The 56,764-nt window shown below is 66.6% G+C and carries 48 protein-coding genes and 11 tRNA genes (1 of these 59 cut by a window edge); 40 read left to right on the forward strand and 19 right to left on the reverse strand.

What is annotated here, in order from left to right:
- Positions 1–154 precede the first annotated feature (154 nt).
- Both yczE and AC5P7F_RS17435 read right to left on the reverse strand, forming a co-directional pair.
- Positions 155–784 carry a membrane protein YczE gene (yczE, locus tag AC5P7F_RS17430; RefSeq protein WP_014646070.1) on the reverse strand — a complete coding sequence of 210 codons (630 nt, stop codon included), beginning with the start codon at positions 782–784 and terminating at the stop codon, positions 155–157.
- 195 nt (positions 785–979) lie between these two features.
- Positions 980–1,999, reverse strand: coding sequence for a zinc-binding alcohol dehydrogenase family protein (locus tag AC5P7F_RS17435; protein ID WP_495204188.1), 1,020 nt, complete (start codon positions 1,997–1,999; stop codon positions 980–982).
- Positions 2,000–2,356: 357 nt separating this feature from the next.
- Here AC5P7F_RS17435 and AC5P7F_RS17440 point away from each other — a divergent pair, with 357 nt between their 5' ends.
- The 4 genes from AC5P7F_RS17440 to AC5P7F_RS17455 all read left to right on the forward strand — a co-directional run bounded on the left by AC5P7F_RS17440 (position 2,357) and on the right by AC5P7F_RS17455 (position 5,421).
- Positions 2,357–3,448: an OmpA family protein gene (locus AC5P7F_RS17440; RefSeq protein ID WP_014646072.1), complete on the forward strand. Its 1,092-nt coding sequence runs from the start codon at positions 2,357–2,359 to the stop codon at positions 3,446–3,448.
- 218 nt (positions 3,449–3,666) lie between these two features.
- Entirely contained in the window at positions 3,667–4,173 is a 507-nt protein-coding gene (locus AC5P7F_RS17445) for a hypothetical protein (protein WP_014646073.1), read from the forward strand.
- 20 nt (positions 4,174–4,193) lie between these two features.
- The gene (locus tag AC5P7F_RS17450) at positions 4,194–5,000 is read left to right on the forward strand and encodes a pseudouridine synthase (protein ID WP_401732735.1); all 807 of its coding nucleotides are present in this window, start codon (positions 4,194–4,196) and stop codon (positions 4,998–5,000) included.
- Between the two features lie 85 nt (positions 5,001–5,085).
- The gene (locus tag AC5P7F_RS17455) at positions 5,086–5,421 is read left to right on the forward strand and encodes a hypothetical protein (RefSeq protein WP_005415439.1); all 336 of its coding nucleotides are present in this window, start codon (positions 5,086–5,088) and stop codon (positions 5,419–5,421) included.
- Positions 5,422–5,582: 161 nt separating this feature from the next.
- On the opposite strand, the gene kbl is transcribed toward AC5P7F_RS17455, so the two are convergent.
- Positions 5,583–6,791, reverse strand: a complete 1,209-nt coding sequence (kbl, locus tag AC5P7F_RS17460) for a glycine C-acetyltransferase (RefSeq protein WP_041863091.1) — start codon at positions 6,789–6,791, stop codon at positions 5,583–5,585.
- Positions 6,792–6,992: 201 nt separating this feature from the next.
- On the opposite strand from kbl, the gene AC5P7F_RS17465 reads away from it, so the two are divergent.
- The gene (locus tag AC5P7F_RS17465; RefSeq protein WP_164077615.1) at positions 6,993–7,688 is read left to right on the forward strand and encodes a TorF family putative porin; all 696 of its coding nucleotides are present in this window, start codon (positions 6,993–6,995) and stop codon (positions 7,686–7,688) included.
- 185 nt (positions 7,689–7,873) lie between these two features.
- On the opposite strand, the gene tdh is transcribed toward AC5P7F_RS17465, so the two are convergent.
- Positions 7,874–8,896 carry an L-threonine 3-dehydrogenase gene (gene tdh, locus AC5P7F_RS17470; protein ID WP_032955954.1) on the reverse strand — a complete coding sequence of 341 codons (1,023 nt, stop codon included), beginning with the start codon at positions 8,894–8,896 and terminating at the stop codon, positions 7,874–7,876.
- Positions 8,897–9,374: 478 nt separating this feature from the next.
- On the opposite strand from tdh, the gene AC5P7F_RS17475 reads away from it, so the two are divergent.
- From AC5P7F_RS17475 to AC5P7F_RS17505, 7 genes are all read left to right on the forward strand, one after another.
- Positions 9,375–11,540: a S46 family peptidase gene (locus tag AC5P7F_RS17475; protein ID WP_197636925.1), complete on the forward strand. Its 2,166-nt coding sequence runs from the start codon at positions 9,375–9,377 to the stop codon at positions 11,538–11,540.
- A gap of 200 nt (positions 11,541–11,740) precedes the next feature.
- Positions 11,741–12,385 carry a histidine phosphatase family protein gene (locus AC5P7F_RS17480; RefSeq protein ID WP_014646078.1) on the forward strand — a complete coding sequence of 215 codons (645 nt, stop codon included), beginning with the start codon at positions 11,741–11,743 and terminating at the stop codon, positions 12,383–12,385.
- Between the two features lie 41 nt (positions 12,386–12,426).
- A complete protein-coding gene (folC, locus tag AC5P7F_RS17485) occupies positions 12,427–13,698 on the forward strand; it encodes a bifunctional tetrahydrofolate synthase/dihydrofolate synthase (protein ID WP_049407150.1) in 1,272 nt (423 codons plus the stop codon).
- A gap of 80 nt (positions 13,699–13,778) precedes the next feature.
- Positions 13,779–14,807: an SPOR domain-containing protein gene (locus AC5P7F_RS17490; RefSeq protein ID WP_164077617.1), complete on the forward strand. Its 1,029-nt coding sequence runs from the start codon at positions 13,779–13,781 to the stop codon at positions 14,805–14,807.
- Between the two features lie 46 nt (positions 14,808–14,853).
- Positions 14,854–15,633, forward strand: coding sequence for a CvpA family protein (locus AC5P7F_RS17495; RefSeq protein WP_014036126.1), 780 nt, complete (start codon positions 14,854–14,856; stop codon positions 15,631–15,633).
- A 30-nt stretch (positions 15,634–15,663) separates the two neighbouring features.
- Positions 15,664–17,130: an amidophosphoribosyltransferase gene (gene purF, locus AC5P7F_RS17500; protein WP_005408246.1), complete on the forward strand. Its 1,467-nt coding sequence runs from the start codon at positions 15,664–15,666 to the stop codon at positions 17,128–17,130.
- Between the two features lie 9 nt (positions 17,131–17,139).
- Positions 17,140–17,964, forward strand: a complete 825-nt coding sequence (locus tag AC5P7F_RS17505; RefSeq protein WP_049407161.1) for a ferritin-like domain-containing protein — start codon at positions 17,140–17,142, stop codon at positions 17,962–17,964.
- Between the two features lie 67 nt (positions 17,965–18,031).
- On the opposite strand, the gene AC5P7F_RS17510 is transcribed toward AC5P7F_RS17505, so the two are convergent.
- Positions 18,032–19,489 (reverse strand): T6SS phospholipase effector Tle1-like catalytic domain-containing protein, encoded by a 1,458-nt coding sequence (locus AC5P7F_RS17510; RefSeq protein WP_046429116.1) that lies wholly within the window; start codon positions 19,487–19,489, stop codon positions 18,032–18,034.
- 225 nt (positions 19,490–19,714) lie between these two features.
- On the opposite strand from AC5P7F_RS17510, the gene AC5P7F_RS17515 reads away from it, so the two are divergent.
- Positions 19,715–20,968, forward strand: a complete 1,254-nt coding sequence (locus AC5P7F_RS17515) for a M12 family metallo-peptidase (RefSeq protein ID WP_014646083.1) — start codon at positions 19,715–19,717, stop codon at positions 20,966–20,968.
- 92 nt (positions 20,969–21,060) lie between these two features.
- On the opposite strand, the gene lpxH is transcribed toward AC5P7F_RS17515, so the two are convergent.
- The 9 genes from lpxH to AC5P7F_RS17560 all read right to left on the reverse strand — a co-directional run bounded on the left by lpxH (position 21,061) and on the right by AC5P7F_RS17560 (position 34,644).
- Positions 21,061–21,807, reverse strand: a complete 747-nt coding sequence (lpxH, locus tag AC5P7F_RS17520; RefSeq protein WP_032955937.1) for a UDP-2,3-diacylglucosamine diphosphatase — start codon at positions 21,805–21,807, stop codon at positions 21,061–21,063.
- Between the two features lie 59 nt (positions 21,808–21,866).
- Positions 21,867–22,406, reverse strand: coding sequence for a phosphatase PAP2 family protein (locus AC5P7F_RS17525; RefSeq protein ID WP_032955935.1), 540 nt, complete (start codon positions 22,404–22,406; stop codon positions 21,867–21,869).
- Positions 22,387–23,532, reverse strand: a complete 1,146-nt coding sequence (locus tag AC5P7F_RS17530) for a glycosyltransferase family 4 protein (protein ID WP_049407510.1) — start codon at positions 23,530–23,532, stop codon at positions 22,387–22,389. Before AC5P7F_RS17530 ends, AC5P7F_RS17525 begins: the two co-directional genes overlap by 20 nt.
- Before the next feature lie 170 nt (positions 23,533–23,702).
- Positions 23,703–26,642, reverse strand: a complete 2,940-nt coding sequence (locus AC5P7F_RS17535; protein ID WP_164077618.1) for a TonB-dependent receptor domain-containing protein — start codon at positions 26,640–26,642, stop codon at positions 23,703–23,705.
- A 317-nt stretch (positions 26,643–26,959) separates the two neighbouring features.
- A complete protein-coding gene (ppx, locus tag AC5P7F_RS17540) occupies positions 26,960–28,486 on the reverse strand; it encodes an exopolyphosphatase (RefSeq protein WP_032955928.1) in 1,527 nt (508 codons plus the stop codon).
- 175 nt (positions 28,487–28,661) lie between these two features.
- Positions 28,662–30,749: a polyphosphate kinase 1 gene (ppk1, locus tag AC5P7F_RS17545; RefSeq protein ID WP_046429123.1), complete on the reverse strand. Its 2,088-nt coding sequence runs from the start codon at positions 30,747–30,749 to the stop codon at positions 28,662–28,664.
- Between the two features lie 4 nt (positions 30,750–30,753).
- Entirely contained in the window at positions 30,754–32,085 is a 1,332-nt protein-coding gene (gene phoR, locus AC5P7F_RS17550; protein WP_005415460.1) for a phosphate regulon sensor histidine kinase PhoR, read from the reverse strand.
- 106 nt (positions 32,086–32,191) lie between these two features.
- Complete coding sequence (gene phoB / locus AC5P7F_RS17555; RefSeq protein ID WP_005408258.1) at positions 32,192–32,881, reverse strand: phosphate regulon transcriptional regulator PhoB; 690 nt, start codon at positions 32,879–32,881, stop codon at positions 32,192–32,194.
- A gap of 116 nt (positions 32,882–32,997) precedes the next feature.
- A complete protein-coding gene (locus AC5P7F_RS17560; RefSeq protein WP_164077619.1) occupies positions 32,998–34,644 on the reverse strand; it encodes a M48 family metalloprotease in 1,647 nt (548 codons plus the stop codon).
- A 142-nt stretch (positions 34,645–34,786) separates the two neighbouring features.
- Between AC5P7F_RS17560 and grxC the strand changes: the two genes are divergently transcribed.
- The 6 genes from grxC to AC5P7F_RS17590 all read left to right on the forward strand — a co-directional run bounded on the left by grxC (position 34,787) and on the right by AC5P7F_RS17590 (position 39,525).
- The gene (gene grxC, locus AC5P7F_RS17565; RefSeq protein ID WP_004154541.1) at positions 34,787–35,077 is read left to right on the forward strand and encodes a glutaredoxin 3; all 291 of its coding nucleotides are present in this window, start codon (positions 34,787–34,789) and stop codon (positions 35,075–35,077) included.
- A complete protein-coding gene (locus AC5P7F_RS17570) occupies positions 35,074–35,466 on the forward strand; it encodes a carboxymuconolactone decarboxylase family protein (protein WP_004154542.1) in 393 nt (130 codons plus the stop codon). The genes grxC and AC5P7F_RS17570 overlap by 4 nt, the downstream gene beginning before the upstream one ends.
- Before the next feature lie 322 nt (positions 35,467–35,788).
- The gene (locus AC5P7F_RS17575) at positions 35,789–36,793 is read left to right on the forward strand and encodes an isocitrate dehydrogenase (protein WP_014036138.1); all 1,005 of its coding nucleotides are present in this window, start codon (positions 35,789–35,791) and stop codon (positions 36,791–36,793) included.
- Positions 36,794–37,041: 248 nt separating this feature from the next.
- Positions 37,042–37,785, forward strand: a complete 744-nt coding sequence (locus AC5P7F_RS17580; RefSeq protein WP_014646091.1) for a cysteine hydrolase family protein — start codon at positions 37,042–37,044, stop codon at positions 37,783–37,785.
- 53 nt (positions 37,786–37,838) lie between these two features.
- Positions 37,839–38,747, forward strand: a complete 909-nt coding sequence (locus tag AC5P7F_RS17585) for a LysR family transcriptional regulator (protein WP_164077915.1) — start codon at positions 37,839–37,841, stop codon at positions 38,745–38,747.
- Positions 38,748–38,772: 25 nt separating this feature from the next.
- Positions 38,773–39,525, forward strand: a complete 753-nt coding sequence (locus AC5P7F_RS17590; RefSeq protein WP_164077916.1) for a TSUP family transporter — start codon at positions 38,773–38,775, stop codon at positions 39,523–39,525.
- Positions 39,526–39,536: 11 nt separating this feature from the next.
- Here the strand turns inward: AC5P7F_RS17590 and AC5P7F_RS17595 are convergent, their stop codons facing one another.
- Together AC5P7F_RS17595 and AC5P7F_RS17600 are read right to left on the reverse strand one after the other, a co-directional pair.
- Positions 39,537–40,157, reverse strand: coding sequence for a flavin reductase family protein (locus AC5P7F_RS17595; RefSeq protein ID WP_014646094.1), 621 nt, complete (start codon positions 40,155–40,157; stop codon positions 39,537–39,539).
- Positions 40,158–40,246: 89 nt separating this feature from the next.
- The gene (locus AC5P7F_RS17600; protein WP_014646095.1) at positions 40,247–41,005 is read right to left on the reverse strand and encodes a Bax inhibitor-1/YccA family protein; all 759 of its coding nucleotides are present in this window, start codon (positions 41,003–41,005) and stop codon (positions 40,247–40,249) included.
- 180 nt (positions 41,006–41,185) lie between these two features.
- Here AC5P7F_RS17600 and AC5P7F_RS17605 point away from each other — a divergent pair.
- The 18 genes from AC5P7F_RS17605 (at position 41,186) to AC5P7F_RS17690 (ending at position 52,386) form a co-directional block, all read left to right on the forward strand.
- Positions 41,186–41,262 (forward strand) — tRNA-Pro (locus AC5P7F_RS17605).
- Positions 41,263–41,301: 39 nt separating this feature from the next.
- Positions 41,302–41,378, forward strand: a tRNA-Arg gene (locus AC5P7F_RS17610).
- Between the two features lie 174 nt (positions 41,379–41,552).
- Positions 41,553–41,629 (forward strand) — tRNA-His (locus tag AC5P7F_RS17615).
- A 79-nt stretch (positions 41,630–41,708) separates the two neighbouring features.
- Positions 41,709–41,784, forward strand: a tRNA-Lys gene (locus tag AC5P7F_RS17620).
- Between the two features lie 196 nt (positions 41,785–41,980).
- Positions 41,981–42,056, forward strand: a tRNA-Lys gene (locus AC5P7F_RS17625).
- Between the two features lie 220 nt (positions 42,057–42,276).
- Positions 42,277–42,645 (forward strand): hypothetical protein, encoded by a 369-nt coding sequence (locus tag AC5P7F_RS17630; protein WP_111205354.1) that lies wholly within the window; start codon positions 42,277–42,279, stop codon positions 42,643–42,645.
- A 139-nt stretch (positions 42,646–42,784) separates the two neighbouring features.
- Positions 42,785–42,869 (forward strand) — tRNA-Leu (locus AC5P7F_RS17635).
- A gap of 189 nt (positions 42,870–43,058) precedes the next feature.
- Entirely contained in the window at positions 43,059–44,354 is a 1,296-nt protein-coding gene (gene tig, locus AC5P7F_RS17640; RefSeq protein ID WP_032961818.1) for a trigger factor, read from the forward strand.
- Positions 44,355–44,428: 74 nt separating this feature from the next.
- Positions 44,429–45,055, forward strand: a complete 627-nt coding sequence (clpP, locus tag AC5P7F_RS17645; protein ID WP_019659528.1) for an ATP-dependent Clp endopeptidase proteolytic subunit ClpP — start codon at positions 44,429–44,431, stop codon at positions 45,053–45,055.
- A 126-nt stretch (positions 45,056–45,181) separates the two neighbouring features.
- Positions 45,182–46,471: an ATP-dependent Clp protease ATP-binding subunit ClpX gene (clpX, locus tag AC5P7F_RS17650; RefSeq protein WP_014646099.1), complete on the forward strand. Its 1,290-nt coding sequence runs from the start codon at positions 45,182–45,184 to the stop codon at positions 46,469–46,471.
- Positions 46,472–46,614: 143 nt separating this feature from the next.
- Positions 46,615–49,062, forward strand: coding sequence for an endopeptidase La (lon, locus tag AC5P7F_RS17655; protein WP_014646100.1), 2,448 nt, complete (start codon positions 46,615–46,617; stop codon positions 49,060–49,062).
- A 219-nt stretch (positions 49,063–49,281) separates the two neighbouring features.
- Positions 49,282–49,554, forward strand: a complete 273-nt coding sequence (locus AC5P7F_RS17660) for an HU family DNA-binding protein (RefSeq protein ID WP_004146343.1) — start codon at positions 49,282–49,284, stop codon at positions 49,552–49,554.
- 11 nt (positions 49,555–49,565) lie between these two features.
- Positions 49,566–49,640 (forward strand) — tRNA-Val (locus AC5P7F_RS17665).
- 26 nt (positions 49,641–49,666) lie between these two features.
- A tRNA-Asp gene (locus AC5P7F_RS17670) sits at positions 49,667–49,743 on the forward strand.
- Between the two features lie 82 nt (positions 49,744–49,825).
- Positions 49,826–49,902 (forward strand) — tRNA-Asp (locus AC5P7F_RS17675).
- A gap of 87 nt (positions 49,903–49,989) precedes the next feature.
- A tRNA-Asp gene (locus AC5P7F_RS17680) sits at positions 49,990–50,066 on the forward strand.
- Between the two features lie 106 nt (positions 50,067–50,172).
- A tRNA-Asp gene (locus AC5P7F_RS17685) sits at positions 50,173–50,249 on the forward strand.
- 181 nt (positions 50,250–50,430) lie between these two features.
- Positions 50,431–52,386: a peptidyl-prolyl cis-trans isomerase gene (locus AC5P7F_RS17690; RefSeq protein ID WP_046429130.1), complete on the forward strand. Its 1,956-nt coding sequence runs from the start codon at positions 50,431–50,433 to the stop codon at positions 52,384–52,386.
- A gap of 175 nt (positions 52,387–52,561) precedes the next feature.
- Here the strand turns inward: AC5P7F_RS17690 and AC5P7F_RS17695 are convergent, their stop codons facing one another.
- A complete protein-coding gene (locus AC5P7F_RS17695; protein WP_046429131.1) occupies positions 52,562–53,764 on the reverse strand; it encodes a lytic transglycosylase domain-containing protein in 1,203 nt (400 codons plus the stop codon).
- Positions 53,761–54,525 carry a hydroxyacylglutathione hydrolase gene (gene gloB, locus AC5P7F_RS17700; RefSeq protein ID WP_014646155.1) on the reverse strand — a complete coding sequence of 255 codons (765 nt, stop codon included), beginning with the start codon at positions 54,523–54,525 and terminating at the stop codon, positions 53,761–53,763. Before gloB ends, AC5P7F_RS17695 begins: the two co-directional genes overlap by 4 nt.
- 11 nt (positions 54,526–54,536) lie before the next feature.
- Between gloB and AC5P7F_RS17705 the strand changes: the two genes are divergently transcribed.
- The 3 genes from AC5P7F_RS17705 to dnaQ are packed head-to-tail and all read left to right on the forward strand — an operon-like array spanning position 54,537 to position 56,382.
- Positions 54,537–55,181, forward strand: a complete 645-nt coding sequence (locus AC5P7F_RS17705; protein ID WP_041863105.1) for a methyltransferase domain-containing protein — start codon at positions 54,537–54,539, stop codon at positions 55,179–55,181.
- 12 nt (positions 55,182–55,193) lie between these two features.
- On the forward strand, positions 55,194–55,646 hold the full coding sequence (rnhA, locus tag AC5P7F_RS17710) for a ribonuclease HI (RefSeq protein WP_014646157.1): 453 nt from the start codon (positions 55,194–55,196) through the stop codon (positions 55,644–55,646).
- 4 nt (positions 55,647–55,650) lie between these two features.
- The gene (dnaQ, locus tag AC5P7F_RS17715; protein WP_014646158.1) at positions 55,651–56,382 is read left to right on the forward strand and encodes a DNA polymerase III subunit epsilon; all 732 of its coding nucleotides are present in this window, start codon (positions 55,651–55,653) and stop codon (positions 56,380–56,382) included.
- A 111-nt stretch (positions 56,383–56,493) separates the two neighbouring features.
- Here dnaQ and AC5P7F_RS17720 read toward each other — a convergent pair whose 3' ends face one another.
- On the reverse strand, positions 56,494–56,764 hold the final stretch of the coding sequence (locus AC5P7F_RS17720) for a PP2C family protein-serine/threonine phosphatase (RefSeq protein WP_014036153.1). 434 nt of this gene lie beyond the right edge of the window; 271 of the gene's 705 nt are visible here — the last part of the coding sequence; the start codon falls outside the window, past its right edge — the gene reads right to left on this strand; the stop codon is at positions 56,494–56,496.

The raw sequence follows: 56,764 nt of genomic DNA on the forward strand, positions 1-56,764 counted from the left end.
GCCGGGTACGCTCGGCACATGCGTGCTGTCGCTCCCGCGTTTCGCTGCGCGAATCGCGGGCCCCACTTACCGGCCTCCACCCCCCCGCGCCTGCGGCGCTGCCCCCGAACTCCGGGGGCGGTAGTGCCGGCCGCTGGCCGGCATACGGGGCAGCTCAGGGTGATTGCGGCTGCCGGGCAGCGGCGGGTACGACCGGGGGGCGGCCGATCCCGAACCAGCCCAGCGTGACGCCGCACAGCGGGCCGATCAGCAGGGCGAAGGCGAGGGTGCCGAGGCCGACATTGCCGCCCAGCCACCAGCCCAGCAGCAATACGCTGCCTTCGATCAGGCTGCGCACCTTCCAGATCGGCCAACCGGTGCGGGCATGCAGGCCAGTCATCAAGCCATCGCGCGGTCCCGGGCCGAGGCGGGCGCCGATGTACAGGCCGGTGGCCAGCGCGACCAGCAGCATGCCTGCACAGAACATCGCCAGCTGCCAGCCCACGCCGATGGCCGGTGGCAGCAGCCACAACCCGAACTGTGCGGAGGGACCGATCAGCATCACGTTGAGCACCGTGCCGACGCCCGGCTTCTGGCGCAGTGGCCACCACAGCAACAGCACCAGTGCGCCGATGACATTGGTCGCCAGCCCGAAGGACAGCGGCGTCTGTGCGGCGATGCCCTGCGACAGCACGTCCCAGGGCGCCACGCCGATGGCGGCACGGATCATCAGCGAGGCACCGAAGCCATACAGGAACAGGCCGGTGATCAGTTGCAGCAGGCGCAGGGGCAGGGCGGTAGGCATGGTGGGCTCGGGGGAGGGGAGATCTGTTTCCACCGTATCCCTGATTTCCTTGAGCCCATAGATACAGATCCCAGCCAATCCGCTGGTACAGGCAGCGCCGATCCTGCAGGCGGGCGGTTGAGCAGGGCCGCGCCCGTGCTCTGCTGGTGGCGGCAGGCGTAGCAGCCTGGCGTGGGCTCGGCCTACATCACGGCGTCAGTCGTCCCAGCCCACCAGCGCCAGCTTGCCCACCGTGTGCCCGCTGGCCAGGCGCTGATGCGCGATGTCCAGGTTGGCCGCATTGATCGTGCCCAGCGTTTCACTGAGCGTGCCACGCAGCTGGCCGGCATCGATCATGCTGGCGGCGCGGCTGAGGATGCGATGCTGTTCGATGCAGTCGGCGGTGGCGAAGCGCGAGCGCGCGAACATGAACTCCCAATGGATGCCGATGCATTTGGCCTTGTACGGATCGCCGATGCGCAGTGCGCCACGCGGCTCCACGATCAGGTCGACATGGCCCTGTGGTGCCAGCAGCTGGCCCAGTTCGTCCCAGTAGTGATCGGTGTCGGCCAGGTTGAGCGCCACCTGCACTGCGTCGATGCCCAGTGCCTGCAGCTGGGGCTGCAGCGGCTGCCGATGGTCGATCACATGCGTGGCCCCCATCTGCCGGCACCAGTCGATCGAGGCCTCGCGCGAGGCGGTGGCGATCACCTCGAAGCCGGCATGGCGGGCCAGCTGGATCGCCATCGAGCCCACGCCTCCCGCACCGCCGATCACCAGCAGGTGCTGGTCGCCATGGCGGCGATCATCCAGGTGCAGCGGCATGCGCTGGAACAACAGCTCCCAGGCGGTCAGCGTGGTCAGGGGTAGTGCGGCGGCTTCGGCGAAATCGAGCGTGCTCGGCTTGCGGGCGACCAGGCGCTCGTCCACCCACTGGTACTGGGCGTTGCAGCCCGGCCGGGTAACGTCACCGGCGAAGTAGACCTCGTCACCGGAGGCGAACAGGCTGGCCTCGTCACCGATGGCTTCGACCACGCCGGCGGCGTCCCAGCCGAGCACCCGGGGAACCTCAAGGGTGGCCGGATCGGTAGCGGCCCGCTGCTTGCCATCGACGGGGTTGACCGATACCGCTTCGATCCGCACCAGCAGATCGCGGCCGCGAGGAGGCAGCGGCGGCGGCAGCAGGACATCACGCAGGGCAGGTGCGTATTCACGACTCAGGGCGACGGCTTTCATCACGGCTCCGGCTGGGTTCGTGATCCCATCATAAGGTTCCTCACGTTTCCGCAAACCTGCTGAACCGTGCGATGCAATGTGCTGCGCAGTATGTCGGTTTTCGCGCTTAAACCCCGTCAAACCCTTGCAGCGTGTGGGTCTTGCGGATTTTCATCATCCTGTATAGGGTTTCAACGTCGGACCGGTCGACGGTCGGGCGCAACACTTCACATGTTACGGGACTGTTAACATGGCCTTCACCCGCCTGAGCATAATGTTCGCGGCGGTGGCGTGCTGAATCGGCTGTCGTACATCGACGCACTAGTGCTGGCCCATGCCTCTACCGGTTTCATACCCCCGAAATAGGAGCTGTACTCAATGAACAAGAAGATCCTTACTGCCGCGCTGCTGGGCGGCCTGGCTTTCGCCCAGGCAGCTTCGGCGCAGGAGTTCGATGACCGCTGGTACCTGACCGGTTCGGCCGGCTTCAACTTCCAGGACAGCGACCGTCTGACCAATGACGCTCCGTTCGTGACCCTGGGCCTGGGTAAGTTCATCAGCCCGAACTGGTCGCTGGACGGTGAACTGAACTACCAGAACCCGAACTTCGACAGCAACCAGGACCTGAACTGGTCGCAGTACGGCGTCTCGCTGGACCTGCGTCGCCACTTCATCAAGGAAGGCCGCGGCTGGAACCCGTACATCGTCGGTGGCCTGGGCTACCAGAAGTCGGAAGAAGAGTACGCTGCAATCGACAACAACGGTCCGCGCCAGCGTAAGGACGGCAACGTTGCCGCCAAGCTGGGCGTCGGCCTGCAGACCACCTTCGAGAAGCGTGTTGCTGTCCGCGCCGAAGTGGCCTACCGCGCTGACTTCGACGACCAGAGCATCGCCGCCAAGGACGAGAGCTGGTTCGGCGACGTGCTGGCTTCGGTCGGCGTCGTGATCCCGCTGGGCCCGGCTCCGGTCGCGGCTGCTCCGGCTCCGGCTCCGGTTGCCCCGAGCTGCGCCGACCTGGATGACGACGGTGACGGCGTCAACAACTGCGACGACAAGTGCCCGAACTCGCAGCCGGGTCAGACCATCGGTCCGGACGGTTGCCCGGTTCCGGTCTCCATCGACCTGAAGGGCGTCAACTTCGACTTCGACAAGTCGAACCTGCGTCCGGACGCCGTGGCGATCCTGAGCGAAGCCACCGAGATCCTGAAGCGTTACCCGGATCTGCGCGTTGAAGTTGCCGGTCACACCGACTCGAAGGGTACCGACGCTTACAACCAGAAGCTGTCGGAGCGTCGCGCCACCGCCGTGTACAACTACCTGACCAAGAACGGCGTCGACGCCGGTCGCCTGGTCGGCCCGATCGGCTACGGCGAGAGCCGTCCGATTGCTCCGAACACCAACCCGGATGGTTCGGACAACCCGGAAGGTCGCGCCAAGAACCGTCGTACCGAGCTGAACGTCCAGAACTAAGTTCTGACGCTCTGCCAGTAGGACACAGCAGGACCCGGCTTCGGCCGGGTCTTGTTGTTTCTGCGGTCCGGAACCCGGCGTTTCAGGCGCGGGAGTAACCGTTCGTCGGGATTTTGCCCATAAAACCAATGAGTTGCCGTATTCATTGAAAGTGGCGCTTGAAAGCTGTCGCGGCATTGCTAAACTCGCCGCGTCACTTCCTTTCCTGGATGCCCTTCATGCTGCGCTCTGCATCGGCCGCCTTCCTGGCGCTGGCCCTGGTTCCCGCCGCCCACGCTGCGGTCGATTGCTCGGTCAACACCAGCGCCTCGCCGCTGCCGTTGCCGGCCACGACCATCGCGCCGGTGGCCGACGAGCTCTACATCCGTGGCAACCAGCTGGGCATGCCGGCCGGCGTGCTGAGCAGCAACTACGATCCGTCGCAGTCGCTGGACCAGGTGCTGCAGCGCCTGCGCATCGATGGGTGCCAGAACATCGCCAAGGCCATTCCGAGCGCACCGGCGGTGAAGCCGAACGATCCGGCGGCCTACAAGCCGCAGACCGAATTCGACAACACGCCCTGGCGCTTCGACATGAGCCAGAACGGCAAGCGCATGACCGCCGAAGAGTTCGACGCCTGGATGAAGGCGCGTGGCGTGCGTGTGGTCAAGGCGCGTCCGGCTCCGGCCGCCACTCCGGCTGCGGCCGAAGCACCGGCTGAGACCAAGCCGGTCGACAAGAAGTAAGCGCGGCGGGGAGCAGAGGCTTGCGCACGCGCCGCCCACCTGCTGCCCCCGCTGCCCGCTCCCACGCACCGCGTGGGCGTGCGGTTCCGGATGTCTCCAATGGCGTGCGCCATGGCCTGGCGCGCGTGCTGTCCAAGGCCGGCGTGTGCTCACGCAGCGAGGCCGCGCGCTGGATTTCCGATGGCCGCGTGCGCGTGTCCGGCCGCATCATCCGTGATCCCGAGTTCCCGATTGCCAGTCCGCACCCGCCGATCGAAGTCGATGGCCGGCCGATGGATGCGCCGCAGCGGCTGTACCTGGTGCTCAACAAGCCGCGCGGCGTGGTGACCACGGCGCAGGACGAGCGTGGTCGCGACACGGTGTATCGCTGCTTCGATGGTGCCGGCCTGCCGTGGATCGCGCCGGTCGGGCGCCTGGACAAGGCCAGCGAAGGGCTGTTGTTGTTCAGCAATGATCCGCAGTGGGCGGCGCGCCTGACCGATCCGGAGACCGGCCCACAGAAGACCTATCACGTGCAGGTGGATCGTCTTCCCGATGAGGACACCCTGGCCGCGCTGCGCGCCGGTGTCGAGGACGAGGGCGAGTTCCTCGTCGCCCAGGCCGTGCGCGTACTGCGCAGTGGCGACAAGACCGCATGGCTGGAGGTGGTCCTCGACGAGGGACGCAACCGCCATATCCGCCGCCTGTTGGCGGCCTTCGACCTGCAGGTGCTGCGCCTGGTCCGGGTCGCGATCGGTGGGCTGCTGCTCGGCGATCTCGGCAAGGGGCAATGGCGGGTGCTGGAGGTCAGCGACCAGCAGCGGCTGGGGGCCGCTGCACCGGGCTGATCATCGCCCGCGGCCGGCAGTCGCCGGCCACCGTTCCAGGCGTAGGGGGCGCCTGGTTGCTGAATTTCCCGAACGGAGCCTGCCCATGTACCACCCGACCCTCAACCAAACCCTGCGCTGCGCAGGCCTGCTGCTGCCGATGGTGCTGCTGGCCGCCTGTGGCGGCCACAAGAAGGTGGCCAAGGCGGAAACGCCTGCCGAGACCCCGGTGGTGGAAGTGAAGACCCCGGAGCTGGATGGTCGCGGCAGTTACCGCTTCCTGATGAGCAACGGCGACAAGAAGATGACCGCCGATGAGTTCGATGCCTGGATGAAGGCCAACGGCATCCGCGTTGCCAAGGGCAACGGCCAGGACGCCGCCGCCAAGCCGGTAGTGGTGGCCAGCAAGGAAGAGCCGAAGGGCAAGAAGAAAAAGAAGTGACGCCTGGCGGTGCCGACCCTGGCCGGCACGCCCTCAGGCCACGGCGGGTGCCGACCGTGGTCGGCAGCCATCCAGCCCGGTAGGTGCCGACCTTGGTCGGCACGCTTTGACCAGCGGGGTCAGGGCCTTTTCCGCAGGAAAGGGATCCGACCCCGGCATGATCAGCCCTTGACCACGCCCAGTTCGACACCAATGCGGGTGAACGCATCGATCGCGCGATCCAGGTGCTCGCGGCTGTGCGCGGCGCTGATCTGGGTCCGGATGCGGGCCTGGCCCTTGGGCACCACCGGGAAGAAGAAGCCGATCGCGTAGATGCCTTCTTCCAGCAGGCGCTCGGCGAATTTCTGCGCCAACGGTGCGTCATACAGCATTACCGGGCTGATCGGATGCACGCCCGGCTTCACGTCGAAACCGGCGGCGGTCATCTTCTCGCGGAAGTAGGCGGTGTTCTCGGCCAGCGTGCTGCGAAGGTCGTCAGCGGCAGCCAGCATTTCGAACGCCTTGATGCCGGCGGCCACCACATGCGGCGGCAGCGAGTTGGAGAACAGGTACGGGCGCGAGCGCTGGCGCAGCAGTTCGATCACCTCGGCGCTGGCGCAGGTGAAGCCGCCCAGCGCGCCGCCCATGGCCTTGCCCAGAGTGCCGGTGATGATGTCGATCTTCTCCAGCACGCCCTTGACCTCGGCCGAACCACGGCCGGTAGCGCCAAGGAAGCCGGTGGCGTGGCATTCGTCGATGTGTACCAGCGCGTTGTACTTCTTCGCCAGCGCGGTGATCTCGTCCAGCGGCGCGATGAAGCCGTCCATCGAGAATACGCCATCGGTGGTGATCAGCTTGGTCTTGCAGCCTGCGGCATCGGCGGCCTGCAGCTGCGCTTCCAGATCGGCCATGTCGCAGTTGGCGTAGCGGAAGCGCTTGGCCTTGCACAGGCGCACGCCGTCGATGATCGAAGCATGGTTCAGCGCGTCGGAAATGATCGCGTCGTTCTCGCCGAGCAGCGGCTCGAACAGGCCACCGTTGGCATCGAAGCAGGCCGCGTACAGGATGGTGTCCTGCTTGCCGAAGAAATCGGCGATCTGCTTCTCCAGCTGCTTGTGCAGGTCCTGGGTGCCGCAGATGAAGCGCACCGAGGCCATGCCGAAGCCGTGGGTATCCAGTGCGTCCTTGGCGGCCTGGATCAGGTCCGGATGGTCGGCCAGGCCCAGGTAGTTGTTGGCACAGAAGTTCAGCACCTTGCGGCCGTCGTCGAGGGTGATCTCGGCCGATTGCGGGCTGGTGATGATCCGCTCGGACTTGAACAGGCCCTGGGCGCGGATGGCGTCCAGTTCCTCGGCGTAGTGGCGGGTCAGGGCGGAGGAGACGTCGGTCATGGCGTGGGCACGGCTCTGAACGGGGAAACCGCTGATTCTACCGGGCATCGCCGGTCATCAACCGGGCTGGATGGGGCATCGCCATGGGCAGCGCATGTTGCATCGCAATAGCAAAGTGGTTAAGAATTCGTGAACCGGAGCTGTCGCGCTCCGGCCGCTCCCGCCTTCCACGCCACGCCACCGCCCCCACCGGAGACGCTCATGAAGCACGCCCGTGCCTGCCTCGCCATTGCCGCTGCCCTGACCCTGGCCGCCCCGTTCGCCGCCAGCGCGCAGGAGAACGAATCGCCGTACAGCTGGAATGTCACCGCCGTTTCCGACTACCTGTTCCGTGGCGTGTCGCAGACCGACGAGAAGCCGACCCTGCAGGCGGGCTTCACCTACACCTCGCCGGTGGGCCTGTATGCCGGTGTCTGGGGTTCGGGCGTGGACTTCGGTCCGGGCGATCCGAACACCGAGATCGACTACCAGATCGGCTATGGCGTGGACGTCACTTCGCGCGTCAACTTCGACGTGCTGCTGAACCGCTACACCTACCTCGGTGCCAGCCACCAGAACTACAACGAGCTGGTGACCACCACCACGCTTGATGACACCTACAAGCTGACCATGGCCTACACCAACGACCAGTGGAACAGCGGCACCGATGGCTGGTACTACGGCTTGGGCGGCAGCTGGGGCCTGCCGAAGGACTTCACGCTGAATGCCAACGTCGGTCGCAGCACCTTCGAGGACGGCATCGCCAAGGACTATACCGACTGGAACGTCGGCGTCAGCCGCCAGTTCGGCCTGTTCAACGTCGGCCTGGGCTACTACGGCACCGACGGCAATGGACGCGAGAACTCGGGCAAGCTGGCCCACAGCCGGGTGCTGCTGACCGTGGCCGTGGGCAAGTAACGCCGCAGGCGTTACGGTAGGTGCCAAGCTTGCCTGGCACGCATTGCGAAAAAGGCGCCCATCGGGCGCCTTTTTCAGTTCCGCGGTGTTCTTGATCCCATCTGGGGAAGAGCCCCCTTGTTGTTCAAGGGGGCGCGCCAAAGGCGCGGGGATAAGGAAACATGCGGGGGAATTGACCCTTCGGGTCAATTCCAGCTGAGCACGACCTTGCCGGCCTTGCCTTCTTCCATCAGGTCGAAGCCCTTCTGGAACTCGTCGATCGGCAGCTGGTGGGTCATCACCTTGCCGAGCGGGAAGCCGGACAGCACCAGCTGGGTCATCTTGTACCAGGTCTCGTACATCTTGCGGCCGTAGATGCCCTGCACGGTCAGGCCCTTGAAGATGATCTTGTCCCAGTCGCAGCCGGCGCCCTTGGGCATGATGCCGAGCATGGCGATCTTGCCGCCGTGGTACATGCAGTCGAGCATGTCGTTGAACGCGCGCGGGTTGCCGCTCATTTCCAGGCCCACGTCGAAGCCCTCCATGTGCAGCTCCTTCATCACGTCCTTCAGCGACTGGTTGGCGACGTTGACCACGCGGGTGGCGCCCATGTCGGCGGCCAGCTTCAGGCGGAAGTCGTTGACGTCGGTCACCACCACGTTGCGCGCACCGATGTGCTTGCAGATGCCGGCGGCGATGATGCCGATCGGACCGGCGCCGGTGATCAGCACGTCTTCGCCGATCACGTCGAATTCCAGCGCGCAGTGTGCGGCATTGCCGTACGGGTCGAAGAACGCGGCCAGTTCCGACGGGATCTGGTCCGGAATCGGCCACAGGTTGCTGGCCGGCATCACCATGTATTCGGCGAAGGCGCCGTTGACGTTGACGCCGATGCCGACGGTGTTCGGGCACAGGTGCGGGCGGCCGCCACGGCAGTTGCGGCAATGGCCGCAGACGATGTGACCTTCGGCCGAGACGCGCTGGCCGATCTCATAGCCGGTCACCGCCGAACCGAGCGCGGCAATGCGGCCGACGAACTCATGGCCGATGGTCAGGCCCGGCTTGATGGTGCGCTGGCTCCACTCGTCCCACAGGTAGATGTGCAGGTCGGTGCCGCAGATCGCGGTCTTTTCCAGCTTGATCAGGACCTCGTTCGGGCCCGGGGTCGGAACCGGAACTTCTTCCAGCCAGATGCCCTTGGCCGCTTCGCGCTTGACCAGGGCCTTCATCGTTTGCTGCGCCATCGGGGTGGAACTCATCAGGGGGAAAGCGCGGATTATAGGGTGCCGCGCGGATTTCCCATGTTGCGCTGCGGGTGCAATGGCGGAACGAAAGGCGTGCGCCGACGGGCGTTTCGAACGTGCTGCAAACAGCAGCGCCTCCTTGATTCCTGGGGAGGGCGCGCGGTCACCCTGGCCGGGACACGCAAAAGCCCATCCATGGTGCTCGATGGCGCCTTGCTCGTGCGCGCTATCCTGCGCACACGGCAAGACCGGGGTTGGGCGTCCTGCCCAACCCGCCAGTCGCATGCGCCCGGCCCATGGCGCCAACGGTCCCGGCCAGGGTGACCACGCCCGCTCTGGACGATTCCATGTGCGCGGCCGATGTGCGCATGGCAGAGCAAGAAGTAGGCCCATGACTTCCGGGGTTCGGGCCGGGGCAGGGCGGCGGGCTACAATCGAGGGTTCCACTACCAGGGGCTGCTCCATGCGCTCGAACCTGCTTGCATTCTCCATCGTCGCCAGCCTTGGGCTGGCCCAGGTCGCCCATGCCGCTGAAGGCATGTGGGTGCCGCAGCAGCTGCCGGAAATCGCCGGTCCGTTGCAGAAGGCCGGCCTGAAGCTGTCCCCGGAGCAGCTGTCCAACCTTACCGGCGACCCGATGGGCGCGGTCGTCGCCCTCGGCGGCTGCACCGCCAGCTTCGTGTCGCCGCAGGGCCTGGTGGTCACCAACCACCACTGCGCCTACGGTGCGATCCAGCTGAATTCGACCGCCGAGAAGAACCTGATCAAGGACGGCTTCAACGCGCCGAAGCACAGCGATGAACTGAGCGCCGGCCCGAACGCCCGCGTCTACGTGCTCGACCAGATCACCGACGTCACCGCCCAGGCCAAGGCCGCCATTGCCGCCGCCGGCAACGACCCGCTGGCCCGCAGCCGTGCGCTGGACGCCTTCGACAAGGCCCAGGTCGCCGCGTGTGAAGCCGAGGACGGCTTCCGCTGCCGCCTGTACACCTTCTCCGGCGGCAACACCTACCGACTGTTCCGCAACATGGAAATCAAGGACGTGCGCCTGGTCTACGCGCCCCCGGGCAGCGTCGGCAAGTACGGCGGCGACGTCGACAACTGGATGTGGCCGCGCCACACCGGCGACTTCTCGTTCTACCGCGCCTACGTCGGCAAGGACGGCAAGCCGGCCTCATTCTCGGCCGACAACGTGCCGTACCAGCCCAAGCACTTCCTGAAGTTCACCGACCAGCCGCTGGGCGCCGGTGACTTCGTGATGGTGGCGGGCTATCCGGGCCGCACCAACCGCTACGCGCTGGCCGGTGAGTTCAACGAAACCGCCAGCTGGACCTACCCGACCATCGCCAGGCACTACAACGCAGTGTTGAAGATGATCGATGAGGCGGGCAAGGCCGACGCCGACGTCAAGGTGAAGTACGCCGCCACCGCGGCCAGCATGAACAACGTGGCCAAGAACTACGCCGGCCAGCTGGAAGGCTTCAAGCGCATCGACGCTGCTGGCCAGAAGCAGGCTGAAGAAGCCGCCGTGCTGGCCTGGCTGAAGAAGCAGGGCGCCGCCGGCAAGCCGGCCCTGGCAGCGCACGCGCAGCTGGTCAAGCACCTGGATACCAGCAAGGCGACCCGCGAGCGCGATCTGTTCGTCGGCCAGTTCAACAACACCTCGGCGGTCAACGCCGCCATCGGCCTGTACCGCCTGTCGATCGAGCGCACCAAGCCGGACGCCGAGCGCGAGGTCGGCTACCAGCAGCGCGACCTGCCGACCCTGGAAGGCGGCCTGAAGCAGATGGATCGCCGCTATGTGGCGAAGATGGACCAGCAGCTGCAGACCTACTGGCTGGACCAGTACGTCGCCCTGCCGGCCGCGCAGCGCAACAACGACGTGCTGAACACCTGGCTGGGCGGCAGCGATGCGAGCGCGGTCAAGGCACTGGTGAGCAAGCTGTCGGGCACTGAGCTGGGCAGCCTGGATGCACGCCTGAAGTGGTTCAAGGCCGACCGCGCCGCGTTCGAAGCCAGCACCGATCCGGCCATCCAGTACGCGGTGGCGATCATGCCGTCGCTGCTGAAGCAGGAAGAGCAGAAGAAGATCCGCGAAGGCGAGTCGCTGACCGCACGTCCGCTGTACCTGCAGGCACTGGCTGACTACAAGAAGAGCCAGGGCGAGTTCGTGTACTCGGATGCCAACCTGTCGCTGCGCATCACTTTCGGCAACGTGATGGGCTATGAGCCCAGGGACGGCGTGGCCTACACCCCGTTCACCACGCTGGAGGGCATCGTCGCCAAGGACATCGGCGTCGATCCGTTCGATGCGCCCAAGGCCCTGCTCGACGCGGTCAAGGCCAAGCGCTACGGCGGCCTGGAAGACAAGCGCGTGGGCTCGGTGCCGGTGAACTTCCTGTCCAACCTGGACATCACCGGTGGCAACTCGGGTTCACCGGTGCTGGACGCCAACGGCAAGCTGGTCGGCCTGGCCTTCGACGGCAACTGGGAATCGGTCAGCTCCAACTGGGTGTTCGACCCGGTGATGACCCGCATGATCGCGGTCGACAGCCGCTACATGCAGTGGATCATGCAGGAAGTGGCGCCGGCGCCGGCGCTGCTGAAGGAACTGAACCTGGCGAAATAAACCCGTTGCGGTAGTGCCGGCCGCTGGCCGGCAACCCCGACCAGATAGCCGGAGTTTCCAAAACCCCGCGATCCACGTCGCGGGGTTTTTTCATGCCCGGCACGGCCCGGTGCGCCGAACGGGTATCATCCCTGTTCCGCGCACTTCACAGGATGTGAACGAAACGCGGAACCTCCTCCCCCCCAGGACCCCTTGCACGCATGCGCATCCTGCTTGCCCGCCACGGCGAAACGCCGTGGAACGCCGAAGGCCGCTACCAGGGCCAGATCGACATCCCGCTTTCGCCGATCGGTGAAGCCCAGGCCCAGGCCCTGGGCGCCCGCTTGGCCTCGGTGGACATCACCCGCGCCGTCGCCTCGCCGCTGTCACGCGCGCAGCGCACCGCGCAGCTGGCACTCGGTGCCGCCCGTGCCGACATGTTGCTGACCGAGCCGGAGCTGCAGGAAATCGCCCACGGCGAGTGGGAAGGCCTGCTGGCCAGCGAAATCAACGAAAAGGACCCGTCGCGCCTGAAGGCGTGGCGCGAGGAGCCGGACACAGTGCTGATGCCCGGCGGTGAATCGCTGCGCCTGGTGCTGGAGCGCAGTTGGCGCGGCCTGGCCCGCGCCACCGAAGGCCTCGGCGAGCACGACACCCTGCTGGTGGTCGCCCATGATGCGGTCAACCGCGTGATCCTGTGCAAGGTGCTGGGCCTGCCGATCTCCCGCCTGTGGACCTTCCGCCAGGCGCCGACCACGCTCAACCTGCTCGAAGGCGCCGACCTGGACAGCCTGGAAGTGGTGCGCCTGAACGACTGTGCCCACCACACGCCGTTCTTCGGCGAAGCCAAGCACCGCGCACTCTGATCCATCCCCTCGCATCAACTGCTTCTGCTGGAACCGCTGCCGTGACCAACACCCCGACCACCCTGGCCGACTGGCTGGACTACATTGAACGCCAGCACCCGGCGACCATCGACATGGGCCTGGAGCGCGTGCGCGCCGTGGCTACGGCGATGGGCCTGGGGGCGCCGGCCCAGCGCACCATCGTGGTCGGTGGCACCAACGGCAAGGGCTCCACCGTGGCCTTCATCGAAGCCATCGCGCGTGCTGCCGGCTGGAAGGTCGGCGCGTACACCTCGCCGCACCTGCTGCGCTACAACGAGCGCGTGCGCATCGACGGCCACGATGTGGAGGATGCGGCGCTGGTCGCCGCCTTCAACACCATCGAGGCCGCGCGTGGCGATATCACGCTGACCTATTTCGAGTACGGCACGCTGGCCGCGCTGCAGCTGTTCGCCGACGCCGGGCTGGACCTGGCGGTGCTGGAAGTGGGCCTGGGCGGTCGCCTGGATGCGGTCAACATCGTCGACGCTGACGTGGCGGTGATCACCACCGTGGACATCGACCATGCCGAATGGCTGGGCGGGGACCGCGAAGCGATCGGCACCGAGAAGGCCGGCATCATCCGTGGCTGGAAGCCGGTGATCCTGGGCGAGACCGACCCGCCGTCGAGCGTGCTCGCACGTGCCTACCTGGTCGGCGCCAACGCGATCCGCGGCGGCAGCGATTATTTCTACGAACCAATCGATGCCCAGCGCTGGCGCTGGCGCGATGTCGGCCTGCGCATGGAACTGCCGACCCCGGCGCTGGCCGGCCCGATCCAGCTGGCCAACGCGGGTGCCGCCATCGCTGCGCTGCGCGCGCTGGACAAGCCGGTGCCGCGTGCGGCGTGGGCTGCTGGTGTCGCGGCGGCGCGCATCTCTGGCCGCCTGCAGGCGTTCGAGCGTGACGGCGTGCAGGTCCGTGTCGATGTCGGGCACAACCCGCAGGCGGCGGGCCAGCTGGCGCGCGCGCTGAAGGCCGAAGCGTCGGCCGGGCGCACCCTGGCGGTGTACGCCGCGCTGCAGGACAAGGACGCGGTGGGCGTTGTGCAGGCGCTGCAGGACGTGGTCGGCGAGTGGACCCTGGCCGGACTGGACGGCCCGCGCGGGCAGAGTGCTGCCCAGTTGCAGGCCCGCCTGGCCGGTACGGCGGCGGCCAAGGCCCAGCGCGCTGATACTGTCGAGCAGGCGCTGGCACAGGTACTGGCCCAGGCCGGGCGCGGTGACCGCGTACTGGTGTTCGGCTCCTTCCATACCGCCGCTGCCGCGCTGCAATGGTTGCAGGGCGCCGCCTGATCCGCGTTCAGCCAATGCCGACGCCGTCCGGTCCGGCACCCGTATAATCGACCGCAACCTCCGGACAGTTGCCGCCTCACGTGGATACGCCTCTGAAACAGCGTCTGATTGGTGCCATCGTGCTGGTGGCGCTGGCCGTGATTTTCCTGCCGATGCTGGTCAAGGGACCGGCGCCGGACAGCGGTGTGGCCTCGGTGCCGATCGCCGCGCCGGACGCACCGGCCGATGGCCAGTTCGAAACCCGTGAGCTGCCGCTGGTTGCTCCGGCCGGTGGAGCCACCGGCCTGCAGACCGGGCAGGCCAAGCCGCTGCAGGAGACGGCCGCGCCGGCTACGCCGCCGACCGTGGACACGTCTCCGGCGGTTGCCGCCGGCAACTTCGCCGTCACGTTTGGCGCCTACGGCAGCAAGGCCGACGCCGATGCGGTGATCGCCTACCTGCAGCGCTCGCAGCTGCCAGGCTTCGCCGAAACCACCACCATCAGCGGGAGCCAGGCGTGGCGTGTGCGTGTCGGGCCGTATGCCGACCGTGCCCAGGCCGAAGCCGCGCGCCTGCAGGCGGTCAAGATCCGCGCCGATGTGAAGGCAGAAGTCATCACCCTGGATGCGGCGGCAGGCAGCAGTGCGACGGTTGCCGCCACGCCGGCGCCGACCACCAGCACCCCGGCCGCGGCCACCACGCCGTCGGCCACCAGCAACCCGGTGCGCAGCGAAAGCCTGCCGCCAAGCACGCCGACGGCGACCACCAAACCAGAGCCGCCCAAGCCGGCACCGAAGCCCGAGGCTCCGAAGCCGGACGCCAAGCCCGAGCCGAAGCCGGAGGCTGCCGCCAGCAAGCCGGCCCCTGCCACGCCGACAGCACCGGCGGCCAGTGGCGTCGGCTTCGCCGTGCAGTTGGGCGCGTTCGGCCAGGCCAACGATGCCAACGCGCTGCGCGACAAGGTCCGCGCCGCCGGCTTCAGTGCTTTCGTCGAGCAGGTACGCACTGAAAAGGGCACGCTGCATCGCGTCCGCGTCGGACCGGTGGCCAACCGCGCTGACGCCGAGCAGCTGAAGGCGCAGGTCGCCGCCAAGGTCGGCGTGGCCGGCATGGTCCGACCGCACCCATGATGCACGCGCAGGCCCGTTGCCAGCGCCGCCGAAGGAGCGGGGCGCCATGATCGACGTGGTGCTGCTGATCGTGATCGCCGCCTCGACCCTGCTCGGGATGCTGCGTGGCTTTGTTGGAATCGTCATCGGCACGCTGTCGTGGCTGCTGGCCGCGTGGGCGGCCTTCGCCTTCGGCAACGATGCGGCACGCTGGTGGGCGGCCCCGGCCGCACCCGGCGGCGAGCATTTCGTTGGCGGCTACCTGGGCGTGGGCATTGGCGTGATGATCGTGGTCGCGGTGATCGGCATGGTCATCAAGGCGATGATCCATCGCAGCATGCTGACCAGCCTGGACCGGTTGCTGGGCGGCGTGCTGGGCGCCGTGCGTGGCGGCCTGATCGCGGCGATCCTGGTGCTGCTGGCCGGCTTCACCCCGCTGACCGCCGAACCCTCCTGGAAGCGGTCGGCGGTCCGCCCGGTGCTGAACCCGGCCGTGGCCTGGATGAACGGGAAGCTGCCGCACTGGCAGGTGCCCGGCGCCGATCTGCTGCCCAAGACCTTGCCGACCGACATGCTGTCCCCATCTGCATTGATGGAGCTGGGGAAGAGCGCAGGCGCCGATCTGGGAAAGCCGGGCGCGGCAGGCGATAATGGCATCCTCAACCAGGTAGTGGCGGGCAGCGGATGGCTGCGGCCCGCGAAAGCGGAACAGGGCGACGCATACGATCCGGCCGAAGTGCGCCCGGACGCCCCAGCACTGCCAGACAGTATCGAGCCGGGCGATCCGGCCAATGTCGACCGCAGGCGCGGCGACCACCGCGGCCAGGTACGGCCACCTTCCTTGTAACTGGGCACAGCCCAGCGGAGACTTCGCACCATGTGTGGCATCGTCGGAATCGTCGGCAACCAGAACGTCGCCGGGCAGTTGTATGACGGCTTGACCGTTCTCCAGCATCGCGGCCAGGATGCCGCGGGCATCGCCACGGCCAATGGCAGCCGCCTGCGGGTGCAGAAGGCCACCGGCCTGGTCCGCGATGTGTTCGATGCACGCACCATGTCCACCCTGGAAGGCAGCGTCGGCATCGCCCATGTGCGCTACCCGACGGCCGGCTCGGAAGGCATGGACGAGGCGCAGCCGTTCTACGTCAACTCGCCGTACGGCATCGCGCTGGCCCACAACGGCAACCTGATCAACACCGAGGCGCTGCGCCAGCAGGTGTTCGAGCAGGACCGCCGCAACGTCAACACCGATTCGGACAGCGAAGTGCTGTTGAACGTGTTCGCCTATGAGCTGGAGCAGCAGCGCCAGCTGAGCCCGGAAGCCGCGATCCGCGCGGTGGCTGGCGTGCACCGCCGCTGCAAGGGCGGCTACGCGGTGGTCAGCGTGGTGCTGGGCCTGGGCCTGGTGGCCTTCCGCGACCCGCACGGCATCCGTCCGCTGGTGCTGGGCAAGCGCAGCCATGCCGAGGGCGACGAGTACATCGTGGCCTCCGAGTCGGCCGCGCTGGACGTGCTGGGCTTCCAGCGCGTGCGCGATGTGCAGCCGGGCGAAGCCCTGGTGATCACCGCCCGCGGCGAGCTGTTCTCGGAAATCTGCGCCGAGCCGGCCGAGCACACCCCGTGCATCTTCGAGTACGTGTACTTCGCGCGTCCGGACTCGATGATCGACAACGTCTCGGTGCACAAGGCGCGCATGCGCATGGGCATCAAGCTGGGCGAGAAGATCCTGCGCCTGCGCCCGGACCACGATATCGACACCATCATCCCGATCCCGGATACCTCGCGTGATGCCGCGCTGGAGATCTCCAACGTGCTCGGGGTGAAGTACCGCGAAGGCTTCATCAAGAACCGCTACATCGGCCGCACCTTCATCATGCCGGGCCAGGGCGAACGCGTGAAGTCGGTGCGCCGCAAGCTCAACCCGATCCACCTGGAGTTCCGCAACCGCGTGGTGCTGCTGGTGGACGACTCGATCGTGCGTGGCACCACCAGCCAGCAGATCGTGCAGATGGCCCGTGATGCGGGCGCGCGCAAGGTCTACCTGGCCAGCGCGGCACCGCCGGTGCGCTACCCGAACATCTACGGCATCGACATGCCGGCGGCCGAAGAGCTGGTCGCGCACAACCGCACCGTGGAAGAGATCGAGGCCCACCTGGGCTGCGACTGGCTGATCTACCAGGACCTGGAGGACATGGAAGCGGCGGTGAGCGAGGGCAACCCGGCGCTGCGCAACTTCGATTCGTCCTGCTTCAACGGCCACTACCCGACGGGTATCGAGCCGGGCTACTTCGAGCGCATCCAGCAGCTGCGTTCGGACGACGCCAAGCACAAGCGCCGCGCCTGAGGTCCAGGCGTGGTCGATGTACCCGACGTTGGTGGCGACCTGCTGCGCGCGGCGCAGCGGTGCCTGGCCGAAGCCGACCCGCTGCGCAAGGTCGCGTTGACCCAGGCGTATGCCGCCGCGTTCCGTGCCGGCCGCCTGAAGGTGGCTGCCGATGCGCCGCCGCCGGAACCGATCCGCATGCCTGGCCGGCCGGCACGGCTGGTGCTGGTGCATCCGCGCGAAGTGCCCCGGCGCGGGCTGGGCGGCGTGGAAGGACGCGCCGCCTTCATCCACGCCATCGCCCACATCGAACTCAACGCGATCGACCTGGCCTGGGATGCGGTGTACCGCTTCCGCGGCCTGCCGCCAGCGTTCCATGCCGACTGGGTCAGTTGTGCCGACGACGAATCGCGGCACTTCATGCTGCTGCGCGAGCGCCTGCAGGCGCATGGCCACGACTACGCCGATTTCCCCGCGCACAACGGCCTGTGGGAAATGTGCGAAAAGACCGCGCATGACGGCCTGGCGCGCATGGCCCTGGTACCGCGCGTGCTGGAAGCGCGCGGCCTGGACGTGACACCGGGCATGATCGAGAAGCTGCGCAATGTCGGTGATGGTGAAACCGCCGACGTACTGGAAGTGATCCTGCGCGAGGAAGTGGCGCACGTTGCCGCCGGTTCACGCTGGTACCGCTGGTACTGCGATCGCGCCGGCGTCGAGCCGCGTGCGCGCTTCAAGGCGCTGCTGGTGGAATACGCCGGCGGCTACCTGCACGGGCCGTTCAACATCGAAGCGCGCCTGCTGGCCGGCTTCGACGCCGACGAGCTCGCCAACCTGGTCGAACAGGCCGGTTGAACAAAAGGGGACGGAGGGGATTAAGTCGTTTGTGGCACAAACGACTTAATCCCCTCCGTCCCCTTTTTCATGCGTTGGGCAGCACCACGCGCTTGCCATCCACGGTGGGCCGGTTGATGTAGAACAGGCCGGGACCGGGCCGGTAGGGCAGTTCGCTGACGCCGGCATCGGCGGCATAGGTCAGGGCGGTGTCGCCCAGCGCGTCGAAATTCCAGTGCGCCGACTGCATCAGGTAGCGTCGGCGCAGCAGCGCCTCCTGGGTCTGGGTCAACGCCTGCCCTGCCACCAGCCGCCGTGCGATCGGTTGCAGGGCCGACGGCAGTTCCCAGCCAGGAACCTCGGCAGCGCTGGCGCGCCAGGTCACGCCGGCATCGATGGCATGCTGCTGCATCACCTGCAGCGCGATCAACTGGTAGCGCCAGTCGATGCGCCGCCGCAGTACCACGGCGGCAGTCACGTACAGCACCGGGGACAGCAGCACGCTGCGGCTGCCGGCGCGGCGCTGCTGCTGCCACTGGTGCCAGACATCCACCCACACTTCCTTTTCGTCCACGCCCAGCTGCTGCCGCCAGCGCTCGGCATCGGCCTGCGTTTCAGCGTAAGCCGTGGTGGCCTGCAGCATCGCCAGCGGGGGAATCTGGTAGTCGGCAACGGCGGGGCGGCGCAGCTGCTGGCGACGTGGGCGGCTGAGCAGCTTGGGGCCTTCCTCCAGCTGGTTGTAGCCTCCGCCGATGTTGGCGTGCACGCCGGGCAAAGCGATCTCGGTGAACGGCGGTGCCACCGTGGTCAGTGGATAGTGCTGGCGATGCTCGTCGCGCGCGGTCAACTGCACCACGCGTGCAGCGATGCCACTGGACAAGGCAAGCTGCGGTTGTTCGTCGGCGCGGCCACCACTGACCGCAGCCACGGTATCGAACAGGCCCATGAATCGCAGCACCGGAAGGGCAGGGGCGAAGTCCGGCGTACAGACCAGGCCGGACGACTGCAGCAGTTGCCGCCAACGCGTGGTATCCCAGCCCTGCAGCTGGTTGGCGATATCACGTGCGGCGGCAGCGCCTCGAGAGAACCCGAACAGATCCAGCTGCACGCGACGCAGCGGTTGCCGCCAACGCGTGGACAGTTCTGCAAGCGCAGCCGGCAGCACCACCTGCAGCGCGCGCTGCACCTTTGCGCGGACGCCGCTGGCGCCGATACCGAACGCCAGTCCGATCAGATCGTCGTCGGCGTCATCGCGGGTACCGACACCTTCCACGTAGATCGACAGCGAAGGCGTGGCCATCGCATCGCGGCGGCTGTCCGGGTACAGCTGCTGCAGGCGTGCGATGTTGGTCAGGCCGTTGTCGTAGCTGCTGGTCAGCCGGCTCTGGTAGGTCGAATCATCATCCGCACGCAGCTGCGCCGGGCGCGGTCGCGGCTGCTGTGGTCGACCACGCGCGAGGTTGTGCGCGTTGTTGCGGGTGCCATCGAAGAACAGGCCGATCCGCAGCAAGCCGACATCTTCGTCCGTGTCCTGCGATGGTGCCATGTGCATTCCCCGTCGTGGCTGCGTCACGGTAGCGCGAAAGCGGTGTATTGGCGAAGTGTAGTGACGCTTTTGACCTGACTGAACGCAGATGCGGTCGATCACAAATCCTGACTTTCATTCCACTCGCCTATTGAATTCACACGAGCCGCGCAGGCCATATGGCCAAACCCGGCACACCGGGTCGTGCTGCATCCACGCTGTTCACATCATTCAAGGAGCGACGCAATGTTGTCCAGATCGATTGGCAAAGCGGCAGGTGGCCTGGTGTTGGGTTTGTCGGTGGCGGCGGCCGCGCATGCGGCACCGTTGTTCGAGCCGGTGACGGTCATCAGCCGCGCATCGGCAAACAGTGAGCCCGCGCTGGGCAAGCTGCTGGCCACCCCGTCCACCGCGACGGTACAGGAAGTGCGCGTTGATGCAGCCGCGACTGCACAGCCGCAGCTGGAATTCGAACTGCTCGGCCAGCGCGTGCAGGCCGTGCGCAGCAAGGTTGAAGCGCTGCCCGATGGCGGCAGCATCTGGTATGGCCAGTTCCGTTCGCCCTCGGACAAGCTGACCGCGGCCACCTCCAACGGCCAGGACGACCCCGGCAATTCGCTGATCCTGGTGCGCTCGGGCGATACCATCACCGGCTCGATCCGCAAGGATGGAAAGCTGTACCGCCTGCGCCCGCTGGGCAACCGCCACGTGCTTGTGGAAGTGGACGAGTCGCGGATGCCGGCCGACCATCCGGCCGATTACAACCAGCTGCCGAAGATCCCGATGGGCAACAACGATCGCCTCGGCATCGCGCAGGCGTCGTCCGGCACGCCGGCCACCATCCGCGTGCTGGTGGTGGCGACCAATGCCGCCGTCGCCGCCTATGGCGGCAACATGCAGTCACTGGTGCAGCTGGCCGTGGCCGAATCGAACCAGGGCTATGTCAACAGCAACGTCGGCATCACCATGGAACTGGCCCGCTACGAAACCACCAGTTACACCGAATCGGGCAGCTTCGATACCGACCTGGCGCGTTTCCGTGGCACCAGCGATGGCTACATGGACAGCATCCACACCAGCCGGAATACCTACACGGCTGATGTGGGCGTGCTGCTGATCAACAACACCGCCTACTGCGGCCTGGCCTCGGGCATCGGCTCGACGGCGTCGACCGCGTTCGCGGCCGTGTACTGGGATTGCGCGACCGGCTATTACTCGTTCGCGCACGAGATCGGCCATCTGCAGAGTGCGCGGCATGACATCGCCACCGACTCGAGCACCTCGCCCTATGCCTATGGCCACGGCTACCGCTACGAGCCGGCCACCGGCACCGGCTGGCGCACGATCATGGCCTACAACTGCACCCGCAGCTGCCCGCGCCTGAACTACTGGTCCAACCCCAACATCAGCTACAACGGCATCCCGATGGGCAACGCCAGCACCGCCGACAACCAGCGCGTGCTGGTCAACACCAAGGCCACCATCGCGGCCTTCCGCTGACACTGTCCAGGCGCCGACCAAGGCCGGCGTCTACCCGGGCGCATGCACCCTGCTCTGGTAGATGCCAACCTTGGTTGGCACCTTGCGATCCGTTATTCGCGCGCGAGCGTATCCAGCGTCCAGCCGCTGGCATCCACGCGCAGCACCGAACCCTGTTCGTACCAGTCACCCAGCACGATGCGGGTGCGCTCGCGACCTCCGGCCTGCAGCGTGTGGATCGCCGGCCGATGGGTATGGCCATGGATCATGGTGTCCACGCCATGGCGCACGAAGGTGGCATCGACTTCGGCCGGGGCCACGTCGGTCACCGACTCGAACTGCGCACGATCGTCCTGCTTCATCTCGGACTGGCGCGCCTGGCTGGCTTCGCGCGCCTTCTGCGCGAACGCGATGCGTGCGGCCAGCGGCTGCGACAGGAACTGCGCCTGGAATACCGGGTCGCGCGTCTGTGCACGGAACTGCTGGTAGGGAATGTCATCGGTGCACAGCAGGTCACCGTGCTGCAGCAGCACCGCGCGGCCGTACAGTTCGATCATGCACGGGTCGGGCAGGATGCGCAGGCCGGCACGGCGCGCGTAGTCCTCACCGAGCAGGAAGTCGCGGTTGCCGCGGATGAAGTACACCGGCACGCCGCTGTCGGACAGCACCTTCAACGCATCGGCCACCGTGTCGGCGGCGGGCGAGGGCGTGTCGTCGCCGATCCAGGCCTCGAACAGGTCGCCGAGGATGTACAGCGCATCGGCGCCGGGCGCCTGCTCGCGCAGGAAGCGCAGGAACAGGTCGGTGATCTCCGGACGGCTGGGGTCCAGGTGCAGGTCGGAAATGAACAGCGTGGTCATGCCCGCATTCTAGGCCATCAATGATGATGGTGGCGCCGGGCCTTGCCTGGCTCCGGTCGTCACACCGGCAGCGGCAGCCAGGTCAGGCTGGCCGAAGCCAGCACGATGGCGATGGCGGTGGCTGCCAGCACATCGGAAGGATAGTGCAGGCCCAGGACCACCCGCGACAGTGCAACGCCACAGGTGAACGGCACCAGCAGCGGCGCCAGCCACGGGTAGTAGGCCAGTGCCACGATGGTGAACGACACCGCATGCAGGGTGTGTCCGGAGGGGAAACTGAACTCGTCCAGCGGCGCCACCCAGGCGCGGATGCGCAGGTCGGCCGCGTAGGGCCGCGGGCGCCGGGTCCAGCGCTTGAGGACCTTGTACAGCAGCAGCGCGGCCAGGCCCGTGGCGGCCATGTGCACCGAGGCGCGCAGGCCGTCGAAGCCGTCCAGCACCACCAGCGCGGCCATCAGCACGTACCAGAACACGCCATCGCCGAGCCGGCTGATGACCGCGAACAGGCGACGCACGCGGCGCCGCCGGCAGTAGTGGTTTGCGCGCCGGCACCAGCGTGCTTCGCGCCCGGCCAGCAGCTCAAGCGGCGTAGTGCGCATGGCCGTTCCTCCGCGACTGTGCCAGTTCGGCCAGCAGTGCATCGAACTCGGCCACCACCTGTTGTGGATGCAGGCGCTTCATCGCGCGTGCGGCATTGCCGCCCAGTTCGCGGCGCTGCGCGTCATCGGCGGCCAGTCGCACGGCGGCCTCGATGAACTGATCGTCGCTGTCCACGGCTGCGCCGTTCTCGCCATTGCGCAGGTACTCGCGCGCGGCGCCGTAGTCGAAGGCCACGGTGGCCACACCGCTGGCCATGCTTTCCAGGGTCACGTTGCCGAACGTCTCGCTGCGGCTGGGGAACAGGAACAGATCGCCGCTGGCGAAGTGCCGGGCCAGCGCATCGCCGCGCTGGATGCCACAGAAGATGAAGTCGGGGTTTTCATGTGCCAGCTTCTCGCGGGCCGGGCCATCCCCGACCCACACGAAGCGTGCCTTGGGCCGGATCTGCTGCAGCCGGCGGAATGCCTTCACTGCCAGGCCGAGGTTCTTTTCAGCAGCGATGCGGCCGACATAGATCGCCACCAGGCCGTTGCCATCCACGCCCCATTCCTCGCGCAGCGCGGGATCGCGCCGTCCCGGATCGAACTGCTGGCTGTCCACCGCGCGGGCCAGCAGGCGCACGCGCTCGAAGCCCTGTTCGCCGAGGAACTGCTGCAGCTCGCGGGTCGGCACCAGGGTGGCATCGGCCTGGTTGTGGAAACGGCGCATCCAGCGCATGGCTGCGGCCTGCAGCCACGCCACGCCGTAGTCGGGCAGGTACTCGTCGAAGCGGGTGTGGAAGCCGCTGGCGACCGGAATGCCGAGGCGGCGCGCAGTGCGCAGTGCCGACCAGCCGAGCGGACCTTCGGTGGCGATGTAGACCGCATCCGGGCGTTGTTTCTGCCAATGGCGGCCCAGCCGGATCGGCGCCGGCAGTCCGAAACGCAGGCCGGGGTAGCGGGGCAGGGCGGCGCCGGGAACCAGCAAGGTGCCGGGTGCCGAATCCAGCGCTTCGCTGGACTGGCGGGGGCGGACCAGGTCGATCTCGTGCCCGGCTGCGCGCAGACCTTGTTCCAGCCCCTGCACGGTGAGGGCGACGCCGTTCACTTCCGGTGGATAGGTCTCGGTGACGATGGCATAGCGCATGGCGGGCCTCCGGGTTTCCGGCATGCTCGGGCCTGGCGATGTAGCCGACATGACCGCTTTGCGACCATCAGATGACGGTGGCGCCGGCCAGCGCCTGGGCGCGGCGGCCAATAAAAAACCACGGCCCCGAAGGGCCGTGGTTGTCGTGCTTCACGTGACAGCGCGATGGATCAGAAGCGCTGCTGGTACTTCATGTAGACGAAGCGGCCGATATCGTAGCCACCGTAGTACGAGAAGGCCGAGTTCGGCTTGGTGTACATGATCGGGCCGGTCTTCTCGAACACGTTGTTGGCACCGACCGAGACGGTGGCATCCCACGGCAGCGAGTAGCGGAACTGCACGTCGTGGAAGGTGACCGAACCACGCTCGTTGTAGTTGCGGGCACCCTTGTACCACGGGGCGTACACGCCCGGATCGGAGCACTCGTCCGGATAGGCACGGATGTCCACGCACTGCTCCTTCACGCCGGAGTAGTAACGCGCGGTCCAGCTGACGCCGAAGTTGCCCAGGTCCCAGCCCAGCACCAGGTTCGAACGGACGCGGAAGTTGCTGCCGATGCCGTTGGAGACGGTCGGCACCACCGTGCTGTCGTTGGTCGAGCGGAACTCGCTCTTGCTGACATAGGTGGTGGCCCAGCCGGCGTTGAACTTGCCGACGCTGGTATCCAGGCGGTAGTTCAGGTCCAGGTCGTAGCCTTCGGTTTCCATGAAGCCGGCATTGCGGCTGCCGAACTGCAGGGTATCGACGATGCCGGCGGTCGGGCCGGTCGACTTGTCACGGGTGAAGCGCTGGCAACGTGCGTCGATGCCCTGCTCGTAGCAGTCGATCAGGATCTGGGTCGGGCTGTCGGCAACGATGGTGTTGTCGATGCGGATCTTCCACCAGTCCAGCGAGGCGTTGAAGTTCTTGATGAAGCTCGGACTCCAGACCAGGCCCAGCGTCTTGCTGGTCGAGGTTTCCGGGGTCAGGTCCGGGTTGGAGCCGGACACGAACGGCACCGGCGTCGCGTCGACCGAGGTGGCGACCGGCTGGTTGCCCTGGCGCAACTGGCGGAACGTCGCGGCGTTGGCAATGTCACGGGCGCAGCGGGCACGCACCTCGGCGCTGGTGCGCGAGGAGCCGAACTGCACGTCGCACGGATCGCTGAACTGGGCGAAGGTCTGCGAGCCGCCACCGTACAGATCGCTGATGGTCGGGGCGCGGAAGCCTTCAGCCCAGGTACCACGGACCAGCAGCTGGTCGAACGGCTTCCACTTGAAGCCGAACTTGCTGTTGAGCGTGTTGCCGAAGGTGTCGTAGTCCGAGAAGCGGGTGGCGCCGTTGAAGGTCAGTTCCTTGGCACCCGGCAGGTCCGCCAGCACCGGCACGTTGATTTCCAGGTACGCCTCGTTGACCTTGTAGCCGCCACCGGTCGGGCCTGCGGCCAGGTTGGTGGTGGCGCCGGCCTGCGCCAGCGGATCCGGACGGTACTCACCGGTCTCCTTGCGGCTTTCCACACCGAACGCGAAGCCCAGGTCGCCGGCCGGCAGGGTCACGATGGAACCGGCGATGTTGGCGAAGAAGTTCTTGCTGGTGGTCTTGCCGGTGGTGACTTCCGGCGGGAACAGCCAGGCCTGCAGGTCGGCGTTGCCATCGATGCCGTTCGGATCGATCGTGCCGTACGGCACCAGCGGGTTCCACGGCTTGCACACGTCATAGGAGATCGGCGCGGCAGCGGTGCCGCACTGGACCTTGCCGGTGGCCGCATTGTAGAACGACGGGCCGACGCCGCCGGCGACGCGCGCCTTGTGCAGGTTGCCGGTGGCAATGGTTTCCAGCTCGTTGCGGTTGTACTGGTAGCCCGCTTCCCAATCGAAGTAGCGGCTGCCGATCTCGAACGAACCGTCGAACGACGCCACTGCGCGGTAGGTCTTCAGCTCGCTGGTGGTCACGCGCGGCACTTCCCAGGTGCGGCGGTTCCAGGCCACGGCGGTCGGGGTGGCGTAGCCGTGCTGGCGGCCGAACGGGTTGAAGTAGCTGTCGATCGACATCGAGCCCACGCCAGCGGTGCTGGACTGCAGCGGGTAGCCGGCGATCTGGCGCACGGCCTTGCGCTTGTTGTAGCCCAGCTCGGTGCGGAAGTTGACGTTGTCGGTGATCTTGAAGCGGCCGTCGAAGTACACCGAATCGCGCTTGAGCGGGAAGTTCAGGTGCATCTGCTCGTTGGCGTTACTGACGTCGCCGGTGAACGCCGACGGATCGGTGATGTGGTAGTTGGCCGGGTTGGTCGGGTCAGCACCGCGGTTGAGCGAGTAGTTGCAGCCGCTGGCAGTGGTGCAGCCCGGGCGACCCTTCAGGCCGGTGAACTGGCCCCACTGGCTGATGGTGGTCCAGTTGGTCAGGTTGTCGGCATGGCGGTCGGTCAGGCCGTACGCGCTGAAGCCACGGTCCTTGGCCCACACCGCCTTCTCTTCGGCATGTTCGGCCGCGACGGTCAGCGAGATGCGGTCATTGCTCCAGCCCGCCACCACGTCGAAGCGGTCACGCGCGCCGTCGCCCTGGCTGAACTGGCCGTGGTAGACGTTGGCGGTCACACCGGTGACATTGGAACGGGTGATGATGTTCACCACGCCGGACATGGCATCGGAACCGTAGATGGCCGACGCGCCGTCCTTCAGCACTTCGATGCGCTCCACCGCCGAGACCGGAATCGTGGAGATGTCCTGGTAACCGGAGGTGCTGATGCCCAGGCGCTTGCCGTTGATCAGCACCAGCGTGCGCTGGGTGCCCAGGTTGCGCATGTCGATATACGAACCACCCGCGTTCTCACCGGCGGTCAGCGCGTTGGCGCGGCTGATCGCCGGGCTGCCCATCGCAGTGACGTTCTGCAGGATGTCGGCGACCGAGCTGAAGCCCTGCTGCTCGATGGCCGTACGGGTGATCGCGAACACCGGCTGGGCGGTTTCCACGTCCACCTGGCGGATGCGCGAGCCGGTGATCTCGATGCGGTCGAGGTTGGTGGGCGTTGCGTTGCTGCCGTCCTGGGCAAACGCGGGCAGGGCGGCCAACGTTGCGGTGGTAGCCAGGGCATAGCGGATGGCCTGCCCCAGTGCGGTGGTGCGTGAAGTCATGGCGAGCTCTCTCTCTCAGGTCGTGCACAAGACGCCAAAGTGGGCGTCGAAGGAGCCAGCTGGGTTGATGACCGAGCCGGTGACCCGATAGTAGTCTCGTTAGTTAATGCTCTGTAAAGAGTTCGTATCGATTTATGTCACGGGACACCCCCATCCTTCACAAAACGTGAACAAAAGCAGGCGCTTACGTGAGAGGTGCGATACGCGATACGGTGCCGTCGTGATGCGAAGCAGCACAAAAAACCGCCAGACTGCGCAAAGTGGGGGTGCGAAGTGCGTCACTCCTGCTGTCCTGTGGACAACAGGCGACGGCGTATTCAGGCTACGAACGGACGGAACTGGATGCCCAGCCCGGCGATCCCGTCGGTCTCGCCGATCAGGTCGGCGCGCAGCAGCGGACGGGCATCGATGAATGCCTGCGGCACGATCAGCGACAGCCGGTTGTCGTCGGCGGTCAGTTCCAGCGCCGGCAGCGGGTCGTCCTCATGCGCGCGGTTGAGCAGCACCGCCAGCCGCAGCAGGGCCGCCAACCGGCGCGCGGTCAGCAGCAGTCGCTCGGGCAGGGCGTCGAAGGCGGTCTTGGTCACGCTGCGGCGATGGCTGCGCACCAGCGCGGCCAGCATCTGCTGTTCCTGGCGGGAGAAGCCGGCGATGTCCGAGTGCTCCAGCACGTAGCTGCCATGCACGTGGTAGCCGCTGTGGGCAATCATCAGGCCCAGTTCGTGCAGGCGTGCGGCCCAGCCGAGCATGCGCGCATCATCGGCATCGAGCTTCCAGCGTTCCTGCACCTGCTCCAGCAGTGACAGAGCGGTGTCCTGCACGCGGTCGGCCTGTACCGTATCGATACCGTAGCGCTGGCTGAGCGCGGCCACCGATTCATCGCGCAGGTCGTTCTCGCCGGCACGGCCGACGATGTCGTAGAGGATGCCCTCGCGCATCGCGGCCTTGCTGACCAGCAGCTTCTGCAGGCCAAGTGCCTGGAACGCCGCTTCCAGCACCAGGATGCCGCCGGCGATGATCGGGCGGCGGTCGCTGGACAGGCCCGGCAACTGGATGTCGTCGATCTTCTTGGCCTTCAGCAGCTCATCGCGCAGTTGCGGCAGGGCCTCGGCGGTGATCGCACCCTTGCTCAGCTTCATCGTCGCGCAGATCTCGCTGATCGCCTTGTGCGTGCCCGAAGAACCCAGCGCCTCCTGCCAGCCCAGCGCGCGGTACTTGCTGGCGAAGGGCTGGAACTCGCGGCCGATCTCGGCCAGCGCGTCCTTCCAGCGCTTCTTGCTGAGTTTGCCGCCGGGGAAGAAGCGCCGGGTGCTGGCGATGCAACCGGCCTGCAGGCTTTCGCGCTCCAGGGTCTGCATGCCCATGCCGATGATGAATTCAGTGGAGCCGCCACCGATGTCGATCACCAGCCGGCGCTGGCCGGGCTTGGGGGGTTGCGCGTGGGCCACGCCCAGGTAGATCAGGCGGGCTTCTTCGCGGCCGCTGACCACTTCGATGGCGTGTCCCAGTGCAGTTTCGGCCGGGACCAGGAACGACTGGGGAGAACGCAGCTGGCGCACCGTGTTGGTGGCCAGCGCGCGCACCCGATGCGGCGGCACATTGCGGATGCGCTGGCCGAAACGGGCCAGGCATTCCAGCGCGCGCTGCCGTGCGGCGGAAGACAGTCCGCCTTTGCCATCCAGCCCGTCGGCCATGCGCACCGTCTCGCGAAGGCGGTCGATCACCCGCAGCTGGCCGAGCGTGTAGCGCGCGATGACCATGTGGAAACTGTTGGAGCCAAGGTCGATGGCGGCCAGCAGGTCGCCATCCTGCAATGCGGGCGGAGTCGTGGAGGTATGCGGCATGGGCGAATGTTAGCCGAAGCGGCGGTGTGCTCGTCACCGCGCGGCCTTCACATTTTGGAAGGAGGCGTGCAGCAGGATTGCAAGGGGTCAGATCCCTTTCCCGCAGGAAAGGGATCTGACCCCGGGCGACCGCTGATCGAATCCCGACCAGCGGTCGGGGTCCACCGGGGCAGGACTACAGCCCCTGCATCAATGCCATCTGCGCAGAATGCGGGGCTTCGTCGTGCGCCGGCGCACGCTTGTGGTAGAGGCCGTCGGCGTCCAGTTCCCAGGCGTTGAGGTTGTCGTCCAGGTAGTTCTGCAGGACCTCGCGGTACACCCGCTTGGCCAGTTCCGGATCGAGGATCGGGAAGCAGGTCTCGACCCGGCGCAGCAGGTTGCGTTCCAGCCAGTCGGCGCTGGCGCAGTACATCTCCGGCGCGCCGTCGTTGCCGAACCAGTAGACGCGGCTGTGCTCCAGGAAGCGGCCGACGATCGAGCGCACGCGGATGTTGTCCGAGACACCCGGAACGCCCGGACGCAGGGTGCAGGCGCCACGGATGATCAGGTCGATCTGCACGCCGGCCTGCGACGCGGCGTACAGCGCGCGCACCACCTGCGGTTCGTTCAACGCGTTCATCTTGGCGATGATCCGCGCTGGGCGGCCGGCGGCGGCGATGCGCGTCTCGCGCTCGATACGGCCGAGGATGCCGGTGTGCAGGGTGAAGGGCGACTGCAGCAGGCGCTTGAGCTTCATCTTCGAGGCCAGCCCGGACAGCTGCTGGAACAACAGGTGCACGTCATTGCCGATGTCCGGATCGGCGGTGATCAGGCTGATGTCGGTGTACGCGCGGGCAGTGCCGCTGTGGTAGTTGCCGGTGCCCAGGTGCACGTAGCGGCGCAGCTTGCGGCCTTCGCGGCGCACGATCAGCAGCATCTTGGCGTGGGTCTTGTAGCCGACCACGCCGTACACCACCTGCACCCCGGCCTCCTGCAGGCGATCGGCCAGGCCCAGGTTGGCCTCTTCGTCGAAGCGCGCACGCAGTTCGACCACTACAGTCACGTCCTTGCCGTTGCGCGCGGCCTGGATCAGTGCGTCGACGATCAGCGAATCCTTGCCGGTGCGGTACAGCGTCTGCTTGATCGCCAGCACGTTGGGATCGATCGCCGCCTGCCGGATCAGGTCCAGCACCGCGGTGAAGGCATCGAACGGGTGGTGCAGCAGCAGGTCCTGGCGCGCCGTGGTCTCGAAGATGCCGTCGCTGTCGCGCAGCGTGCGCGGGGTCATCGGCGGGTACTTCAGGTCTGGCTGCGCGATCAGGTCGTACAGCTGGATGATGCGGTTGAGGTTGACCGGGCCGTCGATGCGGTACACCGCGTTCTCGGTCAGGCCGAAATTCTGCAGCAGCGTGCGCACGATCTCGCGCGGCATGTCGTGGGCGATCTCCAGGCGCACCGCCGGCCGGTAGCCGCGGTCGACCAGTTCGTCGCGCAGCGCCAGCGCCAGGTTCTCCACTTCCTCCTCGTCCACCACCAGCTCGGAGTTGCGGGTGACACGGAACTGGTAGGCACCCTGGACTTCCATGCCCGGGAACAGCTCATCGACGAAGGTCGACAGCACCGAGGACAGGAACACGAAGTTCTGCGATCCGCCGAGCTTCTCCGGCAGCTGGATGATGCGCGGCAGCGAGCGCGGCGCACGCACGATCGCCAGGTGGCCGGCGCGGCCGAACGCATCGGTGCCCTTCAGCACCACCACGATGTTCAGCGACTTGTTGAGGATCTTCGGGAACGGGTGCACCGGGTCCAGGCCCAGCGGCGACAGCACCGGCATGATCTCGTTGCGGAAGTAGGCGCGCAGCCAGCGCCTCTGGCGGTCGGTCCAGGAATGGCGACCGAGCACGCCGATGCCGGCCTCCATCAGCGCCGGGCGCAGCGTCTCGTTCCAGCAGCGGTACTGCTGGTCCACCAGCTCCGCAGCGCGGTCATGGATGGCGTTGAGGATGGCCTGCGGGCTCATGCCGTCCGGCGCCGGCGGCAGGCCGAATTCCTGCGCGTGGCGCACGGCGGCGGCACGGATCTCGAAGAACTCGTCGAGGTTGGTGCAGGAGATGCACATGAAGCGCAGGCGCTCCAGCAGCGGCACCTGCGGGTCCATGGCCTGCGCCAGCACGCGGAAGTTGAAATCCAGCTGCGACAGCTCGCGGTTGATGTACAGCGACGGGTCGCGCAACGGATCGTTGTCCGGGCTCACGGGGAGGGGGAGGGATCCGAGGCTGCTCATGGCGTCATTCTTCGATGGAGGTCAGGGGGGCGGACTCGCGCGGGCGCACGTGGTCGGCATCGAAATGGCAGGAGAACACCGAGCCCTTGCCGACTTCGCTTTCAATCTCCAGCCGTGCGTGGTGCAGGCCGAGGATGTGCTTGACGATGGACAGGCCCAGCCCGGTGCCGCCGCTCTCGCGCGAGCGGCTGCTGGACACACGGTAGAAACGTTCGGTCAGGCGCGGCAGGTGGGTGGCGGGAATGCCGTAGCCGGAATCGCGCACCGCCAGAACGGCGCCGTCGCCTTCGCGGCGGAACTCCACCGCAATGCGGCCCCCGGCCGGGGTATAGCGCACCGCGTTGGTGACCAGGTTGGAGAAGGCACTGTGCAGTTCCTTGGTCGAACCCTGCAGGTCGACACCGGCCAGATCATCGATGCTGATCTGGTGGCGGCCCTGGCTGTGCGCCTCGGCCTCGCGGCGCAGGGTCGCCAGCATCGGCTGCATGGCCACGGTCTCTTCCTCGCTGTGCTCCTGCGATTCCAGCCGCGACAGGGTCAGCAGGTCTTCCACCAGCTGGGCCATGCGCTGGCTCTGCTTGCGCATTTCTTCCAGCATCGGGCCGGTGCCGGGGAAGTCCTCCGGATCCATCATGTCCAGGTAGCCGTGGACCACGGTGAGCGGCGTGCGCAGCTCGTGTGAAACATTGGCCACGAAGTCGCGGCGCACCTGTTCCAGGCGCAGCAGCTTGCTGACGTCGCGGGCGATCAGCAGCCAGTAATCCGACGAATAGGGAATCAGGCGCAGGTTCAGGCGGATCGCCGGATCGACCGGCGAGGGCACGTCCAGGATCGGTTCGGCATTGCGGCCACCGGCCAGCCAGTGGGCCAGCGGCATCGGTTGCAAGCGTTCGACCAGGGCCTCGCCAAGGTCGCCGGGATGGTGCAGGCCGAGCAGGGCGGTGGCCGCTTCGTTGAACCACTGCACGCGCTGGCTGTTGCGGTCCAGCACCACCACCGCGTCGGGCAATGCGGCGGCGGCGGCGCGGTAGCTGCGCAGCATGTCCAGCAGGCGGCGCTTGCGCACGCGCATTTCCACCTGGTTGCGATACAGCAGGCGGTCCAGTTCGTTCCAGACGCCGGTGCCTTCTTCGGCGGTGTCCCAGCGCTGGCGTGCGGTCAGGCGGCGCAGCACGCTGCGCAGGCGCCAGTAATGCCAGGCCAGGGTGGCCAGTGCGCCCAGCGCGATGCACAACCACAGATGGCCCGTGAACCACCCCACCAGTCCGGCGAACAGCAGTACCGCGGCAACGGTGGCCAGGGTCTTCAACCAGGCAGAGCGGATGTGGCGGGGCATTGCGGTCTCGTCGTTGAGGTGCGGCGGTTCACTGGAGTGAACCAAGGGTTATAGCAGAGTTGCCGGCACCGGCACCCGCAGGTGCGCGGTGCCGGCACGACGAGACTCAGGTGGCAGTGGAGAACCGGTAGCCGGCGCCGCGCACGGTCTGCACCATGTTCTCGGCGTTGAACGGTTCCAGCGTCTTGCGCAGGCGGCGGATATGCACGTCGATGGTGCGCTCCTCCACGTACACGCTGCCACCCCATACATGGTCCAGCAGCTGCGCGCGGGTGTAGACGCGCTCCGGATGGGTCATGAAGAAGTGCAGCAGGCGGTATTCGGTCGGGCCGATCGGCACCGGCTGGTCGTTGGCGAACACGCGATGGGCGGCGCCGTCGATGCGGATCGGGCCGACTGCCACGCTGCCGTCCTCGTCGTCCTCGCGGGCACGGCGCATCACCGCACGGATGCGCGCCAGCAGTTCGCGCGCCGAGAACGGCTTGACCACGTAGTCGTCGACGCCGGCTTCCAGGCCACCGACGCGGTCGTTCTCTTCGCCGCGGGCGGTCAGCATGATGATCGGCACTTCGCGGGTCAGCGTTTCCTTGCGCCAGCGACGGGCCAGGTCCAGGCCGCTGGTGCCGGGCAGCATCCAGTCCAGCAGGATCAGGTCCGGAACGCGGTCGGCGATCGCGGTCTGGGCCTCCCGGGCATCGCCGGCGTGGACCGGTTCGTAATCGCCCTTGCGAAGGGCGAAGGCGACCATTTCACGGATCGCGGGCTCGTCATCGACGATCAGGATGCGTTTCTGCACGAGGACACCGTAGGGCTCGGTTACTGGAGTGGTGCCAGTAGACTACGGTTTGATGACATGTTTGTGACTGCCCGGCCGGAACCGGCCTGGATTGCCATCGGCCGGTCATGCAGCGCTCAGCGCCGGTCCAGGTCCGGGTCCTGCACGCCCTGGCGGCGCAGCTCCAGCACGGTTGGGGTGATCGCTTCGATGCGGGCATCGACCCGCGCGCGGCCAATGTAATCCAGCGCCGGGTTGCGCTTGAGCGCCTGCAGCTGCAGCAGCGCCTGTTCCGGCCGACCGCTGAGGAAGGCGGCCTCGGCATAGGCCTCGCTGGCACGCACGCTGTCGCCGGCCAGCTCGCTGGCGCGGGCAAAGCGCTGCTGGAAGACCGGATCGTTACCGCTTTGCGACAACAGGGGGCGCAGCATCGCCTGCGCGCGCTGGCCGGCCTCGCGGTTGCCCTGTTCGTTCAGGATCTCGGCATAGGTCAGTGCCACCGGGCGGCTGTTGGGGTGTTCGCGCAGCAGCTGCTCGAAGCGGCTGTTGGCCTGGGCCGCCTGGCCTGCCCGCGATTCCGCTTCGCCCAGGCCCAGCGCCAGCCACAGGTTGCCGGGATGGGTCTGGAGCAGGCCGGCCAGGGTCTGCCGGGCCTGGCCGGCGCCGGCACGGCCACCGCGCATGACCGCCAGCGCTTGGCCATAGCGCTGCGCATCGTTGAGACCGTCCTTCTGCCGCTTGGCCAGGTCGGCATACTCGCGTTCCAGCTCGGGGGTGGAATCCGCGCTGAGCACGCGCAGGCGCTCACGTGCCCAGTCGAAGTCGCCGCTGGCGCCACGGTTGAGCTGGCCGATCGGGAGGCGCAGCACACTGCTGGGCAGCAGCGGGTTGTTGCCGCGCAGCAGCGGCTCGCCCAGGCTGGGATCGGCCGGGTCCACCCGCTCCTTGCGCTCGCCGGTGGGGGTGCTGGTGGTCAGCAGCATCGTATCCTTCTTCATCTGCTCGGCGCGGGCCTTGGCTTCGCTGATGCGGGTGATGTTGACCGGGTGGGTGCGCAGGAACTCGGGCACGCTGTAGCCCCCTTCGTTGCCACGCATGGCCGCCGACATCCGTTCGAAGAAGCCGGCCATGGCATCCACGTCGTAGCCGCTGCGCGACAGGGTGCGGATGCCCAGGCGGTCGGCCTCGGACTCGTTGGAGCGGGTGTAGTTGATCTGCCGTTGCTGCATCAGGCCCATGCCCGAGCTGATCGCGGCCATCGTCGCGTTGCCGGACGACGTGCTGTTGCTGGCCTGGGCGGCCACCACCGCTGCCAGCATGCCCAGCAGGATCGGGATCTGGTCACGCTGGGCGCGCTCGACGCCGCGCAGCACATGCTGCTGGGTGACGTGGGCGATTTCGTGGGACAGCACCGCAGCGACCTCGTCCTCGCGCTCGGCGGTCAGCACCAGGCCGGCATTGACCCCGATGTAGCCGCCCAGCGTGGCGAACGCGTTGATCTGGCGGTCGTTCATCACGAAGAAGGTGTACGGCTGCCGCGGCTGGTCACTGTTGGAGCCGAGCCGGGTGCCCATGGTCTGCAGCCAGTCGTTGACCAGCGGATCTTCCAGCAGGTAACCGTAGTTGCGCAGCTCGCGCAGCATCATCGCGCCGTACTCGGCCTGGCGGGCCGGGGTCAGCAGCTCGCCGGCCGAGGAGCCGATGTCGGGCAGCTTCTCCTGGGCCTGGGCCAGCGGCATGGCCAGGGCCAGGGTGACGGCGGTAGTCAGCAGCAGGGCTCGCAAGCAGGAGTTCCTCGGGCGGGGCGCGCCAAGCGTGGCAGGGCGGGGGGCAACCATTCGTTAATCCACAGTGTTGCGGCCGTGGCGTGGAAATTCCAGCGCACCGGTACCATATGTAGACCGTCGATCCATCGTGGAGTTTCCCGTGACAGCCCAGACCGCCGGCGGTGCCCCCGCCATCACCATCTATTCCACCGCCGTCTGCCCGTACTGCGTGGCCGCCAAGAACTTCCTGAAGAGCAAGGGCCAGCAGTGGACCGAGGTCCGCATCGACCTGGACCCGGCCGAGCGCGAGAAGATGATGGCGCTGACCCGCCGCACCAGCGTGCCGCAGATCTTCGTCGGCGACGTCCATGTCGGCGGCTACGACGACATGATGGCCCTGCACCGTGAAGGCAAGCTCGAGCCGCTGCTGGCCGGGCAGGGCCAGGCATGAGCGCGGCCGACGACGGCAGCAAGGACCGCATCGCCGAGTTCACCGAGTTCCGCAAGCGCATGAACGAGCGGATCCTGGGTGAGCCGAACCAGGTGGTGCGCCGCTTCTTCGCGCTGGACACGCAGACCTACCAGGCCGGCGCGCTGGACGTGAAGACCAAGGAGCTGCTGGGCCTGGTGGCCTCGATGGTGCTGCGCTGCGACGACTGCATCAGCTATCACGTGGCCCAGTGCAAGGACGCCGGCGTGACCCGCGAGGAGTTCTTCGAGACCTTCTCGGTCGGCCTGGTGGTGGGCGGATCGATCGTGATCCCGCACCTGCGCCGCGCGGTCGACTTCCTCGACCAGCTTGAAGGTGGCGCCGCCGCCCCGGCAGCGCACGAGCACTGAGGGGCGTGCCGGCCGCTGGCCGGTATTCCCTGAATCCGGCATGGCCGGGGTTGCCGGCCAGCGGCCGGCACTACCGCACCCGCGAGGGGCCTTCCCACGATCCAACAGCCCAGGAGCCCCCTTGTTGTTCAAGGGGGCGCGCCGACAGGCGCGGGGATAAGGCGGAATGCGCGGGCAATTCTGCCTGGGCCGGGCACTGGGACCATGGTCTATTTGGGACCTCGGCCCCGGCTCAGGCATAATTGCCGGTGAAACTTCCTTTGCGCCGGCGTTTCCGGGCACGTCCGGACGGCGTTTTTCCCCCTGTTCGGAACATCGATCAATGACGCAGAAAATTACGGTCATCCGCGGCGACGGCATTGGCCCGGAAATCATGGACGCCACCCTGTTCGTGCTCGACCAGCTCAAGACTGGCCTGGAGTACGAAGACGCCGACGCCGGCCTGGTGGCCCTGGAAAAGCACGGCGACCTGATGCCGGCAGTGACCCTGGAATCGATCGCGCGCAACAAGGTCGCGCTGAAGAGCCCGCTGACCACCCCGGTCGGTGGTGGCTTCACCTCGATCAACGTCAGCCTGCGCCGCCACTTCGACCTGTACGCCAACGTGCGTCCGGCCCACACCTTCCCGAACACCAAGTCGCGTTTCGACAACGTCGACCTGATCACCGTCCGTGAGAACACCGAAGGTGCCTACCTGGCCGAAGGCCAGGAAGTGTCGGCCGACGGCGAAACCGCCTTCTCCGGCACCCGCATCACCCGCAAGGGCTCCGAGCGCATCGTGCGCTACGCCTTCGAGCTGGCCAAGAGCACTGGCCGCAAGAAGGTCACTGCCGTGCACAAGGCCAACATCATCAAGTCGACCTCGGGCCTGTTCCTGAACGTCGCCCGTGAAGTCGCCGCACAGTACCCGGAGATCGAGTTCCAGGAAATGATCGTCGACAACTGCTGCATGCAGCTGGTGATGCGTCCGGAACAGTTCGATGTGATCGTCACCACCAACCTGTTCGGCGACATCATCTCCGACCTGTGCGCCGGTCTCGTCGGCGGCCTGGGCCTGGCCCCGGGTGCCAACATCGGCAAGGACGCGGCGATCTTCGAAGCCGTGCACGGCACCGCGCCGGACATCGCCGGCCAGGGCAAGGCCAATCCGTGCGCGCTGCTGCTGGCAGCCGCGCAGATGCTGGACCATGTCGGCCAGCCGGAAAACGCCGAGCGCCTGCGCAAGGCCATCGTGGCGACCATGGAAGCCAAGGATTCGCTGACCGGCGACCTGGGCGGCACCGGCACCACCATGAGCTTTGCCCAGGCCATCGCCAGCCGCCTGTAAGCGGCCGGCCGACCTCGGTTGGATCCACAGCGGGGCGCCTTCGGGCGCCCCGTTGCGTTGTGGGCCGGCCCGGTAGATCCACGCCGTGCGTGGAATGACGGGGCCTTGGTCCGCAGCCACCCATGGGGTGGCTCTACAGGGAAATTGTCTGTGCGTACATTGCACAGATCATGTGCCGCTACGCGGCTGGTTCGTGCGTCATGCGCTCCGCATCCTGTGCCCACTTCCCAACGCACTGGAGCTCGAACATGAACCTCACCGCCTTCGGCCTGGCCAGCCTGATCGGCATGGCCACCACCGCCCCGGTCGCCGCCGCCGAGCCGGCCCATCCCACCATCCGCCACATGGCTGGCGCGCCGGTCGCGACCTCGCTGGATGCGGCAAAGACCGCCGTGCTGGTCATCGACTTCCAGAATGAGTACTTCGATGCCACGGCCGCACCGGGCTTTGCCGGTGGCCGCATGGTCATTCCCGATGGCGTGGCCGCGCTGCGGCAGGCGAAGCGGGTGGTCGAATTCGCCGATGCTCATGGCATCCGCGTGATCCATGTGCAGCACGTGCTGCCGGCGGGTGCGCCGCTGTTCGCACAGGGCAGCGTCAATGCTGCCTTCCATCGCGACCTGCAGCCGCGCCAGGGCGAGACCGTGGTGCAGAAGGACAATGTCAGCGTGTTCGCCGGCGCGTCCTCCACCGTGCTCGACCCGCTGCTGAAGAACGCCGGCATCGACACCCTGATCGTCACCGGCCTGCAGACCCATGCCTGCGTGGCTGGTGCCGCGCGCGACGCGGCGGCCGCGCCCCGTGGTTACCGGGTGATCGTCTCGTCCGATGCCAGCGCCAGCCGTGACCTGGACCTGGCTGGCGGCCGGCGCATCGGCCATCGCACGCTGCATGAAGCCGCTCTGGCCCAGATCGAGGACGCCTTCGGCGATGTCATGACGACTGACGCGATCCTGGCACTGCCGGTGCGCAAGGCCGGCGACGGCGCTTGATAAGCTGGCGGGGCCCGCATGCCGCGGGCTCCGCCACGTGGAGCTGCCCGCCGATGGATCACTTCGCTGCCCTGCGTGCACTGCGCGCCATCGTCGATGCGGGCAGCTTCACCGCGGCAGCCGAGCGCCTCGGTACCACCCACTCGGCGATGTCGCGGCAACTGCGGCAGCTGGAAGAACACCTGCAGGTGCGCCTGCTCGATCGCAACAGCCGCCGGCTGTCGTTGACCGAGGCCGGGCGCGACTACTACCGTGAGGCGGCAACGCTGCTGGACCGCCTGCAGGAAGCCGACGACCGTGCCCGTGCCGGGCAGGCGCAGCCCAGTGGAAGCGTGCGGATCAGCGTGCCGCAGGTGGTGGCCAGCCAGGAGCTGCCGCACTGGCTGCCGTCATTCCTGCAGCGTTACCCCCAGGTCACGCTGGACCTGTCGGCCGATGACCAGCTGGTCGATGTGGTCGGTGGTGGTTTCGACCTGGCCCTGCGCATCGCGGTTTCACTGCCGGACAGCCAGCTGGTCGCGCGCGAGCTGGCCAGCTGCCCGCGCATCCTGGTCGCCGCACCGGCCTACCTGGCACGCCACGGACTGCCGCGGCAGGCAGCGGACCTGGCTCATCACACGCTGCTGGGTTTCAGTCCCACGCCAGCACTGCCGCCCTGGCAGTTGCAGGGGCCGCGCGGCGCAACCGCGAGCATCGAAGCCGGGCAGCGCCTGCGCGTGGATGCCACGCCCGCACTGTACGCCGCCGCGCTGGCCGGCATGGGCATCAGCCTGTTCACCGCCTTCACCGTGCAGGAGGATCTGCGCGCCGGTCGTTTGATCCGCGTGCTGCCGGCCTGGCATGCGGGCCAGCGACGCTACTTCGCGCTGTACCCGCATGCACGTGCACTGGCGCCCAAGGTGCGTGCGCTGGTCGAGCATCTCGCGGCGCACTACGCTGCACAGGAGAGCGCGGCAGGGTAGTCGCGCGGTTGCAGCCGGGGTGATGATGGAGTCGGTGTATCTGCTGGTCGCGCTTGGCGCGATCGTCGCCGGATTCGTACAGGGCCTGTCCGGTTTCGCCTTCGGGATGGTAGCGATGTCGTTCTGGGCATGGGGGCTGGAGCCGCGACTGGCCGCTGCGCTGTCGGTGTTCGGCGCGCTGGTCGGTCAGCTGGTGGCCGTGTTCACCGTGCGGCGGGGCTTCAACCTGCGCCTGCTGCTGCCGTTCGTGCTGGGCGGCCTGGCGGGCATTCCGCTCGGCGTGATGGTACTGCCACACCTGGACATGGACTGGTTCAAGGCGCTGCTGGGCGGCTTCCTTGCGCTGTGGTGCCCGGTGATGCTGATGGCGCGATCATTGCCGCCGATCCGCGTGGGTGGTCGTATCGGTGACGCGATCGCCGGCATGGCAGGTGGGGTGCTCAGCGGCATCGGCGGTTTCGCCGGACCGGTGCCGACGCTGTGGAGCACGCTGCGTGGCTTCGGCAAGGACGAGCAGCGCGCGGTCATCCAGAACTTCAACCTGGCGATGCTGGCAGTGACCATGGCCACCTATGTCGGCAGCGGCCTGGTGAGCCGGCAGATGCTGCCGTACTTCGCCATCGTGGCGCCGGCGATGCTGGTGCCGACCCTGCTGGGTGCGCGCGTCTACATCGGCATCAGCGAGGCGCGCTTCCGGCAGATCGTACTGAGCCTGTTGACCGCGTCGGGCATCGCATTGCTGGCGTCGTCGATGCCGGCGCTGCTGGCGCGGCCGTAACCGGTTGAACGTCAGGTCGGGCGGAACATGCGGAAGCGCTGTCCGGCACCGATGCGGAAGTAGTCGGCAGGCCCGCCGCCGCGCAGGATCGGGGCCGCCGCAGCGGTGTCGTAGATGCCATCGACCAGCAGCCGTTCATCGATATGCACCGTCACCACTTCGCCCAGCACCAGCCAGCCGTTGGTGTCCTGGCCGGCGGCATCGCGCAGGCGGACGATCTGCGTGCAGCGGCATTCCATGCTTACCGGGCTCTGTGCCACGCGGGGCGGTGTGACCTGCGTTGAGGCCAGTGGCGTCAGGCCGGCAAGGACGAACTCGTCGACATCCGGCGCGACCGCACGGCAGCTTTCGTTCATCGCCTCGGCCAGGTCGAAGGTGGCCAGGTTCCACACGAATTCACCGGTGGCTTCAATGTTGCGCAGCGAGTCTTTGCGGCCCTGGCTGGAGAAGCCGATGATCGGCGGTGTGTAGTTGAAGGCGTTGAAGAAGCTGTAGGGCGCCAGGTTCAACGTGCCCTGTGCGTCGCGGCTGGAAATCCAGCCGATCGGGCGCGGGCCGATGATGGCGTTGAACGGGTCATGCGGCAGACGGTGGCCCTCTGCCGGGCGGTAGCTGTGGAAGGTGTCGGGCATGGGGGCAGGGGACGTGTGGGCTTGCTCGACTCTACAAAAAAGCCGCGACCCTTGCGGATCGCGGCTTGTCTCTCTCGGCGTGGCTGGACTCAGCGCTGCTGGATCTTCGACAGCAGGCGCAGGAACTCCACATACAGCCAGACCAGGGTCACCATCAGGCCGAATGCGCCATACCACTCCATGTACTTCGGCGCGCGCTGGGCCACGCCGGTTTCGATGAAGTCGAAGTCCAGCACCAGGTTCAGCGCCGCCACGACCACCACGAACAGGCTGAAGGCGATGCCCAGCCAGCTGGAGTCGTGGATCACCGGCACGTTGATGTTGAAGAAGCCCAGCACGAACGAGGCCAGGTAGAGCAGGGCGATGCCGCCGGTGGCGGCGACCACGCCCAACTTGAAGTTCTCGGTGGCCTTGATCACGCCGCTGCGGTACGCGAACAGCAGCGCAAACAGGGTGCCGAAGGTCAGCAGCACGGCCTGGAACACGATGCCTGGGAACTTGGCGTTGAACAGGGCCGAGATGGCGCCGAGGAACACGCCTTCCACCAGCGCATACATCGGCGCGGTGACCGGCGACCATTCCTTCTTGAAGATGGTGATCAGCGCCAGCACCAGGCCGCCGATGGCGCCGCCCATGGCATACAACCTGGCTCCGGCCATGACCTGGCCGTAGTCGTCGATGGTCTGGTTCCAGGCGAAAGCGGCCGTCAGCACGGTCAACAGCAGCAGGAAACCGGTCTTGTTGACGGTGCCGTTGAGGGTCATTGCCTGGTCGGGGCTGGTCACCACCGAACCGCTGGCGAGGTCGAGGAAGGTCGACTCGGAAAGAGCCGGGTTGCCGCTGCGCATGCGTGTTCTCCGTGCGAATGAGGGTCAGGACGGCCATCCGGCCGATGGGCGTGAGCATAGCCGATGACTGCTTTCGGCGTTGTGGCAGGCCGCGGAACTGCGCATCCTTCGTTGACAGTTCCCAACGCGCTTGGCGACAATGACCAACTCCCCGGGCCTGACCCGAGGGGATTGCAAGACCGGGGTATAGCGCAGTCTGGTAGCGCGCCTGCTTTGGGAGCAGGATGTCGGGGGTTCGAATCCCTCTACCCCGACCAATCCCACGTCACGTCGGATTGGACACCGTTCCGGTTCGGGCGCCCGTAGCTCAACTGGATAGAGCACCGGCCTTCTAAGCCGGCGGTTACAGGTTCGATTCCTGTCGGGCGCGCCATTGGCGGGACAGCGGGATCGCAGCGGCGGATGTGAAGAAGTGCTTGCAAAAGCGTAAAGACTCCACCAGAATATCGGACTCGCTTCGGCGGACCGGAACTTCGGTGACAGTCTCCAGGCAAGGTTTCAAGGTTCCAGTGCTGGCGGTATCGGCGGTGGAGCGAAAGTTTCAGTGGTGGCTGTAGCTCAGTTGGTTAGAGTACCGGATTGTGATTCCGGTGGTCGGGGGTTCGAATCCCCTCAGCCACCCCACTGATTCAACCGCATCGGCGCAGCCGAAACGGTATTGCAATAAACAGAAAGCACGCTACAATGTGCGTCTGAGTTTCACGGGCCGTTAGCTCAGTTGGTAGAGCAGTTGACTCTTAATCAATAGGTCCAAGGTTCGAATCCTTGACGGCCCACCAAGACGGAAGCCACCTGGTACGCCAGGTGGCTTTTTTCTTATAGGTGTGACCCTTTTGTTTCAATGGGCCACACGTTGCAGGGCCCCGCCTGGCGTGGATCTGCAACGCATCGGGATCGCAGTGCTGGTTTCAACGATGTTGAAGAAAGTGCTTGCACCCACCGAGCGGATCGGGTCATAATTCGCGCCCCGATTTCGGGCTGTTAGCTCAGTTGGTAGAGCAGTTGACTCTTAATCAATAGGTCCAAGGTTCGAATCCTTGACAGCCCACCAGACGAAAGCCACTTGGTCATCCAGGTGGCTTTTTTCTTGCCCGCACGCCGGGTTGCGCTTCATCCACGCATGGCGTGGATCTACTGAAGCAGTGCTGAAATCAGGGGCATACGCGTCATCAGTGTTTTCAATGCTGTGCACTGCTTCTCACCGCATGGCGTCCTGCATCGCACCCAATAGATCTTCCGCGCCGATGGCGCATGCAGGAAGGAAGATGTTGATGGCTGAGATCACTCGATTGCACGGCACGGTGTGGATTCCCTTCGCGTTGATGGCACTGGCGGCCTGCACGCCGGGCAATGATCCCGCGCAGGCTGTCGAGCGTGATCCGGGCGCAGAGCGCATTCCGGCGCGCCAGATCGACGACGCCATGCAGTTGCGGCCGGCCCGGCCCGCGGAGGGGGAGGTCCTGCCCGGCGCGGTGGACGTACAGCGCAATGCGGACGGTTCGGTGGATGTGCGCAGGGCTGCGCCGGCGTCGGTGGCCCTGCGTCGCACCGACGATGGGGGCGTGGAGGTCCGGAAGGTGGATGCGGCCGTCGACCCGGGCTCAGGCGCGGCGCCGGCCCGCACGGTACCGCAGCAGTAGGCTGCGGCCAGCCCGGCGGGTCGCGCACCCGCCGGGCTGGCCGCGATGCAGCGATGGCGCGGAGCGTAGTGGATTCAGCTTTGTGCAGGCCTTCCGATTCCAGTCGCCGCCTGCGACAATGAACACCTGTGCCGGCCACGCGAAAGTGGCGGAATTGGTAGACGCCCTGGATTTAGGTTCCAGTGCCGCAAGGCGTGGGGGTTCGAGTCCCCCCTTTCGCACCAGTGCCGGCCTGTCCCCGCCCTGATCGGGCCATCGGCGCCCCCTTGACCGGCACGCGCTGGCAGTGCAGGCCGAATTGGGCGAAACTAAAGGGCTGCGGCAAGCAGGCGCGTCCCAGACGTCGTGTCCTAACAACCGTTTCATCCCAATCATCGAGCCGGGGGCCTGGGCCACCGGTGGCAGGAGTCAACATGCAAGCTTCGATCGAATCCACCGGCAACCTGGAACGCCGCCTGAGCTTCTCGCTGCCGGAAGAGCGTCTGCAGAGCCACATCGCCGGCCGCCTGGGCGAAATCGCCCGTACCACCCGCATCAAGGGGTTCCGTCCGGGCAAGGTGCCGGCCAAGGTGATCGAGCAGCGCTTCGGCGCGCAGGTCCGTGGCGAGGCGCTGGACGGCCTGCTGCGCGAGACCTTCGACGCGGCCGTGCGCGAGCACGACCTGCGCGTCGTCGGCAGCCCGCGCATCGACAAGGGCGACGAGGGTGAGTTCTCCTTCGTGGCCACCGTGGAAGTGGTGCCGGACTTCGGCGACATCGACGTCAGCAAGCTGACCGTCGTGCGCCACACCGCCGAGATCACCGACGCCGACATCGACCAGATGATCGAGAACCTGCAGAACCAGCGTCGCACCTGGGCCCCGGTCAGCCGTGGCGCGCAGGACGGCGACCTGGTCGCGGTGGAAACCTGGTCGCAGGCCGGCGAAGAGCGCCTGCCGGCCGAGGGCACCGAGAAGGGTTCGATCGTGCTCGGCCAGGGCATGATGTTCGACACCATCGAAAAGGGCCTGGTCGGCCTGGCCAAGGGCGAAGAGAAGACCCTGGACGTCGAGTTCCCGGCTGACTGGCGCGTGCCGGTGCTGGCCGGCAAGACCGTGCAGGTCACCGTCAAGGTTGCCGAAGTGTCCGAGCCGGTCGTGCCGGCGGTCGACGAAGCCTTCATCAAGAGCTTCGGCGTGAAGGGTGGCGACGTCGAGCAGTTCCGCAGCGACATCCGCGCCAACCTGGAGCGTGAGCTGAAGGGCGCGCTGATGAACCGCCTGCGCCGCGAAGTGGGCGAGCAGCTGATCGCGGCCTACTCGTCGGTGGAAATGCCGCCGCGCCTGGTCGAGAACGAAGCCCGCGCCATGCTGGCCCAGCAGGTCGAGCAGCTGCGCCGCAACGGCCAGAACGTCGGCGAGATCCCGGCCGATGCCCACGAAGGCTTCAAGGACGCCGCCGCCAAGCGCGTGCTGGTCGGCCTGCTGGTCGGTGAAGTGGCCCGCATCAACGACCTGCGCCTGGAAGCCAAGCGCCTGAACGAAACGATGCGTCTGATCGCCTCGACCTACGAAGAGCCGGAGCAGGTCATTGAGATGTACCGCAACGACCCCCAGCTGATGTCTGGCCTGCAGAACCGTGTGATGGAAGAGCAGGTGATCGACTGGATCGCCGAGCGTGCCCAGCACACCGAAGAGAAGCTGTCGTTCCAGGACGCGATCCGCCAGTAAGCCGGCGGATCACCGGATGCCCCGCGCCTTTGCCGGCGCGGGGTTGTTGCCCCCCAAGATAGGTACCTCACGTAATGGACAACCGAACCAAAGCCCTGAACCTGGTTCCGATGGTGGTCGAGCAGACCAGCCGCGGCGAGCGTGCCTACGACATCTATTCGCGCCTGTTGAAGGAGCGCCTGATCTTCCTCGTGGGCCCGATCGACGATCACATGGCCAACGTGGTGGTGGCGCAGTTGCTGTTCCTGGAATCGGAGAACCCGGAAAAGGACATCAACATCTACATCAACTCGCCGGGTGGCGTGGTCACCGCCGGCATGGCGATCTACGACACCATGCAGTACATCAAGCCGAATGTGAGCACCACCTGCATCGGCCAGGCCGCCTCGATGGGCGCCCTGCTGCTGGCCGCGGGCGAAGCCGGCAAGCGCTATGCGCTGCCGAACTCGCGCGTGATGATCCACCAGCCGCTGGGCGGCTACCAGGGCCAGGCCACCGACATCGACATCCACGCGCGTGAGATCCTGACCCTGCGTTCGCGCCTGAACGAGATCCTGGCCAAGCACACCGGCCAGTCGCTGGAGACGATCGCCCGCGACACCGAGCGCGACAACTTCAAGAGCGCCTTCGAGGCGCAGGCCTACGGTCTGGTCGACCAGGTCCTGGAGCGTCGTCCGGATGAGTCGATCCAGGCCGGTTGACCGGCCTTCACGGGGCCAGGGAGGCCCCGTTCCTGCAGGGTCGGGCGGGACTGGTGTCCCCTCGGCCCTGTGCTATTCTCGAATCGAACCCCCGTTCAGCGGGTGGGGTAACTGGGTAAGCGAAGCATGAGCGAAGACCGCCAAGGTCGTTCCACGGACACCGGCAAGATCCTCTACTGCTCTTTCTGCGGCAAGAGCCAGCATGAAGTGCGCAAGCTGATTGCGGGTCCGAGCGTATTCATCTGCGATGAGTGCGTGGAGCTGTGCAACGACATCATCCGTGAGGAACTTGAGGAAAAGGCGCAGTCGGCGCGCAGTTCGCTGCCCAAGCCGCGCGAGATCCTCGAGGTCCTCGACCAGTACGTGATCGGCCAGAACCGCGCCAAGCGCACCCTGGCCGTGGCCGTGTACAACCACTACAAGCGCATCGAGAGCCGGCAGAAGAACGACGACGTCGAACTGGCGAAGTCGAACATCCTGCTGGTCGGCCCGACCGGTTCGGGCAAGACGCTGCTGGCCGAAACCCTGGCCCGCCTGCTCAACGTGCCGTTCACCATGGCCGACGCCACCACGCTGACCGAAGCCGGTTACGTGGGCGAGGACGTGGAGAACATCATCCAGAAGCTGCTGCAGAAGTGCGACTACGACGTCGAGAAGGCACAGCAGGGCATCGTCTACATCGATGAAATCGACAAGATCTCGCGCAAGAGCGAGAACCCGTCGATCACCCGCGATGTGTCCGGCGAAGGCGTGCAGCAGGCCCTGCTGAAGCTGATCGAAGGCACCGTGGCCAGCGTTCCGCCGCAGGGCGGGCGCAAGCATCCGCAGCAGGAATTCCTGCAGGTGGACACCAAGAACATCCTGTTCATCTGCGGCGGCGCGTTCGCCGGGCTGGACAAGGTGATCCAGGCCCGTTCCACCGACGTCGGCAGCATCGGCTTCGGCGCCAAGGTGAAGAGCAGCGAGCGCAAGCAGGAAGTGGGCAAGGTGCTGGCCGAAGTCGAGCCGGAAGACCTGATCAAGTTCGGCCTGATTCCGGAGTTCGTCGGCCGCCTGCCGGTGGTGGCGACCCTGGAGGAGCTGGACGAGCCGGCCCTGATCAAGATCCTGACCGAGCCGAAGAACGCCATCACCAAGCAGTTCAAGAAGCTGTTCGAGATGGAGAACGTCGAGCTGGAGTTCCGTCCGGACGCGTTGTCGGCCATCGCCAGGAAGGCGCTCAAGCGCAAGACCGGTGCCCGTGGCCTGCGCACCATCGTCGAATCGGTCCTGCTGGACACCATGTACGACCTGCCGTCGCAGGAAAACGTCAGCAAGGTGGTGGTGGACGAATCGGTGATCGAGCACAAGTCCGAGCCGTACCTGATCTACCAGACCCCGGCGGTCCCTGAACAGAAGGCCGCAGGCGCCGAGTGATCCTTCCAGGTTGTTGATTGGAAAGGATTTTCAAGGAATGCCTTGCATCTGAAAGCCGATGGCCCCATAACGGGGCCATCGGCTTTTTTTGTCTCCGGAAGATGCCCTCCCGGAGGCGGTTTTCCCCCTTCCCTGGAGCCCCCATGGCCCGTTCCCCAAGTGAAACCCTCGACCTGCCGGTCCTGCCGCTGCGCGACGTAGTGGTGTTCCCGCACATGGTCATTCCGCTGTTCGTCGGCCGTGACAAGTCCATGCACGCGCTCGAACAGGCAATGGAGGCGGACAAGCGCATCCTGCTGCTGGCGCAGAAGTCGGCCGAAACCGACGACCCGCATGCGGCCGACCTCTACCAGGTCGGTACGCTGGCGCAGGTGCTGCAGCTGCTGAAGCTGCCCGACGGCACCATCAAGGTGCTGGTCGAAGGCCTGTCGCGCGTGCAGGTCACCCACGTTGACGAGCGCAACGGCTCGCTGCACGGCCAGGCCGTGGAGATCGACGCCAGCGACGAGCGCGAAGCGCGCGAGGTCGAGGCGATCGCCCGCTCGCTGATGTCGCTGTTCGAGCAGTACGTGAAGACCAACCGCAAGCTGCCGCCGGAACTGCTGCAGACGCTGTCGGGCATCGATGAGCCGGCGCGCCTGGCCGACACCATCGCCGCGCACATCAGCGTGCGCCTGGCCGACAAGCAGCGCCTGCTGGAAACGCTGGCCGTCGGTGACCGCCTGGAGATGCTGGTCGGCCTGGTCGACGGCGAGATCGACGTGCAGCAGATGGAGAAGCGCATCCGCGGCCGCGTGAAGTCGCAGATGGAGAAGAGCCAGCGCGAGTACTACCTCAACGAACAGATGAAGGCCATCCAGAAGGAACTGGGTGACCTGGACGATGCGCCTGGCGAGCTGGAAGAGCTGGCGCGCAAGATCGCCGAGGCCGGCATGCCGAAGGCCGTTGAGGCCAAGGCGCGCAACGAGCTGAACAAGCTCAAGCAGATGTCGCCGATGTCGGCCGAAGCGGCGGTCGTGCGCAACTACCTGGAGTGGTTGCTGGGCGTGCCGTGGAAGAAGCGCAGCAAGGTTCGCAAGGACCTGAAGGTGGCGCAGGACACCCTCGATGCCGATCACTACGGGCTGGAGAAGGTCAAGGAACGCATCCTTGAATACCTGGCGGTGCAGTCGCGCGTGAAGCAGATGAAGGGCCCGATCCTGTGCCTGGTCGGGCCGCCGGGCGTGGGCAAGACCTCGCTGGGACAGTCCATCGCCAAGGCCACCAACCGCAAGTTCGTGCGCATGTCGCTGGGCGGCGTGCGTGACGAGGCCGAGATCCGTGGCCACCGTCGCACCTACGTCGGTTCGATGCCGGGCCGCATCGTGCAGAACCTCAACAAGGTCGGCAGCAAGAACCCGCTGTTCGTGCTCGACGAGATCGACAAGATGTCGATGGACTTCCGCGGCGATCCGTCCTCGGCGTTGCTGGAAGTGCTCGACCCTGAGCAGAACAACGCGTTCAACGACCACTATCTGGAAGTGGACCTGGACCTGTCTGAAGTGATGTTCGTGGCCACCTCGAACTCGCTCAACATTCCCGGCCCGCTGCTGGACCGCATGGAAGTGATCCGCATCCCCGGCTACACCGAGGATGAGAAGCTCAACATCGCCACCCGTTACCTGGTGCCCAAGCAGGTCAAGGCCAACGGCCTGCAGCCGGAAGAGCTGGAGATCGGCAGTGACGCCATCCAGGACATCGTGCGCTACTACACGCGCGAGTCGGGCGTGCGCAACCTGGAACGCGAGATCGCCAAGATCTGCCGCAAGGTGGTGAAGGAGATCGCGCTGGCCGGCCCGCAGCCGGTGAAGGCGAAGAAGGGCGCGAAGAAGAAGGCGCTGGTGAGCGTGTCCAGCAAGAACCTGGACAAGTACCTGGGCGTGCGTCGCTTCGACTTCGGCCGTGCCGAGGAAGAGAACGAGATCGGCCTGGTCACCGGCCTGGCCTGGACCGAGGTGGGTGGCGATCTGCTGCAGATCGAATCGACGCTGGTGCCGGGCAAGGGCCAGCTGATCCTGACCGGCCAGCTCGGCAACGTGATGAAGGAATCGGCTTCAGCGGCGCTGTCGGTGGTGCGTTCGCGCGCCGTCGGCTTCGGCATCGACAGCGACTTCCTGCAGAAGCACGACGTGCACCTGCATGTGCCCGATGGCGCTACGCCGAAGGACGGCCCGAGTGCCGGCGCGGCGATGGTCACCTCGCTGGTATCGATGCTGACCAAGGTGCCGGTGCGTGCCGACGTGGCGATGACCGGCGAAATCACCCTGCGTGGTCGCGTCACGGCCATCGGTGGACTGAAGGAGAAGCTGCTGGCCGCACTGCGTGGCGGAATCCGCACGGTCATCATTCCCGAGGAGAACCGCAAGGACCTGGCCGACATCCCGGCCAACGTCACCCGCGATCTGGAGATCGTGCCGGTGAAGTACATCGAAGAAGTCCTGGACCTGGCGCTGGAGCGTCCGTTGGCACCGAAGAAGGCGCGCAAGAGTGCGCAACGTGTCACGGTGCGCAGCAAGGCCAAACCGAGTGGAAACGCGCGCGTCAAGCATTGACGCGCGCTGTCCAATGGCCCGAAACCCGCGTCGTTGCTGGCTTTCCAGCTTGCGTGGGGGTAGGGCCACTGGTATAAAAGCAGCACTCGCGAATGAGTGATCGCAGTCTGGCGATCGCTGAATTCGGCGAACCGTTTCCACATGGCGGCCGCATGCAGAGCGCGTGCGGTTGCTTCCCTGTCGAATAAGCGGAACCCACCGCCAAAGGAGTTGTAGAGAATGAACAAGACCGAATTGATCGATGCCGTTGCTGAAGCTGCAGACCTGACCAAGGCCGAGTCCAGCCGCGCTGTCGATGCCGTCGTTGCTGCCGTCACCAAGGCGCTGAAGGACGGCGATGCGGTCACCCTGGTTGGCTTCGGTACCTTCCAGGTCCGCGACCGTGCTGCCCGCACCGGCCGCAACCCGAAGACCGGCGACACCATCAAGATCGCTGCTTCGAAGAATCCGTCGTTCAAGGCTGGTAAGGCCCTGAAGGATGCTGTAAACTAAGCGGCTCGCTGGGGTGCTTAGCTCAGCGGTAGAGCGTCTCCTTTACACGGAGAGGGTCGGGGGTTCGAAACCCTCAGCACCCACCACAGCACCGCGGTAAAAGTTTGAGTGTGGAGCGGTAGTTCAGCTGGTTAGAATGCTGGCCTGTCACGCCGGAGGTCGCGGGTTCGAGTCCCGTCCGCTCCGCCATTCAACGAGGCCTCCGGCCAAAAGCTGGAGGCTTTGTTTTCTCCCGGTCCAGGCCGGCTGAAAGCAAAAAAGGTAACAACGCGGAGCGGTAGTTCAGCTGGTTAGAATGCTGGCCTGTCACGCCGGAGGTCGCGGGTTCGAGTCCCGTCCGCTCCGCCACTACATCGAGGCCCCCGGCCTGAAGCTGGGGGCCTTGTCTTCTCACCGACAGGTTCGGAAGGAAGGCGAAAAGGTTTTTGCAAGAACGGAGCGGTAGTTCAGCTGGTTAGAATGCTGGCCTGTCACGCCGGAGGTCGCGGGTTCGAGTCCCGTCCGCTCCGCCATTGCAGAATTCTTAAGTCCCTGTGAAAAAACTTTGAAAAAAGTGTTCATCGGGCTGGGTTTCCAGGGAGTCTTCGGATATACTGGGCGCCTGCAAAGTTCAAGCGCGGAGCGGTAGTTCAGCTGGTTAGAATGCTGGCCTGTCACGCCGGAGGTCGCGGGTTCGAGTCCCGTCCGCTCCGCCAACTTCAAAAGCCCTCGGCGCAAGCCGGGGGCTTTTTCTTTGCGCCATGGTGGAAATGGCCGACACACGGATGGCGCATGCCTGCCGATGTGGGCGCAGGCCGCGCTGGCGCTGCTTTTGGTCCCTGCGGCGAAGCGGGTTACACTGCCGGGCTCGCCAATAAGGCCTTGTGATTCCTCACCATGCTGCAGAAACTCCGCGACAAGACCTCAGGCTGGATCGTCACTGTGATCCTGGGGCTGCTGATGATTCCGTTCCTGTTCGTGATCGACAACAGCTACCTCGGTGGCGTTGGCGCACAGAACGTGGCCAAGGTTTCCGCGCCGCCGACCTGGTGGCGTTCGGCGCCGTCGTGGTGGCCGGTGCGCATGCTGTGGCAGCACCACGAGATCAGCTCGCAGGATTTCCGCACGCGTTTCGAGCAGGAGCGCATGCGTGAGCGCCAGCAGCAGGGCGACAACTTCGACCCGCGCGCGTTCGAGAGCACCGAGAACAAGATGGCCGTGCTCGATCAGCTGATCGACGAGCAGGTCGTGCGCCTGGTCGGTGAGCAGGCAGGCGTGGTGATCGGCGACGGCGCGGTGCGCGAGTACATCGCGACCATGCCCGCATTCCTCGATTCGAACGGCAAGTTCAACGAGAACAACTATCGCCTGGCCCTGGCCGGCGGCAACCCGCCGCGTACGCCGACCCAGTTCCAGGAGCTGGTGCGCGAGAGCCTGCAGCAGTCGGTGATTCCGTCGGGCCTGCAGAGCTCCGGCTTCGTCACCCAGGCCGAGACCGAGCGCCTGTTGAAGCTGCTGGGCGAAACCCGCGACGTCGAGCTGGCCGCGTTGCCGCCCGTACCGGCCGATACCGCGCCGGTGACCGATGAGCAGATCAAGCAGTGGTACGACAGCCACGGCAAGGATTTCCGCCAGGCCGAGAGCGTGTCGCTGGAGTACGTCGAGATCAACGGCGCGAACCTGCCGGCACCGGCGGCGGCCGATGAAGCCACCCTGCGCAAGCGCTATGAAGACGAGAAGGCGAAGTTCACCTCGCCGGAGCAGCGCCAGGCCTCGCACATCCTGATCACCGGTGACGGTGCAGAAGCCAAGGCGAGCAAGATCGCTGCCGAAGCCAAGGCCGCTGGTGCCGATTTCGGCGCGCTGGCCAAGGCCAATTCGGAAGATCCGGGCTCCAAGGACCAGGGCGGGGACCTGGGTTGGGTCGAGCGCGGTGCGATGGTGAAGCCGTTCGAGGACGCGCTGTTTGCGGCCAAGGCCGGTGATGTGATCGGCCCGGTGAAGACCGAGTTCGGTTACCACATCATCAAGGTGGCCGCTGTGCGCGGTGGCCAGGGCAAGTCGTTCGAGGAAGTGCGTGACACGCTGGCCGCCGAACAGCTGAAGGCCGACGGTGAGCGTGGCTTCAACGAGCTGGCCGGTCGCCTGGTCGATGCCATCAACAAGAGCCCGAGCGACCTGGCCGCTGCCGCCAAGGAAGTGAACCTGCCGCTGCAGACGCTGGGCCCGATCACCCGCGCGACCGCCAGTGGCATTGCCGCTGACCCGGCCGTGCTGCGTGCGGCGTTCTCCGACGTGCTGGTGCAGGACGGCACCGCCAGTGACCCGATCGCCCTGGGGGGCGCGACCAACCACAGCGTGGTCATCCGCGTGGCTGCGCACACCCCGGAACAGGCCCTGCCGCTGGACAAGGCTCGTGACCAGGTGATCGCCGCGATCCGCGCTGACCGCCAGCGCCAGGCCAGCGACAAGGCGGCCGATGCGATCCTGGCCAAGCTGAAGGCGGGTGCCACCCTGCAGTCGCTGGCCGCCAGCGAGAAGCTGCAGCTGAGCCCGATGCCGGGCCTGCCGCGCAGCCAGCCGGTGCCGACCCCGGAAATCAACCGCGCGATCTTCAGTGCGCCGGTGCCGGCCGAAGGCAAGCCGAGCTATGGCAAGGTCGACGTCAATGGCCACGCGCTGCTGTTCGCGGTGAACAAGGTCAATCCGGGCGACATCAAGGAAGTGACTGCAGAGCAGCAGAAGCAGCTGAAGGAACAGCTGAGCCAGATCGATGGCATGGCCGCGGCCAAGGCCTACATCGAGGCGATGCGCAAGAAGTTCGTGATCCAGACCACCGAGGCGAACCTGTAAGCCTTGCGGCTGCATCCATGAGAAAGGCCCGGCACTGCCGGGCCTTTTTTTGTGCCTGCCGATGTGTAGCGTCGAGCCATGCTCGACTGCGTCTGCCGGGCGCAGGCATGAAAAAGCCGAGCAAGGGCTCGGCTCTACAGGAAACAGGGCAGGGCGCGGCGGTGCCGCGCCGGACTCAGTCTTCCACGCGCAGCACGGCGCCCGGCTTCAGCACGCTGCTGCCGCTCAGGCCGTTCAGCGACAACAGGGCCTTGACCGGCATGCCGTAGCGGCGGGCGATGGTCCAGGCCGACTCGCCATCACGCACGGTGTGGCGGCGGCTGCGCGGACGATCAGCGATCGCGGCGACGGTCTTGGCCACCTGCGGCGTCGGTGCTGCGGTGGCGACCGGCGCAGCGCTGGCGACCAAGGCGGATGCGGTGTCCGCCACCGTCGCATTGGCAGCCGAGACAGGAGCCAGCACGCGGGTGGTACCCGACGAGGCGCGGCCACCGCCCGCCAGGGCGGGGTTGAGGCGGGCGATCCTGGCCGGGTCCAGGGCGCGCTGTGCGGCCCACTGCTGGACGCTGGTGCCGGCGGGCAGGGTGTGGTCCTTCAGCACCGGCACGGTGCGGTCCAGCGAGGCCATCACGCCCGGCTGGTCTTCCACGTCTTCCAGCACGCAGGCCAGGGCATGCAGCTTCTCGACGTAGGCATGGGTGACCGGCGACAGGCCGGGCAGCGCCGACGGCTTGGCGTTCTGCGCGTTCATGCCGGCCTTGCGCATGGACTGCAACACGCGGTACTCACCGGCGTTGTAGGCCATGGTGGCCAGGCGCCAGTCGCCGCCGAACATGCCGTGCAGGGTCTTCAGGTAGCGCACTGCGGCCTGGGTGGAATCGACCGCCGACAGGCGGCCATCGTAGCCGTTGGCCATGGGCACGCGGTGGTTGCGCGCGGTGGTGGCGATGAACTGCCACAGGCCGGTCGGGCCGCTGCCATTGCGGGCATTGGGCCGGTAGCCGCTTTCCACGAACGGGATCAGTGCGAATTCGGTAGGCAGGTTGGCCTTGCGCAGCTCTTCAACCACGTAGCCGAACAGCACCAGCGCATCGTCATCCTGGTTGGCCAGGCGCGACGGGGCGTGGGCGAACTGCTTCTGCCAGCGCGGGCTGGTGGCCTCGGCATTGCAGGTGGGCTCGGCCAGGCCGTCGCGGAAGCTGGAGAAGATCTCCTGGCCATTGCGGACCGACGCGGCCGGCAACGCGGCCGGATCCAGCGGCAGGGCTGCCGCGGCGGCCAGGTTCTGGCCGATGCCCGCGCCCAGCGACTGGGCACCGGCGGTTCCGGCCAGCCCCAGGACCAGGCCCAGGGCCAGCGGCAGACTTCGGCGCATCATGCGCGGAAGCCGTCTTTCCAGTGCCGGAGACCGGCCATGACGTCGACGTCGTCAACGACGTCGCGGCCCAGGTGCGCCGACACTGCCGCGCGGATCGGCGCCGTGTGCACACGCAGGAACGGATTGCAGTCGAATTCGTTGGCCAGGGTTACCGGCAGGGTGGAACGGTCATCGCGGCGCATGGCCAAAGCCTCCTCTTGGCGCTGCCACAGGGCAGCGTTGGCGGGGTCGACATGCCGCGCGAAGACGGCATTTGACACGGTGTACTCGTGGGCGCAACAAAGCAGCAGTTGCGCGGGCAAGGTACCCAGCTTGCGCATCGATGCCAGCAGCTGGGACGGCGTACCTTCGAACAGGCGTCCACAGCCCAGGCTGAACAACGAATCTCCGCTGAAAAGATGTTCAGCAGTGTGAAACGCGATGTGGCTGCGGGTATGCCCGGGCACGGATAGTACGTGGAACGTCCGGCCCAGTGCCTGAACGCGTTCACCTTCGCCGACCCGCTCGGTCGCTGCAGGGATGCGCTCCTCGACGGGCGCGATGACCCGTACACCGGGAAAACGTGCCTGCAACGCGGGCACGCCACCGATGTGGTCATCGTGGTGATGGGTGAGCAGGATCGTGTCCACGCGCAGGCCCTGATCGGCCAGCGCAAGCACCGGCGCGGCATCGCCGGGATCGACGACCACGGCGGCGCCAGCGTCGTCGATCAACGTCCAGATGTAGTTGTCCGCAAATGCGGGCAGGGCAGTCAGTCGCATAGAATTGGACCATGCCCGCGCTGCAGAGCACCCGTCAAGCGAGCCAGGCCCCGTGGTTCGACACTGAACCGGCGGGCTCCTTGCGCGTGCTGGAGCGGCAGTTGCTGCTGCCGCAGCTGTCTGTCCTGCCGACGCAGCCCTGGCTGTGGATCGCACCGAGTGCGGCCTGGCTGGAGGATGCGCAGCTGGGCGGGCGCGGGTTGCGGCTGTTCCGGCAGGGCCAGGGCTATGCCGGCGACACCCGCTGTGCGCTGCCGCTGCCGCTGGCCAGCGAGAGCGTCAACGCGGTCGTGCTGCAGCATGTGACCGCGGGCGATGCGGAGCGACTGCTGGACGAGTGCGAGCGCGTGCTGATGCCGGGCGGCCACCTGTGGCTGAGCAGCCTCAACCCGTTCAGCCCTTACCGCACGCATTGGCGCCAGCACGGACTGGTGGTGCGCACGCCACAGCGGATCCGCCTGCTGCTCGGCCGCCACGGGCTGGAGTGCGACGATATGCGTTACCTCGGCCCGCTCTGGCGCGGTGCAGGCAGTCGCCGCACGGGCGGTTGGGCGCCGCTGCGCGCGGCCTGCCTGTTCCATGCTGAAAAGCGCACGCTGGCCCTGCCCGGGCCGAAACCGTTGCCGGTGCGTTGGCTCGGCACCGTTGCCACCTGATCTGGAGTTGTATTGAAAACCATCGAAATCCACACCGACGGTTCCTGCCTTGGCAATCCCGGCCCCGGCGGCTGGGCTGCGCTGCTGCGCTACAAGGGCCACGAGCGTGAACTGAGCGGCGGCGAAGCGCACACCACCAACAACCGGATGGAGCTGATGGCGGCCATTTCCGGGTTGGAGACGCTCACCGAGCCCTGCAACATCGTGCTCTATACCGATTCGCAGTACGTGCGGCAGGGCCTGACGCAGTGGCTGCCCGGCTGGATCCGCAAGAACTGGAAGACCGCCGGCGGCGACCCGGTGAAGAACCGCGAGCTGTGGGAGCGCCTGCATGCCGCGACGCTGCGGCATCAGATCGACTGGCGCTGGGTAAAGGGCCACTCCGGTGACCCGGACAACGAGCGGGTGGATACGCTGGCGCGCAACGCGGCCATCCAGATCCGCGACGCCAGCCCGGTAAACTGAGCCCATGCGTCAGATCATCCTCGATACCGAAACCACCGGCCTGGAATGGAAGAAGGGCAACCGCATCGTCGAAATCGGCTGCGTGGAACTGTTCAAGCGCCGCCCGACTGGCAACAACTACCACCAGTACATCAAGCCGGACTGCGAGTTCGAACAGGGCGCGCAGGAAGTCACCGGCCTGACCCTGGAGTTCCTGGCTGACAAGCCGGACTTCGCGCAGATCGCCGATGAGTTCCTGGCCTTCATCGATGGCGCCGAGCTGATCATCCACAACGCGGCGTTCGACCTGGGCTTCCTCGACAACGAGCTGTCGCTGCTGGGCCCGCAGTACGGGAAGATCACCGATCGCTGCACAGTGATCGATACCCTGGTGATGGCGCGCGAGCGCTTCCCGGGCCAGCGCAATTCGCTGGATGCGCTGTGCAAGCGACTGGGCGTTGACAACTCGCACCGTGCGCTGCACGGCGGCCTGCTCGATGCGCAGATCCTGGGTGACGTGTACATCGCGCTGACCTCGGGGCAGGAAGAGATCGGATTCGGCCTGGGGGATGACGATGGCGGTGGCGCCGGTGCGGCGCTGCAGGCCTTCGATACCAGCAAGCTGCTGCCGCGCCCGCGCGTAATGGCCACGCCGTCGGAGCTGGAAGCGCATGCCGCGCGGCTGGAGCGGCTGCGCAAGAAGGCCGGCCACGCACTGTGGGATGGGCCGAAGGTGGAAGAGGCCGCCAGCGCGTAATGCCTGGAAGAGGTAGTGCCGGCCGCTGGCCGGCATTTGCGTGAACACGTTTCCCGGTGAACCGGCCAGCGGCCGGCACTACCGCCTCCACGCATGGCGTGGATCTACGGGTTAATGGCAGCGCACCAGGATCACGCTGATGTTGTCGCGGCCACCGCCGTCGAGCGCGGCGGCGACCAGCGTGTCCACGCATTCCTGTGCGCTTGCATCCTCGAAGGCGAGGGTGCGGGCGATGCCGCGGTCGTCCACTTCCTCGGTCAGGCCGTCACTGCACAGCAGCAGCTGCATGCCGGGGCGCAGCTCGCCGCTGGTGGTGGCCACGTTCAGATGTGCCGGATCGGTGACGCCCAGCGCCTGGGTGACCACGTTGCGATGTGGATGC

It is taken from the genome of Stenotrophomonas sp. YJH_SMC_105-26, assembly GCF_059368915.1.

What these genes read in the sequence shown, in the direction of transcription:
- AC5P7F_RS17595 (WP_014646094.1), bottom strand. Translation starts at nt 40,157, where the DNA reads ATGCCCGACACCTTCCACAGCTACCGCCCGGCAGAGGGCCACCGTCTG.
- clpP (WP_019659528.1), top strand. Translation starts at nt 44,429, where the DNA reads ATGGACAACCGAACCAAAGCCCTGAACCTGGTTCCGATGGTGGTCGAG.
- lpxH (WP_032955937.1), bottom strand. Translation starts at nt 21,807, where the DNA reads ATGACCACGCTGTTCATTTCCGACCTGCACCTGGACCCCAGCCGTCCG.
- AC5P7F_RS17535 (WP_164077618.1), bottom strand. Translation starts at nt 26,642, where the DNA reads ATGACTTCACGCACCACCGCACTGGGGCAGGCCATCCGCTATGCCCTG.
- lon (WP_014646100.1), top strand. Translation starts at nt 46,615, where the DNA reads ATGGCCCGTTCCCCAAGTGAAACCCTCGACCTGCCGGTCCTGCCGCTG.
- AC5P7F_RS17575 (WP_014036138.1), top strand. Translation starts at nt 35,789, where the DNA reads ATGACGCAGAAAATTACGGTCATCCGCGGCGACGGCATTGGCCCGGAA.
- AC5P7F_RS17445 (WP_014646073.1), top strand. Translation starts at nt 3,667, where the DNA reads ATGCTGCGCTCTGCATCGGCCGCCTTCCTGGCGCTGGCCCTGGTTCCC.
- yczE (WP_014646070.1), bottom strand. Translation starts at nt 784, where the DNA reads ATGCCTACCGCCCTGCCCCTGCGCCTGCTGCAACTGATCACCGGCCTG.
- AC5P7F_RS17515 (WP_014646083.1), top strand. Translation starts at nt 19,715, where the DNA reads ATGTTGTCCAGATCGATTGGCAAAGCGGCAGGTGGCCTGGTGTTGGGT.
- AC5P7F_RS17480 (WP_014646078.1), top strand. Translation starts at nt 11,741, where the DNA reads ATGCGCATCCTGCTTGCCCGCCACGGCGAAACGCCGTGGAACGCCGAA.
- AC5P7F_RS17590 (WP_164077916.1), top strand. Translation starts at nt 38,773, where the DNA reads ATGGAGTCGGTGTATCTGCTGGTCGCGCTTGGCGCGATCGTCGCCGGA.
- AC5P7F_RS17690 (WP_046429130.1), top strand. Translation starts at nt 50,431, where the DNA reads ATGCTGCAGAAACTCCGCGACAAGACCTCAGGCTGGATCGTCACTGTG.
- AC5P7F_RS17525 (WP_032955935.1), bottom strand. Translation starts at nt 22,406, where the DNA reads ATGCGCACTACGCCGCTTGAGCTGCTGGCCGGGCGCGAAGCACGCTGG.
- AC5P7F_RS17705 (WP_041863105.1), top strand. Translation starts at nt 54,537, where the DNA reads ATGCCCGCGCTGCAGAGCACCCGTCAAGCGAGCCAGGCCCCGTGGTTC.
- tig (WP_032961818.1), top strand. Translation starts at nt 43,059, where the DNA reads ATGCAAGCTTCGATCGAATCCACCGGCAACCTGGAACGCCGCCTGAGC.
- AC5P7F_RS17510 (WP_046429116.1), bottom strand. Translation starts at nt 19,489, where the DNA reads ATGGCACCATCGCAGGACACGGACGAAGATGTCGGCTTGCTGCGGATC.
- AC5P7F_RS17580 (WP_014646091.1), top strand. Translation starts at nt 37,042, where the DNA reads ATGAACCTCACCGCCTTCGGCCTGGCCAGCCTGATCGGCATGGCCACC.
- ppx (WP_032955928.1), bottom strand. Translation starts at nt 28,486, where the DNA reads ATGCCGCATACCTCCACGACTCCGCCCGCATTGCAGGATGGCGACCTG.
- AC5P7F_RS17530 (WP_049407510.1), bottom strand. Translation starts at nt 23,532, where the DNA reads ATGCGCTATGCCATCGTCACCGAGACCTATCCACCGGAAGTGAACGGC.
- ppk1 (WP_046429123.1), bottom strand. Translation starts at nt 30,749, where the DNA reads ATGAGCAGCCTCGGATCCCTCCCCCTCCCCGTGAGCCCGGACAACGAT.
- AC5P7F_RS17600 (WP_014646095.1), bottom strand. Translation starts at nt 41,005, where the DNA reads ATGCGCAGCGGCAACCCGGCTCTTTCCGAGTCGACCTTCCTCGACCTC.
- AC5P7F_RS17435 (WP_495204188.1), bottom strand. Translation starts at nt 1,999, where the DNA reads ATGAAAGCCGTCGCCCTGAGTCGTGAATACGCACCTGCCCTGCGTGAT.
- AC5P7F_RS17695 (WP_046429131.1), bottom strand. Translation starts at nt 53,764, where the DNA reads ATGATGCGCCGAAGTCTGCCGCTGGCCCTGGGCCTGGTCCTGGGGCTG.
- AC5P7F_RS17570 (WP_004154542.1), top strand. Translation starts at nt 35,074, where the DNA reads ATGAGCGCGGCCGACGACGGCAGCAAGGACCGCATCGCCGAGTTCACC.
- clpX (WP_014646099.1), top strand. Translation starts at nt 45,182, where the DNA reads ATGAGCGAAGACCGCCAAGGTCGTTCCACGGACACCGGCAAGATCCTC.
- purF (WP_005408246.1), top strand. Translation starts at nt 15,664, where the DNA reads ATGTGTGGCATCGTCGGAATCGTCGGCAACCAGAACGTCGCCGGGCAG.
- gloB (WP_014646155.1), bottom strand. Translation starts at nt 54,525, where the DNA reads ATGCGACTGACTGCCCTGCCCGCATTTGCGGACAACTACATCTGGACG.
- AC5P7F_RS17495 (WP_014036126.1), top strand. Translation starts at nt 14,854, where the DNA reads ATGATCGACGTGGTGCTGCTGATCGTGATCGCCGCCTCGACCCTGCTC.
- AC5P7F_RS17475 (WP_197636925.1), top strand. Translation starts at nt 9,375, where the DNA reads ATGCGCTCGAACCTGCTTGCATTCTCCATCGTCGCCAGCCTTGGGCTG.
- tdh (WP_032955954.1), bottom strand. Translation starts at nt 8,896, where the DNA reads ATGAAGGCCCTGGTCAAGCGCGAAGCGGCCAAGGGCATCTGGCTGGAA.
- AC5P7F_RS17660 (WP_004146343.1), top strand. Translation starts at nt 49,282, where the DNA reads ATGAACAAGACCGAATTGATCGATGCCGTTGCTGAAGCTGCAGACCTG.
- dnaQ (WP_014646158.1), top strand. Translation starts at nt 55,651, where the DNA reads ATGCGTCAGATCATCCTCGATACCGAAACCACCGGCCTGGAATGGAAG.
- AC5P7F_RS17455 (WP_005415439.1), top strand. Translation starts at nt 5,086, where the DNA reads ATGTACCACCCGACCCTCAACCAAACCCTGCGCTGCGCAGGCCTGCTG.
- phoR (WP_005415460.1), bottom strand. Translation starts at nt 32,085, where the DNA reads ATGCCCCGCCACATCCGCTCTGCCTGGTTGAAGACCCTGGCCACCGTT.
- AC5P7F_RS17630 (WP_111205354.1), top strand. Translation starts at nt 42,277, where the DNA reads ATGGCTGAGATCACTCGATTGCACGGCACGGTGTGGATTCCCTTCGCG.
- AC5P7F_RS17585 (WP_164077915.1), top strand. Translation starts at nt 37,839, where the DNA reads ATGGATCACTTCGCTGCCCTGCGTGCACTGCGCGCCATCGTCGATGCG.
- kbl (WP_041863091.1), bottom strand. Translation starts at nt 6,791, where the DNA reads ATGACCGACGTCTCCTCCGCCCTGACCCGCCACTACGCCGAGGAACTG.
- AC5P7F_RS17440 (WP_014646072.1), top strand. Translation starts at nt 2,357, where the DNA reads ATGAACAAGAAGATCCTTACTGCCGCGCTGCTGGGCGGCCTGGCTTTC.
- AC5P7F_RS17465 (WP_164077615.1), top strand. Translation starts at nt 6,993, where the DNA reads ATGAAGCACGCCCGTGCCTGCCTCGCCATTGCCGCTGCCCTGACCCTG.